This is a genomic window from Ruegeria sp. CDSC051 (assembly GCF_059610665.1).
Window position 1 is genome coordinate 282,902 of sequence record NZ_JBXWOC010000005.1, and the last position, 56,043, is coordinate 338,944.

Consider the following 56,043-nt stretch of genomic DNA (forward strand, 5'->3'; position numbering starts at 1 on the left):
TTGGGCAGCCTTCCCAAGATACCCGGGCAGTGACCATATGGCCTGCTTCAGCTCTGCCTCATCCGCGATTTCCGCCAGCAACCACAGCCCCGCCACCAGAGACGTCACAAAGGTCTTGGTTGCTGCCACACTCAATTCCGGTCCGGCATGAAGATGCAGGACGGCATCCGTGGCATCTGCCAGGTGGGATTCCGTATTGTTCGTAATGGCGACCGTCACGGCACCAGATCGTTTCAGCGCGCGCGTCATGCCAACGATGTCCGGGCTTTGACCAGATTGCGACACCGATATACTCAACGTACCCTGCGCCCGAAGCTCGGCACCATAGATCGAGTTGACCGAGGGCCCGACCGAGGCAACAGGAAGGTTCAGCAACAGTTCGCATGCATATTTCAGATAGGTGCAGGCGTGATCCGAAGATCCCCGCGCCACCGTGACCAGAAAACGCGGGTCTGCGTCGCGCGCCAACTGGGCAGCGTGGCGGATATTGTCAGCCCCATTGCTTAGCAATCGGTCTACGGCATCAGGAATTTCCAGAATTTCCTGACGCATCTTCGAGAGTTCTACGGACATCTAGTTCCGTCCTTTCAGGTTACAACCGCAATTCAGCGACAAAATCATACGCATCGCCGCGATAAAGCGAGCGTGTCAGTTCGGCGACGCGTCCGTTTCTGAGAAAAGAAACACGTTCAATATTCAGCCCAGCGGCTCCCTCGGGAACATCAAGCAGTTCAGCCTCACGCGCGGCCAAATTCAGGGCCGAGATCTTCTGAACCGCCCGAACAGGACGGCGGCCCAGCCGATCCAAGACCTCGTACAGAGAGGTGGTCACTTCGATCGGGTTGGGCAAGATATCCAAAGGCAACGCCGCTTTTTCCAGCGCCAGCGGGCGGCCATCGGCTTCGCGCAATCGGTAGATACGAGAGATTTGCTCACCCTCGGACAAGCTCAAGGCGGCAATCTCTTCTTGGGTCGGCGCAAAGACCCCCCGCTCCAGCCATTTCGAGGCGGTCTTCATTCCGCGGCTGGTCATGTCTTCGGTGAAGGATGTCAGATGCGTCAGCGATTGTTCGACCCGCGCCATACGCTCGCGGATGAACGAGCCCGAGCCCTGACGCTGTTCGATCACGCCCTCTTGGACAAGCTCTTGAATCGCCTTGCGCACAGTGACGCGCGACAGGTCGGTGATCTCGACAAGTTCCCTCTCGGACGGCAGCGACGAATTGGGGGGCAGAACGCCGGTATCAATGCCCTCCTGCAGCCTGCGCCGCAGCTGCACATATCGCGGGCCGTTGTCAGCGGTCAGCCAGGATTCCGAGCGCAGAAAATCAGCGATGCTCATGTTCTACCTCCTTCGCCAGGGCAAGCGCCCCGTCGAGCGGTTCGCCCAATGGTGCGCGCAGGTCGGATTGCATGTTTTCGGGCAGGTAGGCGGCATAATGGCCGCCAATCCCACCGGTCAGGCACAGCGCGGTGCCCGGGCTCCTCCCCAGACGCGCGGCTGTATCAGCCAGGTAAGCAGCACCTGCCTGCATGATGTGTTGCGCGGCCTCGTCTTCATTCTGAGCCGCCAAGGTCACTTTTGGCGCAATCGCACCAAACTGCGCAGGATCAGCAGCGCCTGCAAAGCGGACGATCCCGGCGGTGCCGTCGTGGTCGGACAGCAGAGCCGCCAAAAGGTCCGAACTGGGCTGCGTTCCATCAAAGGCGCGCAATGCCAAAGACAGCGCCATCCTTCCAACCCACTGGGCCGAGGCTTCATCCCCCAAGGCCGAGCCCCAGCCACCGGCAAAGCGCATGTCTCTACCAGTTTGTCTGGCCAGAAATGAGCCTGTACCACAATGGGCGATCAGCCCGTCCTGCGCACCCAGGGCCCCGCGCAAAGCTGCGGGGCGGTCATCTTCAATCCGGGCGCGCGTCAGGCCAAGCGCATCCCTCAGGCGGGTTGCGATTGTCTGATCCGTGATCCCGGCCAAGCCAACAAAAGCAGGGCAGGCCAACAAGGTCTCAACCCCGAGGCCAAGCTTGCCGGACAGCTGATCCAACCCAAGTTTTATCTGTGAAACACCGGCCTCAAAATCAGTCGAGACATTCGCAGCGCCGACCTCAACACCGTGAATAACTCCGGCAACCTCGCAGGCAACGCGACACCGCGTTCCACCGCCATCAATGGCCAGCACAGCATTATTCAGGGACTCAGTCATGACAATACCAATACAATACCTATTTCGATTAGAAAAGCCTCGTTTTATGCTATTTTCGCCAATATCTCGATTTTTCCTTTAAAATCAGCACCCAAATAATACCGAAAAGAAAATGTTGGACAGGTGGTATTAAATAGGTATTGTAATCGGGAAACCTGGGAGGGGATTCTCTTGACGCTGCCGTCAACCGAACAACTGCACCGCGACGCCGCCAGCCTGAGCCGCGAAGACCTGACAGGGTCGGCGCTGTTGCTGGCCGAGGGGCAGATCGCTGCGGCAGCGGCGGTGCGCTCGGCCACACAGGCTATTGCATTGGGCGCCGCTGCGATGGCCAGGACGCTCCGGTCGGGCGGCATGTTGCACTATGTTGCGGCAGGCTCGTCCGGTTTGATGGCGGCGGCTGACGCGCAAGAGCTGGGCGGAACATTCTCGATCACGCCAGACCAGTTGCGAATCCATATGGCTGGTGGTCTTCCGACGGGTGTCGAGATGCCGGGTGATTCCGAAGACGCCGACGGTGACCTGCGTGAAGCGCTGAACAGTTTGTCAGCCCAGGACACGGTGATCGCCGTATCCGCAAGCGGGTCGACCCCCTACACGATGACAGCCGCAGGCATCGCCCGTGCAAAAGGCGCGACCTTGATCGGCATCGCCAATAACGCCAACAGCCCCCTGCTGATACAGGCCAACATCCCGATCCTGCTTGCCACACCGCCCGAATTGATCTCTGGATCAACTCGGATGGGCGCGGGAACGGCACAAAAGATCGCCTTGAATATGCTGTCGTCGCTGATGGCGCTGGACCTTGGCCACGTACATGGCGGCATGATGGTCAACCTGCGCGCCGACAATGACAAACTGCGCGCCCGCGCGGCCGGAATCGTCACCCGCATTGCCGAGGTGGACACAGGCGCTGCAAAGCGCGCACTGGAAGCAACGCGCGGTGATGTGAAGCCCGCCGTGCTTGTCGCCGCAAAAGGTGTTTCGGCATCCGAAGCCACCGAACGCCTACGAACATCAGACGGAATCCTAACGGCCGCACTGGCCATAGAATAATAACCATCAATCGGGAGAATATGGATGACCAAGAATAGCTTGAAACTTGCTCTGCTGGGCACGACGCTGATGGCGTCGGCTGCCTATGCGGAAGATGTGACCCTGACCATCGAAAGCTGGCGAAATGACGACCTGACGCTATGGCAGGACCAGATCATCCCTGCGTTTGAGGCCAAACACCCCGGCATCAAAGTGCAATTCACACCCTCGGCCCCGGCAGAATACAACGCTGTCCTGAACTCGAAACTGGATGCGGGCTCGGCTGGCGATCTGATCACCTGCCGTCCTTTCGATGCATCACTGGCCCTCTATGAGGCCGGCCACCTGAGCGACCTGTCGGGTGTCGAAGCGATGGGCAACTTCTCGGATGTGGCCAAATCGGCCTGGCAGACGGATGACGGCTCGGCCAGCTTCTGCGTTCCCATGGCATCGGTGATCCACGGGTTCATCTATAACAAGGACGCGTTTGCCGAACTGGGTATCGAAGTTCCCACAACCGAGGACGAGTTCTTTGCCGCCCTCGACAAGATCAAGGAAGACGGCACTTATATCCCGATGGCGATGGGCACCAACGACCAGTGGGAAGCCGCCACTATGGGTTATAACAACATCGGCCCGAACTATTGGAAAGGCGAAGAGGGCCGCCAGGCGCTGATCGCGGGCGAGCAAAAGCTGACCGATGAAGCCTGGACCGCCCCCTATGCCACCCTGGCCCGTTGGGGCGCTTATCTGGGTGATGGATATGAGGCGCAGACCTATCCCGACAGCCAGAACATCTTTACCTTGGGCCGCGCAGCCGTCTACCCTGCGGGATCCTGGGAAATTTCGGGCTTCAATGCGCAGGCCGATTTCGAAATGGGCGCCTTTAAGCCCCCAGTCCAGAATGCGGGCGATACGTGCTATATCTCGGACCACACCGACATTGGCATTGGTATGAATGCGGCCACCGCGAATCCCGAAGCTGCCGAGACGTTCCTGGCCTGGGTCGCAAGCCCGGAATTCGCCGAAATCTTCGGCAACGCCCTGCCTGGCTTCTTCCCGCTCTCGAACACTCCGGTCGAGCTGCAGGACCCGCTGGCCAAGGAAATCGTAGGCTGGCGCGAAGAGTGTGAATCGACCATCCGCTCGACCTATCAAATCCTGTCGCGTGGCACACCGAACCTTGAAAACGATACCTGGGGCGCTTCGGTTGCCGCCATCAAAGGCGCAAAATCCCCCGAGGAACTGGGTGCCGAACTGCAGGAAGGCCTGGCCTCCTGGTACGCTCCGCATCAGTAAGCTGATCCATACCCGGGCGGTGCCGACCGCCCGGGTAACTCCGACACCCCTTTGAAAGCAATCCCATGACCCGCCCCCGCATCCGCTGGCATATCGTTGTATTTCTGGCACCTGCCGTACTCGTCTATACCGCTGTGATGATTTTCCCGCTGTTCAACACACTGCGCCTTGCACTGTATACAGAGGTTGATCAGGCTCGCGTGTTTGTCGGATTGCAGAATTTCCGGACCCTGTTTTTCGATCCCAACTGGTCGGATCAGTTCTGGAATGCTCTGGGTAATAATTTTTGGTTCTTCCTGATCCATATGTTGGTTCAGAACCCGATCGGCATCGCGCTGGCCGCCCTTCTCAGCCACCCCCGCCTACGGTTTGCCGCCCTGTATCGCTCGGCGATCTTTATTCCTACGATCCTCAGCTTTGTGATCGTGGGCTTTGCCTGGAAACTGATCCTGTCGCCGATCTGGGGCATCGCACCTTCGATGCTGGATGCGGTTGGGCTGAAGTCCCTCTTTGCGCCGTGGTTGGGCAAAGAGGAATACGCACTGACCACGCTGGCGCTGATCTCGGTCTGGCAGTTCGTAGGCATCCCGATGATGCTGATCTATGCCGCCCTGCTGACCATCCCCGAAGAAATCCTTGAGGCCGGAGAGATCGACGGCATCACCGGGGCCTCGGCCTTCTGGAAGATCAAACTACCGCTGATCCTGCCCTCGATCGGGATCATCTCGATCCTGACCTTTGTGGGAAATTTCAACGCATTCGACCTGATCTATGCCTCACAAGGCGCGCTGGCGGGGCCGGATTTCTCAACCGATATTCTGGGCACCTTCATGTACCGCACCTTCTTTGGCTTCCAGTTGCAGCTGGGCGACCCGCATATGGGGTCCGCCATCGCCGGGGCCATGTTCGCAATCATCCTGGTGGGCGTCTGTATCTATCTGTTCGGCATCCAGACCCGGATGCGCCGGTATCAACTGTGAGGGCCAAGTGATGAACAAAGCACGCCAAAACCCCCTCAACACCGCAGCAATGCATGCCGGGTTGATCCTGTACACGCTGATCGCGCTGTTCCCGGTCTTTGTGATCCTGATCAACAGCTTCAAAACCCGCCGGTCGATCTTTCGCGAACCGCTGGCCCTGCCCAACGCAGACAGTTTTTCGCTGATCGGCTATGAGACGGTGATGAAGCAGGGGGATTTCTTCCTCTACTTTCAGAACTCGATGATCGTCACCGTGGCGTCGTTGTTCTTTATCCTGCTGTTCGGTGCCATGGCGGCCTATGCGCTGTCCGAATACCAGTTCAAAGGCAACCTGCTGATGGGCCTGTATCTGGCACTGGGGATCATGATTCCGATCCGCATCGGCACTGTCGCAATCCTTGAGATGATGGTGGCGACCGGGTTGGTGAACTCACTTTGGGCGCTGATCCTGGTCTATACGGCACAGGGTTTGCCGCTGGCTGTGTTCATCCTGTCCGAATTCATGCGGCAGGTCAGCGACGATCTGAAAAACGCCGGGCGCATCGACGGGCTGTCGGAATATACGATCTTCTTCCGCCTGGTGCTGCCACTGGTGCGGCCCGCCATGGCGACGGTGGCCGTATTCAACATGATCCCGATCTGGAACGACCTTTGGTTCCCGCTGATCCTGGCCCCCGCCGAAGAGACCAAGACCCTGACGCTGGGCAGCCAGGTCTTTATCGGTCAATTTGTCACCGACTGGAACGCCGTCCTTTCAGCCTTGTCGATGGCAATCCTGCCGGTCCTGGTTCTCTATGTCATATTCTCGCGCCAGCTGATCCGCGGCATCACGTCAGGGGCTGTCAAATGACACGTGTTCTGATCGCAGGTCTTGGCAATATGGGGTTCAGCCACGCGCTGGCCCATCACCATCACCCGGACGTGCAAATTGCTGGGCTGGTGAACCGATCCGGGCGCGTGGATGACCCCGATCTGGCGGATTATCCTGCCTATTCGGATTTCGAAACCGCGCTGGCCGAAACAAACTCGGATCTGGTCGTGATCGCCACCTATTCCGACAGCCATGCGGATTATGCCTGTGCGGCGATGGAAGCCGGGGCGCATGTCTTTGTAGAGAAACCGCTGGCCACCAATGTCGCTGATGCGCGGCGCGTGGTCGAAACCGCCATCCGACTGAACCGCAAGCTGGTTGTTGGCTACATCCTGCGCCACCACCCCTCGTGGGTGCGGCTGATTGCCGAGGCCCGCAACCTGGGTGGGCCTTATGTATTCCGCCTGAACCTGAACCAGCAATCCAGCGGCGCGGAATGGGAGACGCATAAAGCGTTGATGCAGACCACCTCGCCCATCGTGGATTGCGGCGTTCACTATGTCGATGTGATGTGTCAGATCACCGACGCGCAACCGGTGCGCGTCCACGGCATGGGTCTGCGCCTGTCCGATGAGATCGCGCCCGAAATGTATAATTATGGCCAGTTCCAGGTGGTCTTCGATGACGGCTCGGTCGGCTGGTACGAGGCCGGCTGGGGCCCGATGATGTCGGAAACCGCGTTCTTCGTGAAAGATATCGTGTCGCCCAACGGCTCGGTCTCGATCACCGACGGGAACAAGGGCGCCTCGGCGGATATCGACGGGCATACCAAAGTCGGCGGTCTGCTGGTGCACACGCCCGACGGCGACCACACAATCGAGATGCCGGATGAACCCGGCCACCAAAACCTCTGCGATGCCGAACAGGCCTATATGCTGCGCGCCATCACTGACGATATCGACCTGACGCGTCATATGAATGACGCCGTCCAATCCCTTGCCATTTGCCTGGCTGCGGATGAAAGCATCCGCACAGGCCAGCCCGTTTCCTTTGAGGAGCAAGCGACATGACCGCCCTGACGCTGAACAAAATCAATAAATCCTTCGGCAATGTGCATGTCCTGAAGGACATCACGCTCGAGGTCGAAGACGGCGAGTTCGTCGTCTTTGTCGGCCCCTCGGGCTGCGGCAAGTCCACCTTATTGCGAGTGATTGCCGGGCTCGAGGATGCGTCCTCAGGCGATATCCATATTGGTGGTCAACAGGTCAATCTGCTGCCGCCCTCCAAGCGCGGTATCGCGATGGTGTTCCAAAGCTATGCGCTTTACCCGCACCTCAATGTCCGGGGAAACATGACGCTGGCGCTGAAACAGGAAAAGCAGCCCAAATCGGTGATCGAAGAGCGCGTCGCCAATGCCAGCCGGATGCTGAACCTCGAGCCTTATCTGGATCGCTTCCCGTCGGAATTGTCAGGCGGTCAGCGTCAGCGGGTTGCCATTGGCCGTGCCATCGTGCGCGAACCCAAACTGTTCCTGTTTGACGAGCCTCTGTCCAATCTGGATGCCGCGCTGCGCATGAATACGCGGATCGAGATCGCCAATCTGCACCGCGCGCTGGACGCCTCGATGATCTATGTCACCCATGACCAGACCGAGGCGATGACGCTGGCAGACAAGATCGTCGTTCTGCGCGACGGAAGGGTGGAACAGATTGGCAGCCCGATGGAGCTGTATAACAACCCTGCCAACCAATTTGTGGCCGGGTTCCTCGGCTCTCCGTCGATGAATTTCCTGCCGCAGGGGCTGCTTAATGAAAGCGGTCAGAACACGATCGGCATCCGGCCCGAGGACCTGTTTGTTTCAGATGACGGACCGCTCACCGCGCGTGTAAGCCATGTCGAAAAGCTGGGCGGAGACACAAATGTCATCGCACAGGTCAACGAACATGCCGTAACCGCCCGCCTGTTTGGCCAGCATGCGATATCCGAAGGGCAGGAATTGCGACTCGCCTATTCTCCGGACAAGGCCTATCGGTTTAACGCCGAAGGTCAGCGCCTTACCTGACCGCTTTTCCCCTGGCGAAACCCCAATAAAACACGCCGTGATCAACCCGTTTTGACGGGCTGGTCCAATCGGCGTATCCTTACGCATCCCGAGTAAATCTGTTTCCTGAGTATCCCGGCGCCATCGTTAATGGTGCTGTTATCACCCTGTCACAAATGCCCCCTAAATGCGTTTCATCGACTTTTCACCGACAGCCAGGAGCAATCCATGAAAGACGTTGACCCTACCACACTTTCCGCCGACGACTGGGACGAGCTGCATTTCCCCCGCCCCGAAGAAAACGACTTTGACCGTGTCGTCGAAAGCGCCATTTCCCGCCGTGGATTTCTGTCCGGCGTTGTGGCTTTCGGCTCTGGCGCGGCTGCGATGGGTACTGGCCTACTTGGTTCGACCTCGGCGCAGGCACAGGCTGCATCCCGCTTTGCCTTCACGCCAATCGCCGCACAGACCGACGGCACCGTCCATGTGCCCGAAGGGTACGATTGGCAGATCCTGATGCGCTGGGGCGACCCGCTGTTTTCGGATGCCGATGGCTATGACCTAGCCGAGGGCGGCCCAGTCGAGAACTCGGACCGCATCTTTGGCGAGAATACCGACGGAATGGAGACCTTTATCTTCCAGGGTCATGAGCTGATTGCGATCAATCACGAATATCCGAACGGTAAGATCAACCTGCCCGCCGCGCAGGAAGGCGTTCCAGCCAGTGCTGACGACGTGCGCAAACTGCAGAACCTGCAGGGTGTGACCGTGATGGAAATCACCGAAGGCCCCGAAGGCTGGTCCGTGGTTAAAGACAGCCCGTTCAACCGGCGCATTCACCACAACACGCTGATGGCTATCGTCGGCCCCGCCGCTGGCCACGATCTGCTGAAGACCGAGGCCGACCCGACCGGCACAACCTCGCTGGGCACCATGAACAACTGCGGTGCAGGCAAGACGCCTTGGGGCACGTATCTGACCTGCGAAGAGAACTTTAACGGCTATTTCGGCTCCAGCGACGAAAACGCCAGCTATGATCAAAAGGTCGCGGACGGTTTCAAACGCTATGGTGTCAAAGCCGAAAGCTGGAACGGCTACGAACTGTTCGATCCGCGGTTCGACACCTCCAAAAACCCCAATGAGCCGCACCGGGTGGGCTGGATCGTCGAAATCGACCCGACCAAACCGGATAGCACCCCGGTCAAACATACCGGTCTGGGCCGTTTCAAGCATGAAAATGCCGAGGTGACTCTGGCCGCTGATGGCCGCGTGGTTGTCTATATGGGTGATGATGAGCGGGGCGAGTATCTGTACAAATTCGTCTCGAACCGAACCTATCAGCCCGGCGGCGAAACCCAGAGCCTGTTGAACGACGGCACGCTTTATGTGGCGAAATTCGATGACGACATGACAGGCACCTGGCTGCCGCTGACGCCGGATGCAACCGGCATGGATGCGGCGGATATTGCGATCTTTACCCGAATGGCGGCATCCAAAGCAGGCGGCACCACAATGGACCGCCCTGAATGGGTGGCGTCCAGCCCAGTAGCGGTCGAAGCCTATTGCTGCCTGACCAACAACAAGAACCGCGGCGTGAAACCAAATGCCGGAGGCGACGATACGTCGACCAATGGACCCAACCCGCGTGAGGCCAATAAATATGGCCAGATCGTTCGCTGGAAACCGGATAATGACGACCACGCAGCCGACGCGTTCGTTTGGGGTCTCTATGTCATGGCCGGCAATCCGACGGTGCATTCTGACGCCCGCGCCGGGTCGGCCAATGTGAACGAGGGCAACCTGTTCAACTCACCCGACGGGATGACCATTGACTCGACCGGTCTGGTCTGGATCCAGACCGACGGCAATGACGACAATGAAGAAGACTTCGCAGGTCACGGCAACAACCAGATGCTGGTCGGCGATCCGGTCACAGGCGAAATCGCCCGTTTCATGACCGGTCCAAACGGGTGTGAGGTCACGGGTCTGGCCTGGTCCAGCGATCTGCGCACCATGTTTGTCGGCATTCAGCATCCCGGCAGCGAATGGCCGGATGGTGGCACACCGCGCTCGTCGGTGATCACGATCAAGCGCACCGATAACGGGCTGGTCGGTTAAGCTGTTCCAGATTGTCCCCGGTCCTATGGGTCGGGGACGTCTATTCCTCAGATATCCTCACCGGGCGGCTCCAACGGTCCGCCTGGAGCCATCAAGTGGCGCTCGGACAGCCAGGGATTAAGCTCCAAAGCATGTGACAGTGCCGCACGGGCTTCATCTATCCGATGCAAGCCAAGCAGCGTCAGGGCGCGCCCGCTGATCGCCGCGACATGGTTCGGAGACAGCTCGATCGCCTTGTCCAGATCCGGCAACGCAGATGCGAAATCCTGGCTAAGATAATATGCAAAGGCGCGCTGATTGTACCCCTCGGCATAGTGCGGGCAGTATTCGATAAGCTTGTCAAACTCCTCGATGGCACCCCGAAGGTCCCAGCCACTGCGGCGGGTCATGCCCCGGTCCAGAACGGCCTGCGCAACAGCGTCGGGCGCATCGGTCCACAACTCCCATAACTGATTGGAAAATGTCTGGGCTTCGGCCTCGTTTCCAACATCCTGAATTTGCGCGATTACGGCCGAGATGCTTTCAGTATGATCCGGCGAGGACGGGCATTCTTCAGACCAGGCGACACCCGGAGGGGCCGCCAACACTAGCAGAGGGAACACAAAACGCTTCATACGCGTATGGTGACGCGCTTGCGCAATTCGTCAACCCACCCTGTCCAAAGCGCCTGAAACAACGGTTTCCTTAACTGCCTCCATCGCCACAAAGGTCGAGGTATTCGCCACATGCGGAAGCGAGGATATCTTCTCAGCCAAAACGGCGCGGTATTCCGACATTGAACCAGTGCGGATTTTCAGCAGATAGTCGAAATTCGACGCGATCATATGAGCTTGCTCGATTTCGGGCACCTTGCGGACTGCGGCGTTAAACTCGGCCAGTGCCTTCTCTCTTGTGTCGGTCAGGCGCACCTCGACAAAAGCCACATGGTCCAACCCCAGTCGGATCGGGTCCAGTAGGGCGCGATACCCGGTGATCACCCCGCTAGCCTCAAGTCGCTTTAGACGCGCCTGGGTTGGGGATTTCGACAGCCCGATCCGCCGCGCTAGGTCGGCAACTGATATGCGCCCATCCTCTGAGAGAATCGCCAAGATCGCTCGATCAAACCGATCCAAATCCGGAAAGTTCATTTGCACGGCATTATCCCCTAAATACAGTCCATCCGACCAGATGAATTAAAAAATACGGCAATCGTCCTGAGAAATCGACATTATATTCAACAAAAGCCTGGAGGATTCATGTCACACAGCCTGAGCACCCATATCGACAGCCAAACCTACGCTGATCAAACCGCCGTTCTCGACAATCTTATCGATCATGCCGCGCTGTCTGAAACTGATCGAGCCCAAATCTGTGCGGCAGCCGCCCAGCTTGTGCGTGATATTCGATCCAGTACATCGCCGGGCATGATGGAGGTGTTTCTGGCCGAATATGGCCTGTCTACCGATGAGGGCGTGGCGCTGATGTGTCTGGCCGAAGCGCTGCTGCGCGTGCCGGATGCCGACACGATCGATGCTCTCATCGAAGACAAGATCGCGCCGTCCGACTGGGGCAAGCATCTTGGGCAATCCTCCTCGCCGCTGGTGAATGCCTCGACTTGGGCGCTGATGCTGACCGGTAAAGTCCTCGACGACGGCAAGCCCTCGCCTGTCAGTGCCCTGCGAGGTGCGATCAAAAGACTGGGTGAACCGGTTATCCGCACGGCCGTCGGGCGCGCAATGAAGGAAATGGGTCGTCAGTTCGTGCTGGGCGAGACCATCCAGTCGGCCATGGAACGTGCCAGCGGGATGGAGGCCAAGGGCTATACCTATTCCTACGATATGCTGGGTGAAGCCGCACGGACCGAGGCCGACGCGGCCCGATATCATTTGTCTTATTCCCGTGCCATCACCGCCATTGCAGAGGCCTGCACCCATGATGACATTCGCGCCAATCCAGGCATCTCGGTAAAGCTGTCAGCACTGCACCCCCGGTATGAGTTGGCCCAGGAACAGCGAGTGATGGCCGAGCTTGTCCCGCGCCTGCGCGCTCTGTGCCTTTTGGCCAAAGCCGCTGGCATGGGCCTGAACATCGACGCCGAAGAGGCCGACCGCCTGTCGCTGTCCCTGCAGGTCATCGAAGCGGTGATGGCCGAGCCTGCACTCGCAGGATGGGACGGGTTCGGAATTGTGGTTCAGGCCTATGGTCCGCGTGCTGGAATCGCTCTGGACGCGCTCTATGGAATGGCCGAGCGCTATGACCGCAAACTGATGGTGCGGCTGGTCAAAGGCGCCTATTGGGATACCGAAATCAAGCGCGCTCAGGTTGAAGGCGTAGAGGGTTTTCCGGTGTTTACCAGCAAGGCCGTGACCGATGTCTCCTATATTGCTAATGCGCGAAAATTGCTGAGCATGACCGACAGGATCTATCCGCAGTTTGCCACCCATAACGCTCATACGGTCAGTGCAATTCTGCAGATGGCAACTGATCAGCTTTTCGAATTCCAGCGGCTGCACGGGATGGGGGAAACCCTGCACCATCTGGTTAAGGACGCAAACAAGACACGCTGCCGCATATATGCGCCTGTCGGGGCCCATCGTGACTTGCTGGCCTATCTGGTGCGGCGACTGCTTGAAAATGGTGCGAACTCTTCATTCGTGAACCAAATCGTGGATGATACTGTTCCCCCGGAGGAGGTTGCGGCCGATCCGTTTCTGACTCTCCTAGAACCGGCGCGCGCCATCCCAACCGGACCCGAACTGTATCAACCCGAGCGGCCCAATTCGCAGGGGTTTGATCTGCGGCACATTCCCACTTTGGACCGGGTCAACGCCGCCCGCGACGCGTTTCGGGCGCATCGCTGGTATGCGCGCCCGTTGTTGTCCGGCGATGCGCGGCCCGATGACGATCAGCCCATCGTCAACCCCGCACAGTCGCGGGATCGCCCCGGTGCCGTTGCTCCGGCCAGCGCACAAGATGTCGAGCTTGCTTTGACTGCAGCCACCCCCTGGCAGGTAGTGGCAGATCAACGCTCGCAGGTTCTGAATGCCGCCGCCGACCTTTACGAGACCCATTTCGGTGAACTTTTCGCCCTGCTGGCCCGTGAGGCTGGTAAGTCCCTGCCCGATGCAGTCGCCGAACTGCGCGAGGCGGTAGATTTCCTGCGCTATTATGCGGCGAATATACCCGACGCAGAACCAGCGGGTGTGTTCACCTGCATCAGCCCGTGGAACTTTCCGCTGGCCATTTTCACCGGTCAAATATCCGCCGCTTTGGCCACTGGGAATGCGGTGTTGGCAAAGCCCGCACCGCAGACACCATTGATCGCGCATCGCGCCGTTGAATTGCTGCACGAGGCCGGAGTGCCACGCAGCGCGCTACAGTTGCTGCCGGGCGGTCCATCGGTGGGCGCAGCCCTGACCTCGGACCCGAGAGTGTCGGGAGTGGCCTTTACCGGCTCGACCGGGACCGCCCTGAAAATCCGTGCGGCCATGGCCGGAAACTTGCGGCCGGGAACGCCTCTGATCGCGGAAACTGGTGGCTTGAATGCGATGATCGTGGACAGCACCGCCCTGCCCGAACAGGCGGTTCAGTCCATCATCGAAAGCGCGTTCCAATCAGCGGGGCAAAGATGTTCAGCCCTGCGCTGTCTCTATGTCCAGGAAGACATTGCCGATGATCTTCTGACCATGCTGACAGGGGCTATGGATGCGCTGCTGGTTGGTGATCCCTGGCCTATCTCAACCGATTGCGGCCCGGTGATTGACGACGATGCTCGTCGCGGCATCGCCGATCACATCGCATTGGCACGGTCCGAAGGGCGTGTCCTGAAAGAGATGTCCGTCCCTGGTGACGGCACGTTCATCGCCCCAACCCTTATCAAAATCCCCGGCATTGCCGAGTTGGAGCGCGAGGTGTTTGGCCCCGTCCTGCATGTAGTGCGGTTCAATTCCTCAGAGTTGGATCAGATCATCGCCGATATCAACGCCACAGGATATGGGCTGACCTTTGGCCTGCACACACGGATCGACGACCGCGTTCAGCACATCACCGAAGCTGTTCATGCCGGAAACATCTACGTCAATCGCAACCAGATCGGCGCCATAGTTGGATCGCAACCCTTTGGCGGCGAGGGTCTGTCGGGGACCGGCCCAAAGGCGGGCGGGCCGAACTACCTGACCCGTTTCTGCGCCCCGGACCGGCAGGTCAGTCCCGAGCAATGGTCCACCGATATGACCGATCTACCATTGCCAGAAGGAAAATCTGCTGAGATCAAGGCGCGGTTGCTGCCCGGTCCGACGGGTGAATCGAACCGCCTGAGTGAATTCTCACGCGCACCGCTATTGTGTATGGGCCCCGGAGTTGAAGCCGCACAAGCGCAGGCCAATGCGGTCAAAGCCCTGGGCGGTCAGGCGATTATCGCTACCGGTGCCTTTGACCTGCACCGGCTTGAAAACCTGACCGGTTTCTCTGGCGTCTTGTGGTGGGGCGACGACGCAACCGGTCAGGAAATCGAGCGTCATCTGTCCCGGCGTGCAGGCCCAATCATCCCTCTGATCCCCGGCCAGCCAGATCGCACCCGCGTTCTGGGAGAACGACATGTCTGTGTCGACACCACTGCTGCGGGTGGGAATGCCGCATTGCTGGGGGGTGCGGCCTAAACAGGCCTTGACGCTGGGCAGCCAACCGCCCAGCGTCGCACCATGTTTCCAATTCGTGACCATAACCCTTCGGGGCGCACCCCATATGTCATCTATCTGTTGATGGCAGCGAATATCCTGATTTTCCTCAGCTATGCGGGAAGCATGGAGAACCAGCGACTGATCACCCAGCTGTATACCGATTATGCGGTGGTGCCCGCCCGGATTACGGACGGTTACACGCTTGAGACCCTCGTGACCTCGATGTTCCTGCATGGCGGCTGGATGCATCTGGCAGGAAACATGCTGTTCCTGTGGATCTTCGGCGACAACCTCGAAGACGAAATGGGCCACCTGCCCTTTCTACTGTTCTATCTTGCCGCGGGTATCGGGGCCGGTCTGATCCACGTCGTCACAGCGCCACAATCTCTGGTTCCTACGATTGGTGCGTCTGGCGCAATAGCTGGCGTCATGGGTGGCTATTTGTTGATGTTCCCCAAAGCGCGCGTGGACATCCTGCTTGTTCTGGTGATCTATTTCCGTGTCTTCTCGATCCCGGCGTTTGTCATGCTAGGCGTGTGGCTGGGTATGCAGTTCATTGGGAGCCTGTCCAGCAACCCCGACGAGGGCGGCGTCGCCTATTGGGCCCATACCGGGGGCTTCCTTGTTGGTTTGCTCTTGTGCATACCCCTTTGGTTGCGGCGCGGCGCGAGTGACTATTGGAACCGCACCCATGGGCATCCGCCCCATCCAGAGCACGAATACAAGCTGTCACATTCCCGCATCCCCCGCATCCCGCGCCGGTAAGCGCCCACCGCTGAGCAAGGTAACCTCTTGCGCGGCGGCTTGTACCAATCGGCCCAATTCCGGCGCGCGTTCAGTGCTGAAACGGGCGGTAGGGCCAGATACGGAAATGCCCGCACAGGGTTCCCCCCGGTCGTTGAAGATGGCAGCACCGATGCATGACATCCCCTCGTATCGTTCCTCCCGATCATGCGACCACCCGCGGGCCCGGGTCTGATCCAGATCGCTTTGCAGTGCATCGCCGGGCACCAGTGTTTGAGGCGTGAAGACCTTTGTGTCCAACGTGCCCAGCGCTTTGATCAATGCTGCCTCGTTCAACGCGGCCAAGATCGCCTTACCGGTGCCCGAGGCATACATCGGTGTCCGCGCGCCCGGTGGAAAAAAGGCCCGGATCGGATTGGCCGTTTCGACCTGCCCCACAAACACCACTTCGGCCCCGTCCGGAACGGCCAGATTCGCCGTTTCGCCGCTATCCTGCATCAGCCGGCGTAAAATGGGCCTTCCGATTTCGATAACACCATTACGGCGTAGAAAGGACGCTCCGGTGCGATAAGTCTCGATCCCGATCATCCATTCTTGACGCTCTTCATCAAAGGCGACGAAACCGTGCTTCTGCAGCGTCACCAGAATTCGGTGTGTTGTGGCCGTGGGCACATCAACTTCGCGCGCCAAATCGCTGAGTGCTGCGCGTTCCAGACTGGCTACTGTGGTCAAAACGCTCAGCGCCCGATCCAGCGATTGCATGGTCCCGGCCGAGCTTTCCTTGAACAGCGATTTTGGTCTGCCGCGTGGCCTTTTCTGCGTTTCCATCCCAGGCATTTCCTTTCAGCTGTCCAGAGTTTCTCGCGTCCGGATTTCTTGCACGTAAAAATGAAAAACGGAAAAGTTTAATATATCAGTAGCTTAATATTTATCTTCAATAAATGAAAATATTTTTCAAGAAAATTGCGTAATGCAGCTTTTTCCCGGACACTTATCTCCAAAGCAGAGGAACAAGCCATGTCGAACCAAAACCCGGTTTTCATTCCCGGCCCGACCAACATACCTGATAGATTACGCCTGGCCATGCAGGTCCAGACGCAGGATCATCGCGCGCCGGACTTTGTCCAGACATTTGCACCCGTACTGGAAGACACCAAGAAGGTCTTTGATACCGTTGCGGCCCAGATCGTTACCTTTCCCGCCAGCGGCACAGGTGGATGGGAGGCTGCAATCACCAACACGCTCAGCCCCGGTGATAAGGTCCTGATTGCGCGCTATGGCGTTTTCAGCCACCGCTGGATTGATCTGTGCACACGTCACGGGCTTGACGTTCAGGTCATCGACTGCCCTTGGGGCAGCGGCGCTCCCGCTGACCAATTTCAGACGGTTCTGACTGGGGACAAAGCGCATGAAATTCGCGCCGTCCTGGTCACTCATAATGAGACGGCGACAGGGGTGCTTTCGGATATCGGGGCTGTAAGGCGGGCGATGGATGCCGCCAATCATCCGGCGCTTTTGATGGTGGACTGCGTCAGCTCTTTGGCCTCTGTACCGTTCGAGTTCGACCGCTGGGGCGTCGACATCGCGGTTTCGGGATCGCAGAAGGGATTCATGCTGGCCACTGGCATGGCCATCCTTTGCGTCAGCCAGAAAGCGCTGGACGCGATGGAAACCGCAGAGCTGCACCGGACCTTTTTCGATTTCCGGGATATGATGGCGGCCAATGCGACCGGAGGGTTTCCCTATACACCACCTCTGCAACTGATCTACGGGCTGCGTGAAAGCCTGAAGATGCTGTTTGAAGAAGGCTTACCGAATGTTTACGCCCGTCATCATCGGCTTGCCGAGGGCGTCCGGCGCGCCGTCGATGCTTGGGGGCTGGAACTGGTTGCTCAATCGCCAGACCTTTACTCGGACACGGTCAGCGCAATCTACGTGCCCGAAGGGTTCGACAGCAACATTCTGACCGACCATGCCTTTAACACCTACGGGATGTCCTTTGGTGTTGGCTTGGGCCAGTTGCACGGCAAGGCGTTCCGTATTGGGCATCTGGGCAGTCTGACAGATGCGATGGTCCTGTCCGGACTCTGTACGATCGAGATGGCAATGGCCGATCTAAGCTATCCGATCACGTTGGGCTCTGGCGTCGCCGCAGCCCAGGAACACTTTCGCGCCACACCCGGCAACCGAACCGAGGCCGCGGCGTAAGGAGAATGACAATGTTGGATCACCCCTCTGCCGCGGATCTGACGATCGAGGACATGCGTGTCGCGCATGATCGGATCAAACCGCATATCCGCCGAACTCCGGTCATGGTTTCGGACCACCTGAATGACCTGACCGGCGCGCAGCTGTTCTTCAAATGCGAAAATTTCCAAGAAGCCGGGGCCTTTAAGGTGCGTGGGGCCTGCAACGCTGTATTCGGCCTTGCAGACCATTTGATGCCCAAGGGTGTCTGCACGCATTCCAGCGGCAACCACGCCTTGTCTTTGTCTTATGCGGCCGGCCGCCGCGGTATTCCGTGCAACGTGGTCATGCCGCGCACAGCCCCGCAGGCCAAGAAGGATGCAGTTCGCCGATATGGCGGTACAATCACCGAATGTGACCCTTCGACAAGCTCGCGCGAAGCAACATTTGCCGAGGTTCAGGCCCGAACCGGTGGCGAATTTGTTCACCCCTATAACGACCCGCGTGTGATTATCGGTCAGGCCACCTGCTCCGCCGAACTGCTGGAACAGACTGGTGGTATGGACGCCGTTATCGCACCCATCGGCGGTGGCGGCATGATTTCAGGCACCTGTCTGACGGTTTCGAACCTTGCGCCCGAGACAGCAATTTATGCAGCGGAACCGGAACAGGCGGATGACGCTTACCGGTCCTTCAAGGCCGGTCATATCATCGCAGACGACGCCCCCAAGACAGTTGCGGATGGGCTGCTGGTGCCCCTGAAAGAAAACACCTGGCATTTCGTATCCAACCACGTGACCGATATTTTTACCGCCTCGGAAGAGGAAATCATCGAAGCGATGAAACTGACCTGGAAGCACCTGCGCGTGGTGATGGAGCCGTCTTCGGCGGTTCCTCTGGCAACCATTTTGAAGAACCCAGAGGTTTTCCGAGGCAAGCGCATTGGCGTCATCGTGACCGGTGGCAATGTAGACTTGGACAAACTGCCCTGGCTGAAAGGGTAAGGAGAAACAACATGAACAAGACCGTAAATTTTGAAGACCTCGAGGTCGGCTTCGACATCCCTGCCGCGATCGGCATGGACGAAAGCGAGATACAGACGCCTTGCCTGATCCTTGATCTGGACGCGCTAGAGAGCAACATCCGAAAGATGGGCGATTTCGCAAAGGCCCATGGGATGCGCCATCGTGTTCATGGCAAGATGCACAAATCGGTCGATGTGGCCAAGCTGCAGGAACGGTTGGGCGGTTCGGTCGGCGTCTGCTGTCAGAAAGTGTCGGAAGCCGAGGTATTTGCCCGTGGCGGCATTACGGACATCCTTGTATCCAACCAGGTGCGCGACCCGGCCAAGATTGACCGACTGGCACGGCTGCCCAATTTCGGCGCGCGTATCATTGTCTGCGTGGACGATATCGACAATATCTCCGACCTGTCGGCTGCCGCTTCGCGTCACGGCACAGAACTGGAAGTGTTCATCGAGATCGACTGCGGCGCAGGGCGCTGTGGTGTAACCACGACACCGGCGGTCATCGAGATTGCCAAAGCTGTGCAAGCAGCGCCAAATCTGAAATTCACCGGCATTCAGGCCTATCAGGGTGCGATGCAACATCTCGACACCTATGAGGCCCGTAAAGAGAAGCTGGATGTTGCCATTGCCATGGTCAAAGACGCTGTCGCCGGGTTGAAAGCAGAAGGGATCGAGTGCGAACTGGTTTCGGGCGGCGGCACCGGTTCCTATTATTTCGAAAGTAACTCGGGCGTTTACAACGAATTGCAATGCGGCTCTTACGCCTTCATGGACGCGGATTATGGGCGGATTCTGGATCAGAACGGCCAGCGGATTGATCAGGGAGAATGGGAAAATGCGCTGTTCATCCTGACCAGCGTCATGAGCCACGCCAAAGCAGACAAGGCCATCTGCGACGCCGGCCTCAAGGCGCAGTCGGTCGATAGCGGCCTGCCATTTGTGTTCGGGCGTGATGATGTCGAATACCTCAAGTGCTCGGACGAGCATGGGGTTATCGGGGATCCAGACGGCGTACTGAGAGTCAATGACAAGCTTCGGTTGGTGCCGGGCCACTGTGACCCCACATGCAATGTCCATGATTGGTATGTGGGCGTACGGGGCGGCAAAGTCGAAGCCCTGTGGCCGGTCTCGGCCCGCGGGAAAGCCTTTTGAGATGAGGGATGTTATGAAAAGCGACGGCCTGCTGATTGTAGGCGAAGATCTGTGCGAGAAACTGGTAGGACGCCAGCAGGCCTTTGACGCTGTACAGGCTGTGTTCGGTGCGATGGCTAAAGGTGGCGCGTGGAACTTTCCCGTTATCCGCGAGGCTTTGGGCCATGCCGACGCTCTCTATGGGTTCAAATCGGGATTTGACCGCGACGGTCAGGTGCTGGGCCTCAAATCCGGTGGATACTGGCCGGGCAATGCGGCGAAGGGCCTGACCAACCACCAATCCACGGTGTTTCTGTTCGACCCCGATACCGGGCGATTGTCCGCGCTTGTCGGGGGCAATTACCTGACAGCGGTGCGCACAGCGGCCTCTTCGGCGGTTTCGATCGCGCATCTGGCGCGGCAAGACGCAAGAGTACTTGGTATGGTCGGGGCCGGACATCAGTCAACTTTCCAGCTGCGGGCGGCGGCGGAACAGCGCGACTTCGAAAAGGTCGTTGCCTGGAACCCGCATCCCGACATGCTGCCCCGCCTTGCAGCTGTGGCCACTGAGGTTGGGTTGGAATTCGAGGCCGTCAGCCAACAGGAGCTGGGCGCACAGGCGGATGTGATCATCACCATCACCTCGGCTTTTGAGCCGCTCTTGATGAAAGACTGGATCAAGCCCGGCACGCATCTAGCTTGCATGGGCACCGACACCAAAGGCAAACAGGAGGTTGACGCGGATCTCGTCGCTGCGGCGACTGTCTTTACCGACGAGGTCGCCCAGTCCGTGACAATCGGCGAGGCCCAACATGCCATCAGCCTTGGCGCCTTGACCGAGGATGCAATCGCGCCCATCGGCGCCGTCATCAATGGCGACCACCCCGGTCGGACAAGCGACGATCAGATCACTCTGTTTGATGGAACCGGGGTCGGGTTGCAGGATCTTGCAGTCGCCTCAGTCGCTGCACGATTGGCTGAAGAGGCCGATCTAGCCCAGCGCGCGACCCTCTGAAACGAAAAAGCGCGCCTCAATCGGGCGCGCTTGCTTGACCTGTCTGTTGCTGGCTCAGCCCCGGATGACCTTGGAAAACTGATCAAAGATGGGCTCGTTGGAACAGATGACCTCGCCGTCCTCCAGCACGTTACCTTCCGGGTTCAAAGCCTGCACAAAGCCACCAGCCTCTTTCACGATGATGATCCCGGCGGCAACATCCCAGGCATTCAGACGGCGTTCCCAAAAGCCTTCATACCGGCCAGCAGCAACATAAGCCATGTCCAGCGCTGCTGCGCCCCACCGACGTACACCGGCGCAGACTGGCATCAGACGTGCCAGATCCTGCAGGGTCGCAGGCAAGTCAGACCGTCCGCCAAAAGGCAGCCCGGTCGAAAAGATCGACTCGATCATGCGGTGACGACCCGAAACGCGGATACGGGTGTCGTTCATCCATGCGCCTTCGCCATTTTCTGCAAAGAACATCTCGTCCTTGGCGGCGTCATAGATCACACCGGCAACAATTTTGCCTTTATGTTCCAACGCGATCGAGATCGCCCAGTGCGGCAGGCCGTGCAGAAAATTCGTGGTGCCATCCAGCGGATCCACAATCCAGCGGCGGGTGGGATCTTCGCCGGCAATCTCGCCGCCCTCTTCGGCCAGCCAGCCATAGGTCGGGCGCGCGCCAAGCAGTTCCTCTTTCAGGATCGCCTCGGCTGCAATGTCTGCCTTGGACACAAAATCCCCGGCGCCTTTCATCGACACCTGAAGGTTCTCGACTTCACGAAAATCCTTGACCAGTGAACGCCCCGCTTTGCGCGCGGCTTTGATCATGATGTTGAGGTTTGCACTGCCAACCATTGTCCAAAGGCTCCTGTCCGGTCAAACCGCGCGTATACTGGGGCAATGCGCCCTTGCCAAGAGGAATGATACGCATAGCAGACCCGCGTTTTGTGCCTATTGCTCCTGCAGCTTACGCGCCTCGGTTTTGGCCAGCTTGATCAGCTCTTGTACAAAGGGTTTCTCAAGGTCCTCGGTGCGCACTGCGGCGTACAGCCTGCGCGTAATTCCGTCTTTGGTCAGCGGGCGGGTGACATAGTCTGAATTATACTTCACCTCACGCACAACCCAGTCCGGCAGCACCGATATCCCCCGGTTCGACGCGACCAGCAACAGGATCACAGCGGTCAGCTCAACCTGCCGGATTGCGGCCGGTTCAACCCGCGCAGGGATCAGCAGCTGGCTGAATACATCCAACCGTGTACGTTCGACCGGATAGGTAATCAGGGTCTGGCCCCGAAAATCTTCGGCCTCAATGAACTCTTTCTGGGCAAGCGGGTGTGTCGAAGCCGCGACAAACACTGCGTCATAGTCAAAGAGTTCGATGAATTCGACACCGGGCAGATCTTCTGGGTCCGAGGAAACGACCAGATCGACCTCTTCTTTTTGCAAAGCCGGCAAGGCATCAAAGGCCAGGCCGGGGCGGATATCGACATCCACATCGCCCCAGGATTTACGAAAGGATTCCAGCACCGGGAACAGCCACTCAAAACAGGCGTGGCATTCAATGGCGATATGCATACGGCCCGTGCGCCCGTCGCGCAAAGAAGAGAACTCCTGCTGTGTCGCCTCGACCTGCGGCAGGATCTGCTCGGCCAGGCGTAACAGCCGCAAACCGGCCGCCGAAAGTTTCATCGGTTTGGACCGGCGCAAGAACAATTCGACCCCGGCCTGATCCTCTAGGCCTTTGATTTGATGGCTCAACGCGGATTGAGTGATGTTCAGTTGATCTGCGGCACGGGCAAGCCCGCCACATTCATGGATCGCCTTGATCGTACGCAGGTGGCGGAATTCGATATGCATTGCGCGGAACTCATGTTGTTCTTGAATAATATGAGTTTGTCTCACAATGCGTAAGCTGGCACAAGGGTCAGAGATTTCACCCGTGAGGCCGAGATGACAAGACCAGAAGTTTCATTTGAATTTTTCCCGCCACAGACACTTGAGGCTTCATTCCGCCTTTGGGATACGGTGCAAACACTGGCACCGCTTGAACCGCGCTTTGTTTCTGTCACCTATGGCGCGGGGGGCACCACGCGCGAGCTGACGCGCGATGCGGTGGCCACATTGCACAAGTCCTCTGGCCTGCCTGTTGCTGCACATCTGACTTGTGTGGATGCGTCACGTCAGGAAACACTGGAAATCGCAGATACCTTTGCTCGGGCGGGCGTGGAGAACATCGTCGCCTTGCGCGGCGATCCGCCCAAGGGTCAGGATCGGTTCGCGCCGCACCCGGAAGGGTTCGCGGACTCGGTCGAATTAATCGAAGCACTGGCAGAAACCGAGATGTTCAGCATCCGTGTTGGCGCCTATCCAGACAAACACCCCGAAGCACGGGATTTTTCCGCCGATATCGACTGGCTAAAGGCCAAGCTGGACGCTGGGGCCGACGAAGCCCTGACACAGTTCTTTTTTGAGGCCGAGACCTTTTTCCGTTTCCGCGATGCCTGTGAAAAGGCAGGGATCGACAAGCCCATCGTTCCGGGCATCCTGCCGATCGAAAACTGGAAAGGGGCGCGCAACTTTGCCCGCAGATGCGGGACACATATTCCGGATTGGATCGAGAATGCCTTTGAGAAGGCCATTCGTGACGACCGCGAAGACCTGCTGGCCACCGCATTGTGCACAGAACTTTGTTCAGACCTGATCGAGGGCGGAGTAGACAAGCTCCACTTTTACACCCTGAACCGGCCGGAACTGACCCGGGATGTGTGCTTTGCCCTTGGGGTCACACCAAAGGCCGAGCTTCAGAACGTCGCTTGATATCCGCTTGTTTCAGACTGTGCACCCGGGCTAAAACCCCGGGTGTTTTTGTGGAACAAGTTGGGATTGCCCTGCCTAACAGGGGCCACTTGAACAATCCAACTGAAGCCTTAATCATTGTCGCGGTAAACCGTTCAATTCTGTTACAAATTTGACTTTAGCAACCGCCCATTCATTGTGGGGTCGTATAGTTTGTTTATGAGTGAATTTAGTATGGAACCTTTTGACAAGGTTAGTGCCCGCGCCAATGCATTCGGCACACTTGGTCTGGCTCAAAGCGCCAGTTCAGATGACATTCGAGAGGCCTGGCGCGACATCGCATTCGAAGCCCACCCCGATAAGAATGGCGGAGACGGTGCGGCCTTGGCCAACGCCAAGGCGGCCTATGATTTGCTGCGCAGCGAGGGGCTGGCTGGGAAAGGTCTGGCGGGCTCGGCGGCGGGGAAACCACGCCGCCCCCGATTGCGCAAACGCGTTATTCAGCTGGAAACCCAAGATATTGATGCCTGTCGTGCAATGCTGAATACGGCGCTGCCCCACTTGCAGGACACCCCGGTGGACAGTCAAGATGCGGATCGCCTGCAAGATGCTGACCACATTCCGGACGCTGTCGGCTTGCATGGCCGCAACCTGACTTATTTCATTTCCGCACCTGTCTGCGAAGGTGCTAACCGCGTCGCATTGCCGACGAGTGTTCTCGCTGGCTCCAAGCGCGTCAAGACAGAGATTCTGAGCTTTCAGTCCAAAGATGCGGGCACTGGCGAAGTTGTCGTACCCGTTGCGCTTGCGACCAAGAAATTTCCGGGCGCCCGCAGCGTGCGGATCAGATTCAACGCCGACCAGCAAACGCAGGATGAGTACTGGTTGGCCGGATGACAAACAAAAGCCCGGCAAATCAATGCCGGGCTTTGCATCCGTTGCAGAACTCTCAGTTTGCGACCGGGCCTTCGGAGGTAAACTTCGGGATCACGCTGCTGGAGGCCCCGTCGGCCTCGATGCCCGGCCAGTTTCCTTCAGCCAGATTGATATTGCCGGGAATATCTTCTTCAAAGAACCCGACAACCACATCGGTAATGTTCAGATACAGCTTGTCATCAACAATCCGCCACAAGTTCGGGTTCGCAGGCACCTTGCCACCGCGTGACACGCCATAGGCGCAGTGACCGTCATATTGCGGCGCATAATAAGCAGGGTTTTCCAGGAACTTGTCCCGGTTCTCTTCGGTCGAGAATGCCCAGGTAACGCCGTTGTATTCGGCCGTAATATCTGACCTTCCGCGAACGGCTTCGGGCTGTGATTGACCGACAGCAACCTGATCCAGACTGCGATAGGCAACCACGTCATATCCCGACACCGCATAGCCGGTGCCGTCCACATACTGATCACCTGCAAGGGCAGGCATGGCAAATGCCAAGGTCGCAGCTAAGGTCCAGGCAAATCGTTTCATAAGGGCGGTCCTTTTTTATTGGATGGGTGATCGGCCCGGAATACGGGGCTGTGCAGAGAATAGGTGATTCCTCGATCGAACGCAGTCCCGCTCGCGTCGCTGTGACATCGAATGAGAAAACGTGAAGTCTTTTGCACTGAATGTTACAAAATCTTCCCAACGGGCAGGGTTGGACTTTGCCCTTTGCAATATTAGCTGTTGAAGCGAACGGATAATTCACCCGAACTTTGCTGAGAAAGGCAAGAAATGAGCGAGCAATCGACCTATACGCCCCCGATGGTCTGGACATGGGACAGCCAAAACGGCGGACAATTCGCTAATATCAACCGCCCGATTGCGGGGGCAACTCATGACAAGGATTTGCCTGCTGGGCGCCATCCTCTGCAGCTCTATTCGCTTGCCACTCCGAACGGGGTAAAAGTAACCGTCATGCTGGAAGAGCTTCTGGCGCTAGGCCATGAAGAGGCCGAGTACAACGCCTGGCTGATCAACATCGGCGAGGGAGATCAGTTTAGTTCGGGCTTTGTCGAGGCCAACCCGAACTCGAAGATCCCTGCCCTTTGGGATCGGTCCGGTGAAAAACCAGTGCGCGTGTTCGAAAGTGCCTCGATTCTGTTTCACCTGGCTGAAAGGTTCAACGCATTTCTACCCGAATCCGGGCCAGAACGGACAGAGGTGATGAACTGGGTTTTCTGGCAAATGGGCAGTGCACCATATCTGGGTGGCGGGTTTGGCCATTTCTACGCCTATGCGCCCGAGAAATGGGAATATCCCATCAACCGCTTTGCCATGGAAACCAAGCGGCAGCTGGATGTTCTGGATCGGGAGTTGTCCGAGAAAACCTATATCGCAGGCGAGGATTACTCTATCGCCGATATCGCGATCTGGCCCTGGTACGGACAACTGGTTCTTGGGCGCCTGTACAGCGCAGCCGAGTTCCTGGACGTCGAATCCTACAAGAACGTCATGCGCTGGGCCAAGGAGATTGACGCCCGTCCCGCCGTGAAACGTGGTCGCATGGTCAATCGTGCCTTTGGCGAAAAGCATACACAGCTTCACGAACGCCACGAGGCCGGCGACTTTGAAACGCGTACACAGGACAAGCTGGAGCCAGCAGCCGAGTAAACAAACCGGGCTTCGCGCATCAATCTGCGAAGCCCCATTCTACCATTACTTGAGCAAAGGCGGTTTGTCCGGATCGCGCCCAGGAGCGATATGCGCATTCACACGCGCCTCAGGCTGCGGCAGATCGTACCGCAAACCCACCCGCGCCAAAGACGCTGCGGCCGTGTCACTTGATTTGAAAAAACCTACGTCCATTGCCCCAGCTTCGACCCCGGAAAAGGTAAGCGCTTCGGATGCGGCCTTGGCCAGAGCTGCCTCTGCCCCTTCGACGGCATCGACAAAACCCAGCAAATGCCCGAACCCACCTTCAGCCGTTTTGGTGCTGACCAGATAGGCGGCTTGCGCCAACCCAATGGCCGTAGCCAGCTTGGCGTCCAAAGCTGTCAGCAGTTCGTCGGGCAACCCCGATGGAGCCAGGAACTCGGACAGGTGCTGTTGCACCTCTTCGGGACCATGCTGCAAAGTTTCCACCAACCAGCCCAATGCCTCGGGCGGGATCAACATCGAGGACGGGGCAACCTCAAGGTTCAACCCCAGCCCGATCCCCTGCCCCGACAACATAGACGATAAAACCCGCCCCGACAGCGCAACATAGGGCACCGGGCGGTCTGCGAAGCGGGCCAGCCGGTCTTCGCGATCGAAAGCCAGCACAAAACGCCCATCTGCCACATCGAACAATTCGGGCGAAATATTCTCGTTCTTTGCCTCTTCCGTCAGCATCAGGAACAGCTCACTGTCAGCCAGCCGTTCAAAGAAACGCAGACGGGCCGCATCATCCTGCGGAGCAGCCTCAGCCGCGGCATGGGCGGCGTCCAGAGCCGAAATCTCAGTCATTCAGAACCTCTTGCACCCGTGCGCGCAAAACCGGCAACAGATCGGCTTCGAACCACGGGTTTTTCTTCATCCATGCCGTATTCCGCCAGGACGGATGAGGCAAGGCAAAGACCCGCGGCGCATAGTCCCGCCAGTTGCGGACGGTTTCGGTGACTGACCCACGTGACTTCAGGTGATATCTATGGGCGTGCCCCCCGACAAGAATGGTCAACGGCACAGGCCCAAGATCCGCCATGACCCGATCGTGCCAAGTCTGACCGCATACTGACGGAGGAGGCAAATCTGCCTTGCGCGCATCATAGCCAGGAAAGCAAAACGCCATTGGAACGATCGAGACACGCGAACGGTCATAAAACAGCTCCTCATCAACACCCAACCACGCCCGAAGCCGATCACCGGAAGGGTCGGTAAAAGGGCGACCCGACGCATGCACTCGTGCCCCCGGAGCCTGACCACAGACCAAAATGGGCGTGTCTTTGCGGAACCAGACAATGGGTCTTGGTTCATGCGCGGTTTCGGTTGCCGCAAATCGGTCGGCACAAATACGGCAGGCCTCTATTTCTTTTTCGAGTGGGTTCATGAGATCGCAATCAGTGCCGCATCAGATGGTTAGTGTTCTGAAAGCAAGATAGGTAACACACATCCAGACGCCAACAGATGCAAAAGTCACATTACCAAAAACGACCCCCGGAACGCATTGATCATTTATTTCATAATTCGACATAATGTGGCCTATATGGCGCCGTAGAGGTACCGTTCTTTCGCCGGTCCGAACGGCGCAACAACAAGATAAACCCGCAGGCTTTGGATGCTTGAGTTTGAAAATGTCAGCAAGTCCTTTTGGACCGGGACGCGCCGAAAGGTGATTCTGGACAGAGTGTCTTTTCGCGTCGAACTTGGCACATCCATCGGTATTCTGGCCCCGAACGGTACCGGAAAAACCACCCTGATCAACATGATGGCCGGACTAGAGAAACCCGACGAAGGGGTCATTCGCAAATCCTGCCGCGTCTCTTTTCCGATGGGATTTACCGGCGGAGTTTCAAACAAGCTGTCGGCTCTGGAGAACTCGCGCTATATCGCCAAAATCTATGGTATGGACCCGGACTATGTCGAGGCATATTGCAGTTGGCTGTGTGGCCTGGGTGAATATTTCAATCAACCGCTGGCGACCTATTCATCCGGTATGCGGTCGCGGTTCACATTTGCGTTGATGCTGGCTCTGGATTTCGACATGTACCTCATCGACGAAGGGATGCCGGCCACAACAGATGTTGAATTCAACAAAAAGGCAGGCGACATTCTGCAGGAACGGCTGCGCACAACAACACTGGTCATCGTCTCTCACAACCCGGCCCTGCTTGAAAAATTCGCGCGTCAGGCGGCGGTATTAGTGGATGGTCAGCTTCACTTGTTCGAAACCTTGGAAGAGGCAAAGCAGTTATATGACTACCAAACCCAGGGCTGATAAATACAACTGGCGTCGCAAACGGCGGTCTGCGGGAAATGCCGAAACGCGCGAAGACGCGATCTCGCGCATTCGCCAGGCCACACAGGCGCCCGGCGCAGCAAATGAACCGCCAGTAGGGACCGAGATCGACGCTATCAAACGCGAAGGACTGACCGGCCGCCAACTGAGGGTGGCACGTCGTCTCGCCCAGAAAAACGGTCTTGCGGCGACTTCGGACTATGATGCAGTTCGGTTGTTGCGCAAAAAGGGAATTGATCCGTTTGAACGCTCCAGTCTGCTGAACCTTGCCTCGGAAAAGAAAACTTCGGACGAGCAGACGAATGATCGCATCACGATCCACCTGCCCCAGACCGTGAAAGATGCACCAGAGAATCTGCCCGGACCCGAGATGAGCCCGGCCGAGCGGCGTGAACGTGAAATCGGACAGATTCAGAGGGACATCGCCCGCCGCCGCCGTCGCAAACTGTTCGCTCTGTTTGCGCGGCTTGCGGCCTTTGTCCTGCTACCTACCTTTGTCGTGGGTCTCTATTTCTATCGGATCGCGACCCCAATGTACGCCAGCAACTCTGCCTTTCTGATCCTTCAGGCGGACGGGGGCGCGGGCTCTATTGGAGGGCTTCTGGCAGGGACCCAATTTGCGACCACGCAGGATTCGGTTGCCACCCAGGAGTTTCTGGAATCGAAAGATGCGCTTGAACTTTTGGACACAGAGGCCGGTTTCGCTGATGTGTTCAAACAGGACTGGATCGACCCCATTCAGCGATTGTCCCCAGACGCCAGTCTCGAAGAGGCTTACAAGCTGTACAAACGCATGATCACGGTCGGATATGACCCGACCGATGGCCTGATCCGGATGGAGGTGGCGACACCTGACCCCCAGACTTCGGCCGCGTTTTCACGAGAACTGATTTCCTATGCCGAGCAACGGGTAAACGCGCTGACCGAAAAGAAACGCGAAGACCAGATGAAAGATGCCCGGGAAGGGTTTGTAAGCGCTCAGGAAGAACGCAAGAAAGCTCAGGAAGACCTGATCGAGCTTCAGCTGCAAGGCGCAATCCTTGACCCTGAAAGCGTCATTGCCGGGTTGCGGGGCCGCATAAACGAAATCGAGACGCTTATTCAGGACAAAGAACTGCAGCTTGCAGCCTTGTTGGACAATCGCCGCCCAAACAAAGCCAAGGTGGATGGCGCACAGGCCGATATCGCACGGCTTACGGTTGTGCTGGAGGAATTGAACGCCGAAATGCTGGATGTCTCTGCCGGCGAGAATTCGCTGGCCAGGCTGAGTGTTCGGATTCAGATGGCACAGGCCGATCTGGCCGCTCGGGATATGATCCTGCAATCAGCTATGCAGCATATGGAGACAACCAGGACCGAAGCCAATCGTCAGGTTCGGTATCTGACGGTTTCCGTCAATCCTGTTCCCAGTCAGGAACCCAGCTATCCGCGCAAGTTCGAAAATACGATTTTGGCTTTCCTGTTGTTTGCTGGTATCTACCTGATGATCTCGCTTACCGCGTCGGTCCTTCGTGAACAGGTATCCTCGTAAGACACATGAAACATGTAAAAATCTCCGATCTCACGGTCGGCAATGATCTTCCGCTGACGATCATCGCCGGTCCCTGCCAACTGGAATCTGCGGATCATGCCCAAATGATCGCAGGAAAAATGAAAGAGGCCTGCGACGCCGCCGGGGCGCAGTACGTCTTTAAAGCCTCGTACGACAAGGCGAACCGAACTTCGCTGTCGGGTGCGCGAGGTATGGGAATAGACACAGGGCTCAAGGTTCTGGATGACATCCGCAAAACCTTGGGCATTCCAGTGCTGACTGACGTACATACCGAAGCCCAGTGCGCGATTGCGGCCGAGGCTGTGGACGTGCTGCAAATCCCTGCCTTTCTATGCCGACAAACAGATATGCTGCTCGCAGCTGGCGAAACCGGCAAGGCGGTTAATGTCAAAAAAGGACAGTTTTTGGCCCCATGGGAGATGGGCAACATCGTGAGCAAGGTAGAAAGCACTGGGAACACAAACATCCTGCTGACAGAACGCGGAACTTCGTTTGGATATAATACGTTGGTCGCTGACATGCGCGGCCTGCCGCAGATGGCCAAAACGGGATACCCGGTCGTAATGGATGCCACACACTCGGTACAGCAGCCTGGCGGCAAAGGTGGTTCTACTGGTGGGCAGCGAGAATTCGCGCCCGTGATGGCCCGCGCTGCGGTTTCGCTTGGCATCGGTGCGGTTTTTATCGAAACCCATCAGGACCCTGATACTGCACCTTCCGACGGTCCTAATATGATCCCATTGGACCAGATGCCGCAGCTCATCGATACATTGATGCGTTTTGATGCGTTGGCCAAGGCCAACCCTATCCAGATCTGAACAAGAGTATTCCCATGACCAAACCCAACCCCGAGGTGACTCCGAACACCTGGAGCTTTCTGCGCGACGCAATGATCAAGCCAACCGGCTTTCGCGAATATGATGCCCGCTGGAAATATCCAGAAGAGATCAACCTGCCGGGCATGACCGCACTGGGGTTGGGTCTGGGCACACAGATGCGCAAGCGTGGGATTGAACCCGTGATTGCTGTAGCCAATGATTATCGTGATTATTCTCTGGCCATTAAAAATGCCCTGATCCTGGGCCTGATGCAGGCGGGAATTCAGGTAAAGGATATCGGCCCGGCGCTTAGCCCGATGGCCTATTTCGCTCAGTTCCATCTGGACGTTCCAGCGGTGGCCATGGTCACGGCCAGCCACAATCCAAATGGCTGGACCGGGGTCAAGATGGGGTTTGAACGTCCCCTGACCCATGGCCCGGACGAGATGTCGGAACTGCGAGACATTGTTCTGAATGGCGAAGGGCAGACCCACCCTGGCGGGTCCTACGAATTCGTTGATGGCGTGAAAGAGGCCTATATCGACGATCTGGTCGGCGATTTCAGAATATCCCGACCTCTCAAAGTGGTCTGTGCCACAGGGAACGGCACCGCATCCGCCTTTGCCCCGGAAATCTTTGAACGCATGGGGGTCGAAGTCGTGCCCAGCCATAACCAGCTGGACTATACCTTCCCGCATTACAACCCGAACCCAGAAGCGATGGAAATGCTGCACGACATGTCCGATACCGTGAAAGCCAGCGGTGCCGACATGGCGCTGGGGTTCGATGGTGACGGTGACCGCTGTGGCGTTGTGGATGACGAGGGGGAGGAGATTTTTGCTGATAAGGTCGGCGTGATCATGGCCCGCGGTCTGGCCAAGATTTACCCCAATGCCACCTTTGTCGCCGACGTGAAATCAACCGGCCTTTTTGCCAGCGACCCCGAGTTGAAGGCCCGCGGGGTCAAGGCAGATTATTGGAAAACCGGCCACAGCCACATGAAGCGGCGAGTCAAAGAGATCAACGCGCTGGCTGGGTTCGAAAAGTCGGGGCATTACTTTTTGGCCGAACCGATTGGCCGTGGCTATGATTGCGGCATGCGCGTCGCGGTTGAGATCTGTAAACTGATGGACCGCAACCCGGACCAAAGCATGTCCGACCTGCGAAAGGCACTACCGAAAACATGGTCGACACCGACCATGTCCCCCTATGCAGCGGATACCGAGAAATACGACATACTCGACCGTTTGGTCGCAAAGCTGGTCGCCAAATCCGAAGCCGGAGAGACGCTTGCAGGTCGCCCGATCAAGGAAGTGGTCACTGTCAACGGTGCCCGAGTCATTCTGGACAATGGCAGCTGGGGGTTGGTGCGCGCCTCGTCGAATACGCCCAATCTGGTGGTCGTCTGCGAAAGCAGCGAAAGCGAAGAAGAGATGCGGGCCATTTTTGCGGATATCGACGCGGTCATCCGAACCGAACCGGGTGTCGGGGATTACGACCAGACCATCTGAGCGTTGGTGTCGGGGCTCTGGCCCCGACACTTCAATTTCCGCCAAACAGCTTAAGCAGCCCTTTCTTGGCCTCGTCCTCAAGCTTGTTCTTCAGCGCGTCCTCGACGCTGTCACCGTCAGTCCCGGCCGTACCGGTATCGCCGCCTATCTTGTCGATGACTTTCTTTTTGACATCATCCTCAAGCTCTTTGACTTTTCCTCCGGCGGCCGCTTCGATCACCTTGGTCAGGTCCGGCTTGATCGACGGATTGCTCCATGGTCCAACTATACGCACCGGAACCGACAGGCCTTCTCCCGAATTCGCACGCAGAGCGACTGGCGTGAACAGATAGTCGATATTGCGCGCTCCGATCCCGACTTTTCCTTTGCCATCCGCGCGGAAATTGTCCAGCGACATCAACAGATCGTTGTTCTGCAAAACGCCCTTATCAATGGTGAAGCTAGCCGTCAGGCTGTTGAACACGGTGGTGCCACCCGAACCTTTGCCTCGTCCCATCAGACGATCAAGGTCAAAACCCGATATCAGCCCCTTTCCTACATCCAAGCGGCCCTTACCGCTGAGAGAACGCATGATCTGATTCTCGTTCTGGCCGACGCCCAGAAACTCGAATGATCCCGACCCGGTCCCGGACAGCCGCTCGACCCCGACCAAGGCTGTCAGAGCTTGTTTGAGGTCAATGCCCTTGGCCTTTATCTTGCCGCCAACGGACAACCCATTCCGATTATTGGCCACCACCTGCCCGTTCAGCGTTCCGGAAAACAAGGTTGCCGGGTTCATCTCCAATGCAGCCCGAGACCGGTCCAGCCGCATTGTCAGGTCGCTGGGGCCAAGCGTCAGCTCGGGCAACGCGATAGATTTGGCTGTCAGTCGAATTTCACCATTGGCCAAAGCCAGCGCGGAGGCGTCGATCGGTTCCCTTGACCACCCCTCCGAGGCAGCACCCGAGCCGGAACCGCCGGAACTGGACGAGTCCGTCTGACCACTTTGATTATAGCGAGAAAGATCAAGATCACTGGCATCCAGCCGAGCGGTGATCTGTGGCGGGTTGGAAATTACAATATCAACTTCGCCTGTAAAACGGTTACTGTCGAGTGAAGCCACCAGATCGCGCACAGATATGCGGCCATCTCTGGTATAAGTCATCTGCCCCGACACATTCGCAGCGCGGCCCAACCCGTGCGGCACTCCAACGCCCTCCTGACCAAACGCAGCCAGCATTTTTTCCGTGTCTTTGGTTTCCAACTGCAGCTTGCCGTCCATCTCTCCGGCAAGGTTGACGCGCCCGTCAAACCCGATGTCACCACCGGGGGCGGCAAGCGCCAGCTCAATCTCGGATGCCGCGCCCGAGGCATAGGCCGGCAGGTCGGGTATCTTGATATCCACGCGGGCCTCACCGCCCGGAACCGGCATTTGTGCATCCAGAACCATGGGGGCCGAGACTGCTGGCCAACTAGCAGACAAATCCACATCTGCGACATCAAATCGGGCCGATCCATTTTCAACAAAGATCAGACGCGCCTGAGTCAGTTTCAGATGCTCCAGTGTCACCGCACGCGATGCATCGGCCGGTTTTGATCCACCCGAGCCGCTGGCTGTCGGGGCGACGGCCGTGTCAAACTCCCAGTTTCCGCGCCCGTCTGACAGTTCAAGTCTGAGGGTCGGATTCTCGGCAATAATCCGTTTGATCAGCACATCGCCGGACAAAATGGCCAAGGTATCGACCCCAACCGCCAGGCTTTCGGCGCTCAGCATCGGCTCAGACCCCGCCCACGAGGCATTTCCGAAGGAAACCGCCCCGGTTTCCATGCCCAGCACAGGCCAGAAGGACAGCTTAACGCCCCCCGACAGTTTCAGATCACGCCCGGTTTGTGCCTTGACCTGCTCGGCCAGAATGGTCGCCAACTTGTCGCCCGGCATCAGCAGCAACGCGCCGATGACAAGACCGACCACAGCCACCAAAAGGAACAGGATGCGCATTAGCCATTTCATTTTCTGCTCTCCGACTTATTTGGCACGCTATAAAAAGATCATTCAAAGACGGCAGCGCATTTGCAAGGGGAAGCTTTCCCCACTATATGCCGCGCCATGACCACAAACCCGCCAAACCTCCGCCCCGACCTGGCACCTGCTGCCCGGATCACTGATACACTACGTCCGAACCAGCCGACCATCGGCATGGTATCGCTGGGTTGCCCCAAGGCTTTGGTCGACAGCGAGCGGATTCTGACGCGCCTGAGGGCCGAAGGATACGGCATCTCGCCGGACTATTCAGGCGCGGATGCCGTGATTGTGAATACCTGCGGATTTCTGGACAGCGCCAAGGCGGAGTCTCTGGATGCCATCGGCGAGGCTTTGGTAGAAAACGGCAAGGTTATCGTAACCGGATGCCTGGGGGCCGAACCCGATTACATCCGCGAGCATCACCCGCGTATCATGGCCGTCACCGGACCACATCAATACGAACAGGTGCTGGACGCGGTACACAAGGCCGTGCCGCCTGATCCCGACCCCTTCGTGGATCTGCTGCCTGCGGCCAACGTTCAACTGACGCCGCGCCACTACAGCTATCTCAAGATATCCGAGGGCTGTAACCACAAATGCAAGTTTTGCATCATCCCGGACATGCGCGGCAAACTGGCCAGCCGTCCGGCGCATGCTGTTCTGCGCGAGGCGGAAAAGCTGGTCGATAACGGTGTGCGCGAATTGCTCGTGATCTCTCAGGACACGTCGGCCTATGGGTTGGACCGGAAATATGACGTGAATCCCTGGAAAGACCGTGAGGTCCGCAGCCATATCACCGATCTGGCGCGTGAATTGGGTCAGTTGGATGCCTGGATTCGTCTGCACTATGTCTATCCCTACCCGCATGTACGTGAACTGATCCCGCTGATGGCGGATGCTGGCAGCAACGTGCTGCCTTATCTGGATATCCCTTTTCAACACGCACATCCGGATGTTTTGAAACGAATGGCCCGCCCAGCTGCAGCTGCCAGAACATTGGACGAGATCGCCGCCTGGCGCGCGACCTGTCCTGACATCACTCTGCGATCCACCTTTATCGTGGGCTATCCCGGCGAGACCGAGGCTGAGTTCCAGACCCTGCTGGACTGGATGGATGAGGCGCAGTTGGATCGCGTCGGTTGTTTTCAGTACGAAAACGTCGACGGAGCCCGCTCTAACGATCTTCCTGACCATGTGCCCGCCGAGGTCAAACAGGACCGCTGGGAGAGGTTCATGGAAAAGGCTCAGGCGATTTCCGAGGCCAAACTGGCCGCAAAGGTCGACCAGACCCTGCAGGTCATCGTGGATGAGATCGATGATGAGGCCGCGACCTGCCGCACCACCGCAGATGCGCCCGAGATCGACGGCAACCTGTTCATCGACGAAGGGTATGAGGCCCTGAAACCGGGCGACATCGTCTCGGTCGAGGTAGACGAGGCCGGGGAATACGATCTATGGGGCAAGCTTCGCTAGCCTCACCAGACTGAATTGACCGACCAAAAGGCAGTCAAAAAAGGCTCAACAGCCCGATAACCCAGGCCAATCCGCCAGCCAAAGCAGTCAGTGCCACCGCAGCGCTGGCGGCGTCTTTGGCTTGCCCGGCCAATAAATTGTGTTCGGTCGAAGTATGATCCACCGCCCGTTCGATCGCCGTGTTGAACAGTTCGGCCACCAGAACCAACAGACCGATCACCAGTATCAGAGCCCGAACGCCATCGCTCAGGGGCAGCCACAGGGCCAGACCCGCAGAAACAAGATTGGTGCAGACCCAAGCGCGGAACGAGTATTCACTGTGCCAAGTGGCAGCCAATCCCTGCCAGCTCCAGCGGATGCGGTCCTTTAGATGGGTGACAAGTTTTCTCATGCGACCTCGGTAATTCAATAGGTCAAACAGAAACCCTAACACCGTATGACAGGCAATAAAAAAGCCACCCATAGGGCGGCTTTTTTGTTCGATTGTGCGGGCGGCTATGTCGGAATCCGCCCGCGAAAATCTTATTGAGCAGTCGGATTACATACGGTCTGACCTGCTTCGGTCGTCGCCAGATCTGTCCCTGCCGGGCAGCTCGGCGTGCCGTATTTGTCATAATCTGGGGTAATGTATACCGGTGTCGGCTCTTCCTGTTGTGAGCAAGCAGCCAGAACCAGGGCAAACGCACTAACGGCAGCAAATTTGAGTTTCATGTCCGTCATTCCTCTAATTAATTTCTGTTATTGCCCTGAACATGGGGCCGACTTCACAATACGGTGTGGTTGGTAATTTTGCAATAAAATCAACAGCGCGTTTGCGAAAGCAGGCAAAACCATGCCGGGGGGATTGCCCATGGAATGGGTGCCGCGTGGCAGCTACTGCTTTCGGCACATCTGTTCAGGCGATAGACTGGGGACAGTCAGCGAACGGAGAAATCAGATGCCAGAAGGTCCAGTCATTGCGCAAAAAGCGCCCTATCCAATCGAAGTAACCGAAGGAAAAAGCTATTTCTGGTGCTCGTGCGGCCGGTCCAATCGGCAGCCATTTTGTGATGGATCTCACAAAGGAACCAGCTTTGAACCGGTCAAGTTCACCGCTGATACCAGCAAGAAACTGTTCTTCTGCGGCTGTAAAAACTGCGCTAACCCACCGTTTTGCGACGGGACACATTCCAAGATCTGATCACTTCAGCCGGTTGAAAACATGGCTATTTACGCAGAACCCGGGCGCTGAACGGGGATCAGATTGCTGTACGGCCAGCCATATCGTGCATTTCTCGTGACAGTCCGAGGCCCGGCAACGCGTTACCATCTCGGCGTATTCATCCGGACTCAACCGCCCGTCGGACATGGCTTCGGTCAACGAGATCTTAAGGCATCGGGCAACAGATCGAGTCAGCCAAAAGTGCTTTTCCACGTCGCCCAGTACAGCGTGTTTCATCCCAATTCCTGCATTTGTATTACTTTCAACGCGGCGAATTGATGTTTGTTCGGGCAGGTTTGTGGTGCTCCTGCAACATCTGGATGTCTTTCCATCCAATCCGGACAGGCAGCCGCCCAGCCACATCCCTGACACAGGCGGATCATTTCAGCCCAGTCTTCCTGACTTAGCCGACCTTTATTGTGGGCCCGCACAATATCCGTACCCGTAGTTTGCCCCATCCTCAACACAAGGCGCAAATGAGTCGTGAGGTGTCCAAGGCGCGGCATTGCGGCCCCCCTAAGGGATCAACTTGCTTAACAAATCCTGGTTCCGGCAATATTCGGGTGTCTGCGTTGCCAGAACCGGTTGATTCAAAAAAGATTGGCAATGGCCCGGGTTCGGGCAATCGGTGCATCGCAGAACCGCATCGGTAATCTGATCCACCGATATATGTCCAGCGATTGCAGATTCCTGCAGATCCACCCCCAGCTTGCCAGCCATACGGTCAACAAGACCAGCATGATGCCTAAGCGTTTCGCGATCGGGCATTGGCATTCCTTTCCGTTTCGCTTTGTCCGATCAGACTAGCAATACGAAACAGCCCAAGCCTTGACGCAGGTCAAAGTCCCAATTCCAGTTCGTCCAGATAAGCCCGTGTTGCATCCTGCACCCGTCGGAATCGATCACCGCCCAGCTTTTTTCCGCCATACCATCGAGTGACAATGACGATATGACCGCTCAGTTCGGCCCTTTCCAGCATGCGCAGAATCACCATTCCGGCACCGCTTTCCCCGTCATCCGCCTTGAGCGCACCAGTGGGCAGGATTGCGGCCCAGGTATTGTGCGTGGCCTTGGCATAGCTTTTGTCAGATTTCAGATCCTGCAGGACAGCAGCCACCTCGTCACGGGAACTGACCAAAGCGCCGGACACGGCATATTTCGATCCGCGGTCCGTCAAGACAACCCCCAACCGTTTCAGTCCCGTCATTGTGTCAGCCCAAGCTGCCGCGAGGTTTCCAAAACAATTTCGACGCGCTGAGCATTCGGTGGATGGGTGCCTAGAAAACGATCGCCCGGGTCAGGAATTCGGGCAAAATAGCGGGCTCCTAACAAGGGATTATAACCTGCCCGGTGCGTGATGATCGTTCCCAACCGGTCCGCTTCCAGTTCAAAGTCCTTGACATATATCTGGGCACCCACCTGCGCGCCCAGCTTCTGCGCCTGTTCAAGATCTGCGTCATTTGCCCCCGCTATGCGTGCAAGCTCGCCAAAAATCGCGGCACTTTCTCGTGAGTTTTCGGACTGGCGGGGAATATGGCGCAGGATGTGATGAGCAGATTCATGCCCCATCACAAAGGCCAGTTCATCGGCGTTTTCCACCGATTGAATCATCGCGCGGGTGAAGATTATGACTGGTTGATTGTCGTCATCCAAGGTTTGAAAAGCATTTGCTGGTGCGCGAGGGTTCAGATCAACCACGATCGAAAAATCGCAGTTGCTGACATTACTGCGCCGCTTGCACTCTGCGCGCGCCACATCCCCGACCCTTTGACTGATTTCGCGAAAGGTCAGCACATCGACCTGAAAATCAGTTGAAGGTTGTTGCCATTCCTCTACCGGCTGAACGCGTAACGAACCAGTGTCACAGGCCGAAAGAACCAGACCAAATATCAACAAGATCAGGCGACGCATACTATTTCCTTTGGTCCGGTCATGCCTTTTCGTCGAACATAGCCCGACACAAGGCGGTTCGCCACCGGACGATTTCCCACGAACGGGTTGCATTGCAATGTTCCGCCCGGCAAGCTGGAAACATGTTTTCGATTGAGCATGAATTCGACTCGACGGTCATAACCCTGGTGGACGAAGGCGAAAAGCCTTTGAACGAGGATGTGGTCATTAACAATTTTGCAGAATGCGTAACGCTGGAACAACTGGATCCGCGCACTGACCAGGTTCAGAAGATTACGCTTTCGCCCGAACAGGTTCGTGATCTGGCTGCGGCACTGGATCTGCCCGAAGGTGTTTACCAAATTCGCGAAACTCCCGATCAGGCCTGACACACAAAGACTTTCTCGCGCGATGTCTGGCCGCGCTTCAGGATCAGTGCGGACGGAGCAACCCCCAGCGCCACCGCCAGAATCTCCCGCGTGGCTTCATTTGCCCTGCCGTTTTCGGGCGGTGCAGTGATATATATTCTGATCGTTCCGTCCTGAACCAAAATCCTGTCTGCTGCGGCTTTCGGGGTAACCCTGACCGCAATCTCAGCATTCGGTGCTACACGGTCGCTCAGGTCTGGAAGATTTCTTAGTTTCGGTTTTCCCATTGGCACCTTCTGTTAACAAAGACCCTTGCACGGTTGGGCGGGGAATGAAATTGATCCAACTGGTCCAGCCGATTGCACTTGAAACTCGCCAGACGTTCAACCAGATACAGACAGCCTATGTAAAGGAAGTTAACATATGTCCTTGAAGAATCCGGCCGCTTTTGAGTTTCTGCAGACCCGTCGGTCGCGCCCAGCCAAAACGTTGATTGAACCGGCCCCCGACCGTGAGCAGCTGATGCCCCTGCTGACCGCAGCAGCCCGCAGCCCGGATCACGGAAAACTGGAACCTTGGCGGTTCATCGTGCTTGAAAAAGGCGCAATGGGGCGCCTGTCGGGGTTGACGCAGGAATGCGGTGAGGCGCTTGGCAAATCCCCTCAAGACATTGAAAAAGCGCGCGGACAGTTTGATTTAGGCCATCTCGCCGTCGCTGTGATCGAGGTTCAGAAGCCTTCGGAAAAGATTCCAGCCATCGAGCAGACCTATTCAGCTGGGGCTGTTTGCCTTGCTTTGCTGAACGCTGCTTTGACCGCAGGATGGGGCGCGAATTGGTTGTCTGGCTGGCAAACCCACGATCCAGAATTCTGTCGCAAGGCGTTTGGATTGCGGGATAACGAGAGTGTTGCCGGTTTGATCCATATCGCGACCGAGGGCTCGACCCCGCCCGACCGCCCTCGCCCGGATGTTGATGCCCTGACCGAATGGGTCACAGAATGATCATCCTCAACGCCTTTTTTTCAGCGCTTGGTCAGATCGGAGACCCGAAATTCCGCGGGGTCCTGCTTCGGGGCATTGGTCTGACCATTCTTATGCTGATCGCAGCCTGCGCCGGTGCAATTTGGCTGATCAACCGGCTGTCAGGGGACGAGATATCGCTGCCATTCATTGGTGCAGTTCCCTGGCTGAATGACGTCCTCAGCTATTCCGGCATTTTCCTGGTGCTGATCCTGCCAGTGTTTCTGATGATTCCCGTCGCCTCAGCCATCACGTCTGTTTTTCTGGACGATGTCGCGCAAGCTGTAGAGGACAGGCATTATCCGAGCCTGCCCGCGGTTCCACGCATCCCGATAGGCGATGCGATCACTGACGCGCTTGGCTTTATGGGCGTGTTGATCCTGGCCAACCTTCTGGCGCTGATCCTTTATGCGATCTTCACGCCACTGGCCCCGTTTATCTTTTGGGCGATGAACGGATTTCTGCTGGGGCGTGAGTATTTTACGCTGGCAGCCATGCGCCGTATCGGGCGTGAGGGCGCGCGAAAACTGCGGGCACAACATTCGTCAACAATTTGGCTTGCGGGCACGTTGATGGCCATCCCACTGTCTATTCCGCTGGTGAACCTTGTGATCCCGATTATCGGAGCTGCTACATTCACGCATATCTTTCATAAGCTGTCAGGGCCAACGCCCTGAAGCTTAGTTTCGCGGTTCCATTTGATTTAGCCAGTCGAAATCCCGTACCGAAATCACGCCCGAAATAATGATCCCTGCAATGATAGCCCAGAGCACAACCGACACCCCGGTGGTGATCCATAACTTTTTCTTCATGTGATGCACTTCCGGGGCCCCTGAATGGGTGCCGGGAACGACCTCGCCCAAATCACCCTGGGTCTTGATGCGGATCGGCAGAATCACCAAAAGCGTCATGAACCAGATGACGGCAAACAGAACCAGTCCTGCAGTGATCGTCATGTGTACACCTCCGGTGTTTATACCTGTTCCAACTCGACCAGACAGCCGTTGAAATCTTTGGGATGCAGGAAAAGAACCGGTTTCCCGTGCGCCCCGATCTTGGGTTCACCGCTACCCAGCACCCGGGCGCCGGTTTCTTTCAGATGATCCCGCGCGGCAATGATGTCCTCGACCTCATAGCAAACGTGATGGATTCCACCGGCGGGGTTCTTCTCTAGAAAACCGTTGATTGGGCTGTCATCGCCCATCGGATACAGTAATTCGATCTTGGTGTTGGGCAATTCGATGAACACAACGGTCACGCCATGATCGGGCTCATCCTGCGGCGCGCCAACCTTGGCACCTAAAGCGCTGCGGTACTGTTCAGACGCCGCCACAAGATCAGGGACGGCAATGGCAACGTGGTTTAAGCGGCCAATCATGGAACTCTCCTACCTTCTGCGTTGCAGCGGTTATGGGGACAGATCAGGCAAAGGACAAGTGCGCCAAATTGCCGTTAACCCCGTGTTAGCCAGAAGTTCCTAGCGTGAAGCATCTGCTGAATAGGAGTTCTGCCATGGACGATTCGAGCCCCTTCACCGCACCCGCACAGCCAACGGCCACGCGGCCGCTGCTGGGACAAACCATTTTGGTTGTTGAGGACAGCCGCTATGCCTGCGACGCTATCCGGTTAATGTGTTTGCATTCGGGTGCGCGGATCAGGCGGGCCGATTGCCTGAAGTCCGCCCGGCGCCATCTTCAGATCTATCGACCTTCGGTGATCTTGGTGGATATGGGGCTGCCAGATGGCTCTGGCGCTGATCTGATTGCCGAACTGGCCATGACTACGCCCCGGATCGGAGCGATTCTGGGCATGTCAGGCGACGACAATTCAAAAACCCTTGCGACAGAGGTTGGTGCGGACGGGTTTCTTGCCAAACCGCTTAACTCACTGTCCTATTTCCAGTCGTCTATTCTGAATTGCCTACCTGAAGACCGCCGCCCCTGCACGCTCCACGCCGTTCGGGATGAGGTGATATGCCCCGATCCTATGGCCTATCAGGACGACATGGCACATATTGCCGATGTTCTGGCCGGACCGAATGACCATCGGTCACTGGACTATGCGGCCCAATTCCTGCGCGGAGTTGCCCGTGATGCGGAAGATACGGTTCTGGCCGAAGCCGCCCAGCAGTTGGCAGCCTCACGCGCCGCTGGTATGCCCATCACCGCTCTGACAGCCCAAGTTGCGGGAATAGTGCAGGCCCGTCTGGAACAGCGCGAGGCTATCTGAAGTGACAACCGCATATCTAATTACCGCATCGCTCCTTTGTCTGTGGGCATACAGACAGACACGCGTCAGCGCGCGTGACATTCGGAACAGCCGCGAGAGGAAAAAGGACCATTTCCTGTAAACCCGCTAACAGCGAATTGGGAATGGGTTGAAAACAGAAAAACCCGCCACAGGCGACTGTGGCGGGTTTTCTATCAGTCCTGAGGGATAATCCGCAGGCCCAACTCCATCAGCTGGTCCGAGGCCGGGTCGGACGGTGCCTGCATCATCAGATCCTCGGCACGCTGGTTCATCGGGAACATCATGACTTCGCGGATATTGGCTTCATCGGCCAAAAGCATCACGATCCGGTCGATACCAGCTGCACAGCCACCGTGCGGCGGGGCACCATAGTGGAAGGCGTTGAACAGCGCGCCAAAGCGGGATTTCACCTCATCCGCGCCATAGCCAGCCAGCTCAAAGGCCTTCAGCATGATCTCGGGCTTGTGGTTCCGGATCGCGCCCGAGACCAGCTCGTATCCGTTGCAGGCGAGGTCATATTGATAGCCGCGCACATCCAGAGGATTGCCGTTCAGCGCCTCCATCCCGCCCTGCGGCATCGAGAAGGGGTTGTGTTCAAAGTCGATCGCACCGGTTTCTTCGTCTTGCTCATAGATCGGGAAATCGACGATCCAGGCAAAGGCAAAGCGGTCTTTCTCAGTCAGGTTCAGTTCATCACCGATCACATCGCGCGCCCTGCCGGCCACCTTTTCAAAGGCTTTCGGTTTGCCGCCCAGGAAGAACGCCGCGTCTCCGACGCCCAGACCCAGTTGCTGGCGGATCGCCTCGGTCCGTTCAGGGCCAATGTTTTTGGCCAGTGGACCGGCGGCCTCCATCCCTTCGCCCTGATCGCGCCAGAAGATATAGCCCATACCGGGCAGACCCTCTTTCTGGGCAAAGGCGTTCATGCGGTCGCAGAACTTGCGGCTGCCACCCGTCGGCGCAGGGATAGCGCGGATTTCGGTGCCATCCTGCTCCAACAGCTTCGCGAAAATCGCGAACCCAGACCCGCGGAAGTGGTCGGAGACCACTTGCATTTTAATAGGATTCCGCAGGTCGGGCTTGTCGCTGCCATACCACAGGGCCGCGTCCTTGTAGGAAATCTGCGGCCAGTCCTGATCGACTTTACGGCCGCCGCCGAACTCTTCGAACACGCCGGTCAGAACGGGCTGAATCGTGTCGAATACGTCCTGCTGCTCGACAAACGACATCTCAAGGTCAAGCTGGTAGAAATCGGTGGGTGAGCGGTCGGCACGCGGATCTTCGTCGCGGAAACAGGGCGCAATCTGGAAATACTTGTCAAAGCCCGACACCATGATCAGCTGTTTGAACTGTTGAGGAGCCTGCGGTAAGGCATAAAACTTACCCGGGTGAAGACGTGACGGAACGAGGAAATCGCGCGCGCCTTCAGGCGAGGACGCCGTGATGATTGGCGTCTGATACTCGCGGAAGCCCTGATCCCACATCCGGCGGCGCATCGAGGCAACAACGTCCGAGCGCAAGGTCATATTCTGCTGCATCACTTCGCGGCGCAGGTCTAGATAGCGATAGCGCAGGCGCGTTTCCTCAGGGTATTCCTGATCGCCGAACACCATCAGCGGCAGCTCGTCAGCGGCGCCCAGTACTTCCAACTCGCGCACGTAAACTTCGATCTCGCCCGTGGGCAATTTCGCGTTCACCAGATCAGCGGCGCGCGCTTTGACTGTGCCATCGATACGGATACACCATTCCGAGCGGACTTTTTCCAGTTCGGCGAATGCCGCGCTGTCGCCGTCGCACAAAACCTGTGTGACGCCGAAATGATCGCGAAGGTCGATGAATAGAACGCCGCCGTGATCTCGGACCCGATGCACCCAGCCAGACAGGCGAACGGTTTCACCGACATTGGCGGCGGTCAGAGCGGCGCAGGTGTGGCTGCGATAGGCGTGCATGGATCATATCCCTTCGGGCGCAGAATTGGTCGGGCCGATACACCGCGTCAGACTGGGAAAGTCAAGGCAAGTCGCACCGTCAAAACGGCCTTTGCACGTTGCCTGAGTAGAAATAGATGCCCAGACCCACCGCAAAGATGATGTTCCCCGCGATGGCATGCAGCAGAACCGCATAGAAAAACGATCCGCGTTTGCGATAGGCCCAGGTAAACAGCAACCCTCCGGCAAATGTCATCAGAGCTACGATCCAGCTCCAATACATCAAATGCGCAAGCGAGAAGAGCGATGCATTCAGCAGATAAGCTGTGCGTCCATTGGGCAGGATTGCGTGGTAGCGACGAAAGAACAGCGACCGGAACAGCAGCTCTTGCGGCAGGGCGGAAACGAATGGGTAAAACACCCAAATCATCGCCAGCAGCTCGGGTTGGTTGTGCAACAGGAAAAAGGCAGCTTCGGGACGGGTCAGTCGTACTAGCGCAACACAAAACAGGGTCATTCCCACAGCAAAGCCGGCGACTTCCGGCCAGGACCAGTTGCGCCAGTTATATCTCAATTCCGCCCAGGCAAATCCGTGCGTGAAATGCAACAACACGATCCCGATGGCCGTAAAAGTAAACAGCGATGGAAACATCCAGTTTGGCGGGAAAAGTACGGCGATCAGCACAGGTATGGCGACGAAGAACAAACCGAATTCCAGTCGCAACCAACGGGAAGGTGCTGCGGCTTCAGCCCAATCGGTTTGCCTGTTCACAGTACCGCCAATTCTGCCCAGATCAGGCCTCGCAAGGAATTGCCCATCCAGAACCTTTCCGCGCTTTGCAGGTCGGTCATGGTCAGCACCGCCTCGCTGACTTTATTATTTTCCAGCAAGTCTTCGCGCAAGATCCCGGGAAGCAAGCCGGAGGACAAGGGCGGCGTCAGGCAACGACCATCGGGCATGTCCAGAAAGATGTTAGTGATGGTGCCCTCGCACACTTCGTCACGCTCATTCAGAAACAGCCACTCATCTACGCCCTCTGGCAGTGCCACCCGGGCCCGGTCATAAACATCGCGCTGCGTCGTCTTGTGCTGCAACCAGATATCAGAGGCAGCAAGCCTCGTATTGGAAACTGCGACCCGCCAGACGAACGGGTTATCCGCCAGTGCACCGGTTGTCACGCCAAACCCGCCACTGATGTCCATCGTCAATCGACAGCGCAATGAGGTTGAACCCGCAACTTGGTCGAGCGTTGCAATCGCGCGCCCTGCATCGAAAGGAAGCCCCAATGCCCGTGCCGAACGCTCCATCCGGGCTAGGTGTTTTCCAACACGCACAAACCCGCTCTCTGGCCGGAATGCCAGCGTTTCGATCAGACGGAAGTCAGGGTCAGCTGGTGGGCGAAACGTGCCTTCCATAGCGCTTCCTCATATTCGGATGGGGCTGTGCTGTCCCAGACAACGCCCCCACCCACATTCAGCGTGGCCTTGTTGCCCTCGACCAGCAGCGTGCGAATAGCCACGTTGAACTCGGATCGCCCGTCTGGCGCGGCCCAACCGATAGCACCACAATAGATATCGCGTGGCCAGGGTTCGAGATCGGTCAAAATCTCCATCGCGCGAATTTTGGGCGCGCCTGTGATCGAGCCGCAGGGAAACAACGCGTTTAGGATATCGGAAAGTTCTGCCCCAAGATGCAGCTGTGCCTGCACCAGCGAGATCATCTGATGCACGGTTGCATATGTTTCGACCTTGAATAGCTCGGGTACCTTTACGGACCCCGGCAGCGCAACCCGGCTGATGTCATTGCGCAGAAGGTCAACGATCATGAGGTTTTCAGCGCGGTTCTTCTCGTCTCTCGACAAGAAATCGCGGCGGCGCGCGTCCTCGGCCATGTCTTCGCTGCGGGGTTGTGTGCCCTTCATCGGGCGGGTTTCGATCGTCCGATCTGCACCGGTGCGAAAGAACAACTCTGGCGAGCGGCTGAGCAAATCGGGCAAATCATCCTGCTGAACCAGCGCTCCGTGACCGACCGGCTGGCCCACAGCCAACGCCGCATAAAGCGCGGCGCTATCCCCTTGCAATGTCAGGTCAATGGGGAACGTCAGGTTGGCCTGATAGATATCCCCTGCCCCGATCGCATCGTGGACCAGCTGAAAGGCGCTTGCATATCTTGCCTCGTCCCAGCGCGGTGTGAATTCGGCAACACCGCCTAGGGGTGCGGGCAGATCGCACTGGCCTGGCGCATCATAGGCACCGAAACACAGCAGTGGCAGGCGGCGGTCAGTAGGCATCCGGTCCAACAGGCGGGGTTCCAACGCATATCCAAGCTCATAGCTTGCATAACCGGCCAGCCAGGCCCCATCCGCGCGTGCCTCATCCAGCGCCGCCAAAGCCTGTGGCACGTCTTCCGCTTTGTCTGCGCGGATCACCCGGTCTGGCCGTTCGAAATAAGTTCCCGATCCGGCCGGCCCCTGATCAAAACGAATACGCACGTGCATCCTCATTTGTCGTGCTGCGCGGTATAGACAATACGGCGGTAAGGGAAAGAGGGGAAAGCGGCAATTTCGCCCCTGTTTCCGATACCTCTTGAACCTTTTGGCGCGGTCCCTATAACGCAGAACAATTTGGGCACGCGGGCGGTGCCCTGACTCGCAGTTAACCGAAGGAAACAGGCTATGCCGAGAAGAACCGACATCCAGTCGATCATGATCATCGGGGCGGGCCCCATTGTCATCGGTCAGGCCTGCGAATTCGACTATTCAGGCGCACAGGCCTGTAAAGCCCTGCGCGAAGAAGGATACCGGGTCATTCTGGTAAACTCAAACCCGGCTACAATCATGACCGATCCCGGTCTGGCCGATGCCACTTATATCGAGCCGATCACGCCCGAAGTTGTCGCCAAGATCATCGAGAAAGAACGCCCCGACGCCTTGTTGCCCACAATGGGTGGGCAGACCGGACTGAACACCTCACTTGCACTGGAAGAGATGGGCGTACTGGACGAGTTCGGTGTCGAGATGATCGGTGCGACCCGCGACGCCATCGAAATGGCCGAAGACCGCAAACTATTCCGCGAAGCGATGGATCGGCTGGGCATCGAAAACCCCAAGGCCACCATCGTTACCGCCCCCAAGCGCGACGACGGCTCCACCGATCTTGATGCTGGCGTCCAGATTGCCTTGGGCGATCTGGAAGACATCGGCCTGCCTGCCATCATTCGCCCCGCCTTTACCATGGGCGGCACCGGCGGCGGTGTGGCTTATAACCGCGAGGATTATATTCACTTCTGCCGCTCTGGCATGGATGCCTCGCCGGTAAACCAAATCCTCGTCGATGAGAGCCTGCTGGGTTGGAAAGAGTATGAGATGGAGGTGGTACGCGACACGGCCGACAACGCCATCATCGTCTGTTCCATTGAGAATATCGATCCGATGGGTGTGCATACCGGCGACTCTATCACCGTGGCCCCTGCCCTGACACTGACCGACAAAGAATACCAGATCATGCGCAACGGCTCCATCGCCGTTCTGCGCGAGATTGGGGTCGAGACTGGCGGTTCGAACGTACAATGGGCGATCAACCCCGAAGACGGCCGAATGGTCGTGATCGAGATGAACCCCCGCGTGTCGCGTTCGTCCGCGCTGGCGTCCAAGGCGACCGGGTTCCCGATTGCGAAGATCGCGGCCAAACTGGCTGTTGGCTATACGCTGGACGAGCTGGACAATGACATCACCAAGGTCACGCCCGCCTCCTTCGAGCCGACCATCGACTATGTCGTGACAAAAATTCCGAAATTTGCGTTCGAAAAGTTCCCCGGCTCTGAACCTTACCTGACAACGGCGATGAAATCGGTGGGTGAGGCCATGTCCATTGGCCGCACGATCCACGAATCGATGCAAAAGGCGCTGGCCTCGATGGAATCCGGCCTGACTGGCTTTGATGAAGTAGAAATCCCCGGCCTGAACGTTGGTGTCTGGGACGAGGTCAGTGACAAAGTCGCGGTGATCAAAGCGATCAGCAAGCAAACCCCCGACCGTCTGCGCACCATCGCGCAGGCCATGCGTCACGGTTTGACCGACGATGAGATTTTTGGGGTCACCAAATTTGACCCTTGGTTCCTGGCCCGAATACGCGAGATCATCGAGGCCGAGCGTCAGTTGCGCAAAGACGGCCTGCCGGTGACCGAAGAAGGTATCCGCAGGCTGAAAATGCTTGGTTTTACCGATGCGCGCTTGGGCAACCTGACAGGCCGTGACGAAGGCAATGTACGCCGCGCCCGCCGCAATCTGGGTGTTAACGCAGTGTTCAAACGCATCGACACTTGCGCTGCCGAGTTTGAGGCGCAGACGCCCTATATGTACTCGACCTACGAAGCCCCTATGATGGGTGATGTTGAGTGCGAGGCGCGCCCGAGTGACCGCAAGAAGGTTGTTATCCTGGGCGGCGGACCCAACCGGATCGGTCAGGGGATCGAATTCGACTATTGCTGTTGTCACGCCTGCTTCGCACTGACCGATGCGGGCTATGAGACCATCATGATCAACTGTAACCCCGAAACGGTTTCGACCGACTATGACACTTCAGACCGGTTGTATTTCGAACCGCTAACTTTTGAACACGTGATGGAAATCCTGACGAAAGAACAGGAAAACGGCACGCTGCACGGTGTTATCGTTCAGTTCGGTGGTCAGACCCCGCTGAAACTGGCCAACGCGCTGGAAGAAGAAGGCATTCCGATCCTCGGCACCACGCCCGACGCCATCGACCTGGCCGAAGACCGCGAGCGGTTCCAGGCGCTTGTCAATGATCTGGGCCTGAAACAGCCCAATAACGGCATCGCATCGACCGACGAGCAAGCGCTGAAAATCGCCGAGGATATCGGCTTTCCGCTGGTGATCCGTCCCTCCTATGTTCTGGGTGGCCGCGCGATGGAAATCGTGCGCGATATGGACCAGCTGCGGCGCTATATCAACGAGGCCGTGGTGGTCTCGGGCGACAGCCCTGTGCTGCTAGACAGCTATCTGGCGGGCGCGGTTGAACTGGATGTCGACGCGCTGTGCGACGGCACGGATGTTCATGTCGCAGGCATCATGCAGCATATCGAAGAGGCCGGCGTGCACTCGGGCGATAGCGCCTGTTCGCTGCCACCTTACTCGCTGTCGAAAGAAGTGATTGGCCGGGTCAAAGAGCAGACCTTCAAGCTGGCCAAGGCGCTGAACGTTGTCGGCTTGATGAACATTCAATTCGCGATCAAGGATGATGATATCTACCTGATCGAGGTCAACCCGCGCGCCTCGCGTACCGTGCCCTTCGTGGCCAAAGCGACGGACAGCGCCATCGCCTCAATCGCCGCGCGTGTGATGGCCGGCGAGAAGCTGGCGGATTTCCCGTTGCGCCCGGCTTATAAGACCGTGGACGACACCAAGATCGCCGACCAGATGACACTGGCAGACCCGGATATGCCGTGGTTCTCGGTGAAAGAGGCGGTGCTGCCCTTCGCCCGGTTCCCCGGCGTCGACACTATTCTGGGGCCTGAGATGCGCTCGACCGGAGAAGTCATGGGCTGGGACCGCGACTTTCCCCGCGCCTTCCTCAAAGCACAGATGGGTGCGGGAATGGTGCTGCCATCCTCGGGACGTGCGTTTATTTCGATCAAGGATGCCGACAAGACGCCTGCCATGCTTGAGGCCGCACAGGTTCTGGCCGCGCAGGGCTTTGCCCTTGTCGCCACCCGCGGAACGCAAAGCTGGCTGGCCGAGCACGGTATTGCCTGTGATCTGGTCAACAAGGTCTATGAGGGCCGTCCTGACGTGGCTGACATGCTTAAAGATGGTCAGGTACAGTTGGTGATGAATACCACCGAAGGTGCACAGGCGGTCGAGGACAGCAAGGCCATCCGGTCCATCGCGCTTTATGACAAGATCCCATATTTCACCACCGCCGCCGCCAGCCACGCTGCCGCGTTGGCGATAAAGGCGCAGGCCGAAGGTGATGTCGAGGTGAGGTCCCTGCAAGGCTGACCTTCTCCCACTACACCAGAATAAAGCAAAACCCCCGGTCCATGACCGGGGGTTTTTCATTTAGACAACCGGCTGCGGTGGTTTCTTGCGCCGTTCCTCCGGCAGGAAGAACACCATGTAGAACACGGGGGCCGCCACCATGGTAAGGACCGTGGCAAAGGCCAGACCTCCCATGATGGTCACCGCCATCGACCTGAAGAACGCATCCGTCAACAACGGAGCCATACCCAAAATCGTCGTGATTGCGGCCAGCATCACGGGGCGCAAACGCGAGACCGAAGCCTCTATGATCGATTCACGCAACCCCTGCCCGGTTGCACGTACCAAGTCGATCTCTTCGACCAAAACGATACCGTTCTTGATCAGCATCCCCGATAGGCTAAGCAGTCCCAGTAGCGCCGTAAATGTGAACGGCAGACCCGTTCCCAGCAGACCGATCACCACTCCGTTTACCGACATCGGTACCAACAGCCAGATAATGATCGGCTGACGAATGGCGTTGAATATCAGCACCGAAATCAGAACCATGATCAACAGGCTCAACGGCAACTGACGACCCAGGCTTTTATTTGCATCGCCAGCATTCTCGAACTCTCCACCCCATTCCAGTCGATAGCCCGCTGGCAGCTCCATGCTTTCGATGGCTGTGCGGACTTCGGAATGAACCTGCGCAGCTGTCAAATCCGGCGGGATGTCGGCCCCTACCGTAATGGTCAGCACACGATCCCGGCGGTGAACCAGCGTATTGAGTGCCTTATATTCGAACCTGTCGACCATCTGCTCGATCGGCACGAATTTCTGCGACTGGTCCGAGAATACAACCTGATCCACGATCGAATAATCCCCGTCCACCGGGCGGCGCAAGATGATCGGAATCAGACGGTCGCGCTCGCGGAACACACCACCGGTGATCCCATCGGTCGAGAATTGCAGAGTCGCCGCGATATCTTCGCGCGACACCCCTGCGGTCTGCGCCCGTTCGGTCGCATAAATTGGCTGGACAGCCAGCCCTTGTTCGCGCCAGTCGTGATAGACGTTCAGCGCATTGGGCGAGGCCGCGCGCATCGTCTGCACAGCCTCATTCGCAAGTTGCCGAAGCACCGCCGGATCGCTTCCCGAGAAACGGGCCTGAATTGGATCACCGCCGCCAGGACCAAAGACCAGCCGCTTGGTGCGGAACTTGCCTTCGGGGAACTGCGCCGAGCCAAACGCCTCGAGATCCGCCCGCAAAGCCGGAATGTCATCCAATGTTTCCGTCCGGATGATCATGTGACCGTAGCTGGGGTTCGGTTTTTCCGAAGAGTAGGTCAACAAAAAACGAGTTGCTCCTTGCCCAACAAATGTCGTGACAGATACCACATCGTCCCGATCCGCCAGCCAGTTTTCGAAAACAGCCATATCCTCGGCGGTGCGCGCAATGGGTGTGCCCTGCGGCAGGTTGTAATGCACGAAAAACAGCGGTGTATTCGAGTCTGGAAAGAACTGTTGTTTGACCAAACCAAATCCTGCGAAACAGACCACGGTAATGCCCACCAGCATTGCAATCACCATCCAACGGAACCGCAGCGCCCAGTTTAGGATCGCGCCATAAACACGGAACATGATCCCGCCATAGGCATCAATTTCACCTTCTTTGCCCTGCTTGAAGAAATAGTGCCCAAGCATCGGAGTCACCGTCAGCGCCAGGGTCCAGCTCAGCAGCAGCGATATCCCGATAACAGCAAATAGCGAAAACAAGAACTCGCCCGTCGCATCAGGGCTAAGACCAATCCCGGCAAAAGCCATGATGCCAATCACCGTTGCTCCCAACAGCGGGATTTGCGTTTTGGCCGCAGCCTCATCCGCCGCATCACGCGAATTCTTGCCGCGCAGCATTGCAATCTGCATTCCTTCGGCCACCACAATGGCGTTGTCCACCAACATACCCATCGCGATGATCAAAGCGCCCAACGAAATTCGTTCCATCTCGATCGAGAACAATGCCATGAACAACAACGTGCCAACCACGGTCAGCAACAGAGTTGTTCCCACAACCACAGCCGCGCGCCAACCCATGAACAGGGCCAAAACCGCAACAACAATAGAGACCGACAGCGCGAGGTTCACCAGAAAATCGTTCGATGCCTGCTCAACAACGACGTGCTGCTGGTAAATCGGCAGGATTTCGACACCATAGGGGATCTGAGGATCCAACTCGGCAAATTTCGCGTCAGCACGCTTGCCGACCTCAACGATATTATCAGTCGAAAGCCCAGCGATACCCAGAGTGAAAGCTTCGGTCCCGTTGAACCGGATGATGACATTAGGATCGGTTAGGCGACCACGATGTACATTCGACATATCGAACAGGTTGATAACCTGGCCCTGCGATCCAACAGAAAGGCCAGCAATGGCGGAAACCGTATCGGACCCTTCGGCGGTTAATATCGCGGTCCGGCCATCTTCTGATCGCAATGACCCCGACGAGTTTACCGAGTCCGCATTTGTAATCGCGTCGGTAAGTGCCTGCAGAGGCACGTTCTGGTTCACCGAAATAGACAGGTCGGGTTCGATAAAGATCGCCTCTTGCGGCAGGCCCATCACCTCGACATCCGCGACACCGTCAACCGTCAGTAGTTCGCGCCGAAGAAATGTGGAAAGCTCATGTTTTTCAGCGTCCGAGAAGCCCTCGGCCGTGACCGCATAAAACAAGCCAAACACATCGCCAAACCCGTCATTGACCAGCGGATCACCCACCCCGGATGGCAGTTCCCGTGAGGCGTCACGGACCTTGGCGCGCAATTTGGTCCAGATCTCCGGCAGCTCGGTCCCATCATAGGCTGAGTTAATCTCGACCTCGATCAGCGAAAAACCGGGCTGGTTCACTGATGTGATTGTCTTGACCTCGCCCATCTGCTGGATAGCGGATTCCAGTGGCTCTGAAACCTCCAGCGCCACTTGTTCAGCCGTTGCCCCCGGATACTGGGTTGCGATGACGGCGTTTTTGATTGTGAAGGCTGGATCTTCCAGACGGCCAAGCGACAGAAATCCCCAGATACCGCCGAACAAGGCGATCAGGATGACCAGCCATGTATAGATAGGGCGATCAATGGATGCGCGTGCGATGTTCATCAATCCGCCCCTTAGTTGGCAAGACCGGTAAAGCGGCGCACCACCTGACCGTCAATCAAAACGTCGCCGCCGGCGACAACGATTTCTTCCCCGTCACTTAGGCCGTCCAGTACGTTGACATCACCGGTTTCCGTGGGCTCGATGGTAACAGGGACGCGGCGCAGTGTCCCTTGGTCAGCCCCAGTCGGAGAAAACACCATTACGCCCAGCGCCCCTTCGACATCGGCCACAATGGCTGTAGGCGGAACAAAGATTCCCCGTTTCTGGTCCTTGACCCGAACGGTCACAGTAGCCGACGAACCAGGCAGAATTTGCAGCCCTTCAGGCGGTGTCAGGCCAAATTGGATGCGGAAGGTTTGACCGACGCTTGAAGATTCAGCATCGAATTCGCGGATCTGAAGCGGGAAGACTTCGTCGCTCACCGGAAATTTCGCGGTGATGGTGATGTCATCCTGCTGGCCCGACCGTTGAAACAAAATTTCGGGTACGTCGACCTCAATCCGAAGTTCGGACATATCATGGATACGCACGATCGGGGTACCTGCGGAAACAGTGGTAAAGGCCTCGACCGCCCGGCTGGACACCAGCGCGTTAAATGGTGCCGTCAATGTCGCCTGTTCCAGGTCGTAAAGCGCGTCACGCACAGCGATATCAGCCAGTTGCGCCGCAGTCTCAGAGTCGTCCACAGCCACTTGGCTGGCCGCAGTTCCCCGCAGCCGAGACAGGCGGGCCAGGGTCCGATCCGCCTGATCTTTCTGCAGAACGGCACGATCATAGCGGCGCTGGAACGGCTCACGATCCAGCTCGGCGATCAGCTCACCCTTGGGGATGACAAATCCTTCAGCCACTGGCATTTCAACAATCTGTCCAGCCACCTGAAAGGCCAGATCAACCGTTTGCCGCGCAGCGACGCGACCAAAGAACTGACGTGTGAACCCAGGCGTGGTTTCCTTTACCACCATCAGCTTTACCGGCTTGGCAGCTTCTTCAGCCATGATTGAGCTGGAGAGAAAGATCAGGGCCACGCCCAAAGCAGAGATCAGTTTCATTTCTTCAGTCCCTCGGGAATTCCAGTTTTCAGTATGTTTTCCCGGATCTTCCGGGCCAGTCTTGCGAATTCTGCGGTTTCATCTTTGTTCAGTCCGGACGCGCGCTGAAACAGGGCGCCCGCTTGGGCTACAAGCATCTGGCGTGTTTCTGTGCCTTTTTCGGTCAAAACCAAAAGCCATGCACGGCGATCCTCTGGATCGCGTTCGCGTCTCAGATAGCCCGCTTTTTCCAAGGCATCGGCGGTCGACGTGATTGTCGAAGGAACTGACAGCATGTCAGCCGCCAAAACGCCCATGCGCCTGGGCTGATCCAATTTGATCACCATATGGCATTCCTGATGGCTCAGCTCTATTTCGATGGCATCGAAGCTCTCCTCGAGCTTCCAATAGAGCGCATACACACCCATCATCGCCTGCATCTCGGGGCTTAAGCGATGCAACAGAGTGTTATGATCATGGGCCATGGGATGATTCCTTGCAGAATTTGACGCGTATATACTTCGAAAAACGAACTATTCAAGAACTGAAGCTCAATTTCCAACCAAGCTTAACATTCCCTCGGGTCAATCTCTCTTGAACAATACCAATCATAACGGCATTTTAGGTGAATCCAGAAATCCAGGACCCAACATGTATACGCCAGCAATCACCGGCTCGGGTGTTTTCACGCCAGATAATGTCATTACGAATGCCGAGCTCGTTTCGGCCTTCAATGCACATGCCGACAGGATGAACACCCAGAACGCAGAGGCGATTGCCGCTGGTGACGTTGAGCCGATGCAGCATTCGTCTGAAGAGTTCATTCTGAAGGCCTCCGGAATCGAGAACCGCTATGTGATGGACAAAGCGGGCGTTCTGGATCCCGACGTGATGCACCCGCTGTTTCGTCAGCGCTCTGACGAT

57 protein-coding genes (2 of these 57 only partly in view) are annotated in these 56,043 nt (G+C 57.4%); 28 read left to right on the forward strand and 29 right to left on the reverse strand.

The window, feature by feature from the left end; all coding sequences use genetic code 11:
- The 3 genes in view from AC2FH0_RS14070 to AC2FH0_RS14080 are tightly spaced (at most 19 nt apart) and all read right to left on the reverse strand, a layout consistent with a single transcriptional unit that may run on beyond the window.
- Window positions 1-573, reverse strand: partial view of an SIS domain-containing protein gene (locus tag AC2FH0_RS14070; protein ID WP_496690973.1) — the 5' portion only. It extends 456 nt beyond the left edge of the window; the window shows 573 of its 1,029 coding nt (coding positions 1-573); it begins with the start codon at window positions 571-573; its stop codon lies off the left edge, out of view.
- A 19-nt stretch (window positions 574-592) separates the two neighbouring features.
- Window positions 593-1,342, reverse strand: coding sequence for a GntR family transcriptional regulator (locus tag AC2FH0_RS14075; RefSeq protein WP_496690974.1), 750 nt, complete (start codon window positions 1,340-1,342; stop codon window positions 593-595).
- Complete coding sequence (locus AC2FH0_RS14080) at window positions 1,329-2,204, reverse strand: glucosamine kinase nucleotide-binding domain-containing protein (protein ID WP_496690975.1); 876 nt, start codon at window positions 2,202-2,204, stop codon at window positions 1,329-1,331. Before AC2FH0_RS14080 ends, AC2FH0_RS14075 begins: the two co-directional genes overlap by 14 nt.
- A gap of 171 nt (window positions 2,205-2,375) precedes the next feature.
- Here AC2FH0_RS14080 and AC2FH0_RS14085 point away from each other — a divergent pair, with 171 nt between their 5' ends.
- The 7 genes from AC2FH0_RS14085 (at window position 2,376) to AC2FH0_RS14115 (ending at window position 10,488) form a co-directional block, all read left to right on the forward strand.
- The gene (locus AC2FH0_RS14085; RefSeq protein ID WP_142636678.1) at window positions 2,376-3,260 is read left to right on the forward strand and encodes an N-acetylmuramic acid 6-phosphate etherase; all 885 of its coding nucleotides are present in this window, start codon (window positions 2,376-2,378) and stop codon (window positions 3,258-3,260) included.
- Between the two features lie 24 nt (window positions 3,261-3,284).
- Window positions 3,285-4,538 (forward strand): ABC transporter substrate-binding protein, encoded by a 1,254-nt coding sequence (locus AC2FH0_RS14090; protein ID WP_142636676.1) that lies wholly within the window; start codon window positions 3,285-3,287, stop codon window positions 4,536-4,538.
- A gap of 65 nt (window positions 4,539-4,603) precedes the next feature.
- On the forward strand, window positions 4,604-5,518 hold the full coding sequence (locus AC2FH0_RS14095) for a carbohydrate ABC transporter permease (RefSeq protein ID WP_142636674.1): 915 nt from the start codon (window positions 4,604-4,606) through the stop codon (window positions 5,516-5,518).
- 10 nt (window positions 5,519-5,528) lie between these two features.
- The gene (locus AC2FH0_RS14100) at window positions 5,529-6,368 is read left to right on the forward strand and encodes a carbohydrate ABC transporter permease (protein WP_142636672.1); all 840 of its coding nucleotides are present in this window, start codon (window positions 5,529-5,531) and stop codon (window positions 6,366-6,368) included.
- Complete coding sequence (locus tag AC2FH0_RS14105) at window positions 6,365-7,399, forward strand: Gfo/Idh/MocA family protein (RefSeq protein ID WP_496708724.1); 1,035 nt, start codon at window positions 6,365-6,367, stop codon at window positions 7,397-7,399. The genes AC2FH0_RS14100 and AC2FH0_RS14105 overlap by 4 nt, the downstream gene beginning before the upstream one ends.
- A complete protein-coding gene (locus AC2FH0_RS14110; protein ID WP_496708723.1) occupies window positions 7,396-8,391 on the forward strand; it encodes an ABC transporter ATP-binding protein in 996 nt (331 codons plus the stop codon). The genes AC2FH0_RS14105 and AC2FH0_RS14110 overlap by 4 nt, the downstream gene beginning before the upstream one ends.
- A gap of 207 nt (window positions 8,392-8,598) precedes the next feature.
- Window positions 8,599-10,488, forward strand: coding sequence for a PhoX family protein (locus AC2FH0_RS14115; protein WP_496708722.1), 1,890 nt, complete (start codon window positions 8,599-8,601; stop codon window positions 10,486-10,488).
- A gap of 47 nt (window positions 10,489-10,535) precedes the next feature.
- Here the strand turns inward: AC2FH0_RS14115 and AC2FH0_RS14120 are convergent, their stop codons facing one another.
- Window positions 10,536-11,102, reverse strand: a complete 567-nt coding sequence (locus AC2FH0_RS14120) for a tetratricopeptide repeat protein (protein WP_496701545.1) — start codon at window positions 11,100-11,102, stop codon at window positions 10,536-10,538.
- Window positions 11,103-11,132: 30 nt separating this feature from the next.
- Window positions 11,133-11,615, reverse strand: a complete 483-nt coding sequence (locus AC2FH0_RS14125) for an Lrp/AsnC family transcriptional regulator (protein ID WP_425595921.1) — start codon at window positions 11,613-11,615, stop codon at window positions 11,133-11,135.
- A 108-nt stretch (window positions 11,616-11,723) separates the two neighbouring features.
- Here AC2FH0_RS14125 and putA point away from each other — a divergent pair, with 108 nt between their 5' ends.
- A complete protein-coding gene (putA, locus tag AC2FH0_RS14130) occupies window positions 11,724-15,125 on the forward strand; it encodes a bifunctional proline dehydrogenase/L-glutamate gamma-semialdehyde dehydrogenase PutA (RefSeq protein ID WP_496789629.1) in 3,402 nt (1,133 codons plus the stop codon).
- 42 nt (window positions 15,126-15,167) lie between these two features.
- Window positions 15,168-15,911, forward strand: coding sequence for a rhomboid family intramembrane serine protease (locus AC2FH0_RS14135; protein ID WP_496708719.1), 744 nt, complete (start codon window positions 15,168-15,170; stop codon window positions 15,909-15,911).
- Here AC2FH0_RS14135 and AC2FH0_RS14140 read toward each other — a convergent pair.
- Window positions 15,876-16,718: an IclR family transcriptional regulator gene (locus AC2FH0_RS14140; protein ID WP_496789630.1), complete on the reverse strand. Its 843-nt coding sequence runs from the start codon at window positions 16,716-16,718 to the stop codon at window positions 15,876-15,878. The two genes, AC2FH0_RS14135 and AC2FH0_RS14140, sit on opposite strands and share 36 nt — an antisense overlap.
- A gap of 189 nt (window positions 16,719-16,907) precedes the next feature.
- On the opposite strand from AC2FH0_RS14140, the gene bhcA reads away from it, so the two are divergent.
- From bhcA to bhcD, 4 genes are read left to right on the forward strand one after another with little or no spacing between them, the layout of a single operon-like run.
- Window positions 16,908-18,098, forward strand: a complete 1,191-nt coding sequence (gene bhcA / locus AC2FH0_RS14145) for an L-aspartate--glyoxylate aminotransferase BhcA (protein WP_496694738.1) — start codon at window positions 16,908-16,910, stop codon at window positions 18,096-18,098.
- 11 nt (window positions 18,099-18,109) lie between these two features.
- Window positions 18,110-19,081, forward strand: coding sequence for a beta-hydroxyaspartate dehydratase BhcB (bhcB, locus tag AC2FH0_RS14150; RefSeq protein ID WP_496789632.1), 972 nt, complete (start codon window positions 18,110-18,112; stop codon window positions 19,079-19,081).
- An 11-nt stretch (window positions 19,082-19,092) separates the two neighbouring features.
- Complete coding sequence (bhcC, locus tag AC2FH0_RS14155; RefSeq protein ID WP_496789633.1) at window positions 19,093-20,256, forward strand: 3-hydroxy-D-aspartate aldolase BhcC; 1,164 nt, start codon at window positions 19,093-19,095, stop codon at window positions 20,254-20,256.
- A 13-nt stretch (window positions 20,257-20,269) separates the two neighbouring features.
- Window positions 20,270-21,250: an iminosuccinate reductase BhcD gene (gene bhcD, locus AC2FH0_RS14160; RefSeq protein ID WP_271949311.1), complete on the forward strand. Its 981-nt coding sequence runs from the start codon at window positions 20,270-20,272 to the stop codon at window positions 21,248-21,250.
- Window positions 21,251-21,304: 54 nt separating this feature from the next.
- On the opposite strand, the gene AC2FH0_RS14165 is transcribed toward bhcD, so the two are convergent.
- Both AC2FH0_RS14165 and AC2FH0_RS14170 read right to left on the reverse strand, forming a co-directional pair.
- On the reverse strand, window positions 21,305-22,090 hold the full coding sequence (locus AC2FH0_RS14165) for an inositol monophosphatase family protein (protein WP_142636646.1): 786 nt from the start codon (window positions 22,088-22,090) through the stop codon (window positions 21,305-21,307).
- A gap of 96 nt (window positions 22,091-22,186) precedes the next feature.
- Window positions 22,187-23,092 (reverse strand): LysR family transcriptional regulator, encoded by a 906-nt coding sequence (locus AC2FH0_RS14170; protein ID WP_271949308.1) that lies wholly within the window; start codon window positions 23,090-23,092, stop codon window positions 22,187-22,189.
- 93 nt (window positions 23,093-23,185) lie between these two features.
- On the opposite strand from AC2FH0_RS14170, the gene metF reads away from it, so the two are divergent.
- On the forward strand, window positions 23,186-24,052 hold the full coding sequence (gene metF, locus AC2FH0_RS14175) for a methylenetetrahydrofolate reductase [NAD(P)H] (RefSeq protein ID WP_496789634.1): 867 nt from the start codon (window positions 23,186-23,188) through the stop codon (window positions 24,050-24,052).
- 213 nt (window positions 24,053-24,265) lie between these two features.
- Window positions 24,266-24,928, forward strand: coding sequence for a J domain-containing protein (locus AC2FH0_RS14180; protein WP_496789635.1), 663 nt, complete (start codon window positions 24,266-24,268; stop codon window positions 24,926-24,928).
- A 52-nt stretch (window positions 24,929-24,980) separates the two neighbouring features.
- Here AC2FH0_RS14180 and AC2FH0_RS14185 read toward each other — a convergent pair whose 3' ends face one another.
- Window positions 24,981-25,499 carry a YHS domain-containing (seleno)protein gene (locus AC2FH0_RS14185; protein WP_142636638.1) on the reverse strand — a complete coding sequence of 173 codons (519 nt, stop codon included), beginning with the start codon at window positions 25,497-25,499 and terminating at the stop codon, window positions 24,981-24,983.
- Between the two features lie 246 nt (window positions 25,500-25,745).
- Between AC2FH0_RS14185 and yghU the strand changes: the two genes are divergently transcribed.
- A complete protein-coding gene (yghU, locus tag AC2FH0_RS14190) occupies window positions 25,746-26,624 on the forward strand; it encodes a glutathione-dependent disulfide-bond oxidoreductase (protein ID WP_271949300.1) in 879 nt (292 codons plus the stop codon).
- A gap of 45 nt (window positions 26,625-26,669) precedes the next feature.
- Here yghU and AC2FH0_RS14195 read toward each other — a convergent pair whose 3' ends face one another.
- Together AC2FH0_RS14195 and AC2FH0_RS14200 are read right to left on the reverse strand one after the other, a co-directional pair.
- The gene (locus AC2FH0_RS14195) at window positions 26,670-27,458 is read right to left on the reverse strand and encodes an SseB family protein (protein WP_281972684.1); all 789 of its coding nucleotides are present in this window, start codon (window positions 27,456-27,458) and stop codon (window positions 26,670-26,672) included.
- The gene (locus AC2FH0_RS14200) at window positions 27,451-28,038 is read right to left on the reverse strand and encodes a uracil-DNA glycosylase family protein (protein ID WP_496690991.1); all 588 of its coding nucleotides are present in this window, start codon (window positions 28,036-28,038) and stop codon (window positions 27,451-27,453) included. The genes AC2FH0_RS14195 and AC2FH0_RS14200 overlap by 8 nt, the downstream gene beginning before the upstream one ends.
- Before the next feature lie 228 nt (window positions 28,039-28,266).
- On the opposite strand from AC2FH0_RS14200, the gene AC2FH0_RS14205 reads away from it, so the two are divergent.
- From AC2FH0_RS14205 to AC2FH0_RS14220, 4 genes are read left to right on the forward strand one after another with little or no spacing between them, the layout of a single operon-like run.
- Entirely contained in the window at window positions 28,267-28,926 is a 660-nt protein-coding gene (locus tag AC2FH0_RS14205) for an ABC transporter ATP-binding protein (protein ID WP_142636630.1), read from the forward strand.
- The gene (locus tag AC2FH0_RS14210; protein WP_496690992.1) at window positions 28,904-30,478 is read left to right on the forward strand and encodes a KpsE/RkpR family capsule polysaccharide export protein; all 1,575 of its coding nucleotides are present in this window, start codon (window positions 28,904-28,906) and stop codon (window positions 30,476-30,478) included. Before AC2FH0_RS14205 ends, AC2FH0_RS14210 begins: the two co-directional genes overlap by 23 nt.
- Before the next feature lie 5 nt (window positions 30,479-30,483).
- Window positions 30,484-31,317, forward strand: a complete 834-nt coding sequence (gene kdsA / locus AC2FH0_RS14215) for a 3-deoxy-8-phosphooctulonate synthase (RefSeq protein WP_496708714.1) — start codon at window positions 30,484-30,486, stop codon at window positions 31,315-31,317.
- A 14-nt stretch (window positions 31,318-31,331) separates the two neighbouring features.
- Window positions 31,332-32,828: a phosphomannomutase/phosphoglucomutase gene (locus tag AC2FH0_RS14220; RefSeq protein WP_496708713.1), complete on the forward strand. Its 1,497-nt coding sequence runs from the start codon at window positions 31,332-31,334 to the stop codon at window positions 32,826-32,828.
- Between the two features lie 31 nt (window positions 32,829-32,859).
- Here AC2FH0_RS14220 and AC2FH0_RS14225 read toward each other — a convergent pair whose 3' ends face one another.
- Window positions 32,860-34,818: an AsmA family protein gene (locus AC2FH0_RS14225; RefSeq protein WP_496708712.1), complete on the reverse strand. Its 1,959-nt coding sequence runs from the start codon at window positions 34,816-34,818 to the stop codon at window positions 32,860-32,862.
- A 96-nt stretch (window positions 34,819-34,914) separates the two neighbouring features.
- On the opposite strand from AC2FH0_RS14225, the gene rimO reads away from it, so the two are divergent.
- Window positions 34,915-36,303, forward strand: coding sequence for a 30S ribosomal protein S12 methylthiotransferase RimO (rimO, locus tag AC2FH0_RS14230; RefSeq protein ID WP_496789637.1), 1,389 nt, complete (start codon window positions 34,915-34,917; stop codon window positions 36,301-36,303).
- A gap of 34 nt (window positions 36,304-36,337) precedes the next feature.
- Here rimO and AC2FH0_RS14235 read toward each other — a convergent pair whose 3' ends face one another.
- Both AC2FH0_RS14235 and AC2FH0_RS14240 read right to left on the reverse strand, forming a co-directional pair.
- A complete protein-coding gene (locus tag AC2FH0_RS14235; protein ID WP_496690995.1) occupies window positions 36,338-36,694 on the reverse strand; it encodes a diacylglycerol kinase in 357 nt (118 codons plus the stop codon).
- Between the two features lie 131 nt (window positions 36,695-36,825).
- Window positions 36,826-37,014 (reverse strand): hypothetical protein, encoded by a 189-nt coding sequence (locus tag AC2FH0_RS14240; protein WP_142636616.1) that lies wholly within the window; start codon window positions 37,012-37,014, stop codon window positions 36,826-36,828.
- Between the two features lie 226 nt (window positions 37,015-37,240).
- Here AC2FH0_RS14240 and AC2FH0_RS14245 point away from each other — a divergent pair, with 226 nt between their 5' ends.
- Window positions 37,241-37,483, forward strand: coding sequence for a CDGSH iron-sulfur domain-containing protein (locus AC2FH0_RS14245; protein WP_496701530.1), 243 nt, complete (start codon window positions 37,241-37,243; stop codon window positions 37,481-37,483).
- Here the strand turns inward: AC2FH0_RS14245 and AC2FH0_RS14250 are convergent, their stop codons facing one another.
- From AC2FH0_RS14250 to AC2FH0_RS14270, 5 genes are all read right to left on the reverse strand, one after another.
- A complete protein-coding gene (locus tag AC2FH0_RS14250; RefSeq protein ID WP_496689582.1) occupies window positions 37,484-37,741 on the reverse strand; it encodes a DUF6455 family protein in 258 nt (85 codons plus the stop codon). It lies immediately after the preceding gene.
- Window positions 37,738-38,010: a DUF6455 family protein gene (locus tag AC2FH0_RS14255; RefSeq protein ID WP_496789638.1), complete on the reverse strand. Its 273-nt coding sequence runs from the start codon at window positions 38,008-38,010 to the stop codon at window positions 37,738-37,740. The genes AC2FH0_RS14250 and AC2FH0_RS14255 overlap by 4 nt, the downstream gene beginning before the upstream one ends.
- Before the next feature lie 10 nt (window positions 38,011-38,020).
- Window positions 38,021-38,278: a DUF6455 family protein gene (locus AC2FH0_RS14260; RefSeq protein ID WP_496693872.1), complete on the reverse strand. Its 258-nt coding sequence runs from the start codon at window positions 38,276-38,278 to the stop codon at window positions 38,021-38,023.
- 64 nt (window positions 38,279-38,342) lie between these two features.
- Window positions 38,343-38,711, reverse strand: coding sequence for a YigZ family protein (locus tag AC2FH0_RS14265; RefSeq protein WP_142636608.1), 369 nt, complete (start codon window positions 38,709-38,711; stop codon window positions 38,343-38,345).
- On the reverse strand, window positions 38,708-39,415 hold the full coding sequence (locus AC2FH0_RS14270) for a M48 family metallopeptidase (protein ID WP_142636606.1): 708 nt from the start codon (window positions 39,413-39,415) through the stop codon (window positions 38,708-38,710). Before AC2FH0_RS14270 ends, AC2FH0_RS14265 begins: the two co-directional genes overlap by 4 nt.
- 122 nt (window positions 39,416-39,537) lie before the next feature.
- Between AC2FH0_RS14270 and AC2FH0_RS14275 the strand changes: the two genes are divergently transcribed.
- A complete protein-coding gene (locus AC2FH0_RS14275; RefSeq protein ID WP_271949269.1) occupies window positions 39,538-39,783 on the forward strand; it encodes a DUF8831 family protein in 246 nt (81 codons plus the stop codon).
- On the opposite strand, the gene AC2FH0_RS14280 is transcribed toward AC2FH0_RS14275, so the two are convergent.
- Window positions 39,774-40,049, reverse strand: coding sequence for a DUF167 domain-containing protein (locus AC2FH0_RS14280; RefSeq protein ID WP_496706668.1), 276 nt, complete (start codon window positions 40,047-40,049; stop codon window positions 39,774-39,776). The genes AC2FH0_RS14275 and AC2FH0_RS14280 overlap by 10 nt on opposite strands.
- A gap of 136 nt (window positions 40,050-40,185) precedes the next feature.
- Here AC2FH0_RS14280 and AC2FH0_RS14285 point away from each other — a divergent pair, with 136 nt between their 5' ends.
- The gene (locus AC2FH0_RS14285; RefSeq protein ID WP_142636600.1) at window positions 40,186-40,764 is read left to right on the forward strand and encodes a nitroreductase family protein; all 579 of its coding nucleotides are present in this window, start codon (window positions 40,186-40,188) and stop codon (window positions 40,762-40,764) included.
- Entirely contained in the window at window positions 40,761-41,459 is a 699-nt protein-coding gene (locus AC2FH0_RS14290; protein ID WP_282021506.1) for an EI24 domain-containing protein, read from the forward strand. Before AC2FH0_RS14285 ends, AC2FH0_RS14290 begins: the two co-directional genes overlap by 4 nt.
- 3 nt (window positions 41,460-41,462) lie before the next feature.
- Here AC2FH0_RS14290 and AC2FH0_RS14295 read toward each other — a convergent pair whose 3' ends face one another.
- On the reverse strand, window positions 41,463-41,738 hold the full coding sequence (locus tag AC2FH0_RS14295; protein WP_142636598.1) for a DUF1467 family protein: 276 nt from the start codon (window positions 41,736-41,738) through the stop codon (window positions 41,463-41,465).
- Between the two features lie 17 nt (window positions 41,739-41,755).
- Entirely contained in the window at window positions 41,756-42,160 is a 405-nt protein-coding gene (gene mce / locus AC2FH0_RS14300) for a methylmalonyl-CoA epimerase (protein ID WP_496708710.1), read from the reverse strand.
- 134 nt (window positions 42,161-42,294) lie between these two features.
- Here mce and AC2FH0_RS14305 point away from each other — a divergent pair, with 134 nt between their 5' ends.
- Window positions 42,295-43,011 (forward strand): response regulator, encoded by a 717-nt coding sequence (locus AC2FH0_RS14305; protein WP_496708709.1) that lies wholly within the window; start codon window positions 42,295-42,297, stop codon window positions 43,009-43,011.
- A gap of 194 nt (window positions 43,012-43,205) precedes the next feature.
- On the opposite strand, the gene aspS is transcribed toward AC2FH0_RS14305, so the two are convergent.
- The 4 genes from aspS to AC2FH0_RS14325 form a co-directional block, all read right to left on the reverse strand.
- Window positions 43,206-44,981 (reverse strand): aspartate--tRNA ligase, encoded by a 1,776-nt coding sequence (gene aspS / locus AC2FH0_RS14310; RefSeq protein ID WP_142636592.1) that lies wholly within the window; start codon window positions 44,979-44,981, stop codon window positions 43,206-43,208.
- A 79-nt stretch (window positions 44,982-45,060) separates the two neighbouring features.
- Window positions 45,061-45,732 carry a CPBP family intramembrane glutamic endopeptidase gene (locus AC2FH0_RS14315; protein WP_496706671.1) on the reverse strand — a complete coding sequence of 224 codons (672 nt, stop codon included), beginning with the start codon at window positions 45,730-45,732 and terminating at the stop codon, window positions 45,061-45,063.
- Entirely contained in the window at window positions 45,729-46,376 is a 648-nt protein-coding gene (locus AC2FH0_RS14320; RefSeq protein ID WP_496789640.1) for an aminotransferase class IV family protein, read from the reverse strand. The genes AC2FH0_RS14315 and AC2FH0_RS14320 overlap by 4 nt, the downstream gene beginning before the upstream one ends.
- Complete coding sequence (locus AC2FH0_RS14325; protein ID WP_496789641.1) at window positions 46,331-47,458, reverse strand: aminodeoxychorismate synthase component I; 1,128 nt, start codon at window positions 47,456-47,458, stop codon at window positions 46,331-46,333. Before AC2FH0_RS14325 ends, AC2FH0_RS14320 begins: the two co-directional genes overlap by 46 nt.
- A 177-nt stretch (window positions 47,459-47,635) precedes the next feature.
- Here AC2FH0_RS14325 and carB point away from each other — a divergent pair, with 177 nt between their 5' ends.
- A complete protein-coding gene (gene carB / locus AC2FH0_RS14330) occupies window positions 47,636-50,980 on the forward strand; it encodes a carbamoyl-phosphate synthase large subunit (protein WP_496701517.1) in 3,345 nt (1,114 codons plus the stop codon).
- A gap of 60 nt (window positions 50,981-51,040) precedes the next feature.
- Here carB and AC2FH0_RS14335 read toward each other — a convergent pair whose 3' ends face one another.
- Genes AC2FH0_RS14335 through AC2FH0_RS14345 form a run of 3 tightly spaced genes read right to left on the reverse strand, consistent with a single transcriptional unit; the run spans window position 51,041 to window position 55,604 of the window.
- Window positions 51,041-54,091 (reverse strand): efflux RND transporter permease subunit, encoded by a 3,051-nt coding sequence (locus tag AC2FH0_RS14335; protein ID WP_496691003.1) that lies wholly within the window; start codon window positions 54,089-54,091, stop codon window positions 51,041-51,043.
- A gap of 11 nt (window positions 54,092-54,102) precedes the next feature.
- Window positions 54,103-55,140 (reverse strand): efflux RND transporter periplasmic adaptor subunit, encoded by a 1,038-nt coding sequence (locus AC2FH0_RS14340; RefSeq protein WP_271949243.1) that lies wholly within the window; start codon window positions 55,138-55,140, stop codon window positions 54,103-54,105.
- Window positions 55,137-55,604 (reverse strand): MarR family winged helix-turn-helix transcriptional regulator, encoded by a 468-nt coding sequence (locus tag AC2FH0_RS14345; RefSeq protein WP_185956678.1) that lies wholly within the window; start codon window positions 55,602-55,604, stop codon window positions 55,137-55,139. The genes AC2FH0_RS14340 and AC2FH0_RS14345 overlap by 4 nt, the downstream gene beginning before the upstream one ends.
- A gap of 166 nt (window positions 55,605-55,770) precedes the next feature.
- Here AC2FH0_RS14345 and AC2FH0_RS14350 point away from each other — a divergent pair, with 166 nt between their 5' ends.
- Window positions 55,771-56,043, forward strand: partial view of a beta-ketoacyl-ACP synthase III gene (locus AC2FH0_RS14350; protein WP_496789642.1) — the beginning only. It continues 852 nt past the right edge of the window; 273 of the gene's 1,125 nt are visible here — the first part of the coding sequence; the start codon lies at window positions 55,771-55,773; its stop codon lies off the right edge, out of view.

Coding starts and splice junctions, on each gene's coding strand:
- AC2FH0_RS14075 (WP_496690974.1), bottom strand. CDS start 1,342: ATGAGCATCGCTGATTTTCTGCGCTCGGAATCCTGGCTGACCGCTGAC.
- bhcC (WP_496789633.1), top strand. CDS start 19,093: ATGAACAAGACCGTAAATTTTGAAGACCTCGAGGTCGGCTTCGACATC.
- AC2FH0_RS14090 (WP_142636676.1), top strand. CDS start 3,285: ATGACCAAGAATAGCTTGAAACTTGCTCTGCTGGGCACGACGCTGATG.
- AC2FH0_RS14270 (WP_142636606.1), bottom strand. CDS start 39,415: ATGCGTCGCCTGATCTTGTTGATATTTGGTCTGGTTCTTTCGGCCTGT.
- AC2FH0_RS14115 (WP_496708722.1), top strand. CDS start 8,599: ATGAAAGACGTTGACCCTACCACACTTTCCGCCGACGACTGGGACGAG.
- AC2FH0_RS14120 (WP_496701545.1), bottom strand. CDS start 11,102: ATGAAGCGTTTTGTGTTCCCTCTGCTAGTGTTGGCGGCCCCTCCGGGT.
- carB (WP_496701517.1), top strand. CDS start 47,636: ATGCCGAGAAGAACCGACATCCAGTCGATCATGATCATCGGGGCGGGC.
- AC2FH0_RS14220 (WP_496708713.1), top strand. CDS start 31,332: ATGACCAAACCCAACCCCGAGGTGACTCCGAACACCTGGAGCTTTCTG.
- AC2FH0_RS14335 (WP_496691003.1), bottom strand. CDS start 54,091: ATGAACATCGCACGCGCATCCATTGATCGCCCTATCTATACATGGCTG.
- AC2FH0_RS14105 (WP_496708724.1), top strand. CDS start 6,365: ATGACACGTGTTCTGATCGCAGGTCTTGGCAATATGGGGTTCAGCCAC.
- AC2FH0_RS14140 (WP_496789630.1), bottom strand. CDS start 16,718: ATGGAAACGCAGAAAAGGCCACGCGGCAGACCAAAATCGCTGTTCAAG.
- aspS (WP_142636592.1), bottom strand. CDS start 44,981: ATGCACGCCTATCGCAGCCACACCTGCGCCGCTCTGACCGCCGCCAAT.
- bhcA (WP_496694738.1), top strand. CDS start 16,908: ATGTCGAACCAAAACCCGGTTTTCATTCCCGGCCCGACCAACATACCT.
- AC2FH0_RS14185 (WP_142636638.1), bottom strand. CDS start 25,499: ATGAAACGATTTGCCTGGACCTTAGCTGCGACCTTGGCATTTGCCATG.
- bhcB (WP_496789632.1), top strand. CDS start 18,110: ATGTTGGATCACCCCTCTGCCGCGGATCTGACGATCGAGGACATGCGT.
- AC2FH0_RS14125 (WP_425595921.1), bottom strand. CDS start 11,615: ATGAACTTTCCGGATTTGGATCGGTTTGATCGAGCGATCTTGGCGATT.
- putA (WP_496789629.1), top strand. CDS start 11,724: ATGTCACACAGCCTGAGCACCCATATCGACAGCCAAACCTACGCTGAT.
- AC2FH0_RS14195 (WP_281972684.1), bottom strand. CDS start 27,458: ATGACTGAGATTTCGGCTCTGGACGCCGCCCATGCCGCGGCTGAGGCT.
- AC2FH0_RS14205 (WP_142636630.1), top strand. CDS start 28,267: ATGCTTGAGTTTGAAAATGTCAGCAAGTCCTTTTGGACCGGGACGCGC.
- AC2FH0_RS14265 (WP_142636608.1), bottom strand. CDS start 38,711: ATGACGGGACTGAAACGGTTGGGGGTTGTCTTGACGGACCGCGGATCG.
- bhcD (WP_271949311.1), top strand. CDS start 20,270: ATGAAAAGCGACGGCCTGCTGATTGTAGGCGAAGATCTGTGCGAGAAA.
- AC2FH0_RS14225 (WP_496708712.1), bottom strand. CDS start 34,818: ATGAAATGGCTAATGCGCATCCTGTTCCTTTTGGTGGCTGTGGTCGGT.
- AC2FH0_RS14180 (WP_496789635.1), top strand. CDS start 24,266: ATGGAACCTTTTGACAAGGTTAGTGCCCGCGCCAATGCATTCGGCACA.
- AC2FH0_RS14250 (WP_496689582.1), bottom strand. CDS start 37,741: ATGAAACACGCTGTACTGGGCGACGTGGAAAAGCACTTTTGGCTGACT.
- kdsA (WP_496708714.1), top strand. CDS start 30,484: ATGAAACATGTAAAAATCTCCGATCTCACGGTCGGCAATGATCTTCCG.
- AC2FH0_RS14110 (WP_496708723.1), top strand. CDS start 7,396: ATGACCGCCCTGACGCTGAACAAAATCAATAAATCCTTCGGCAATGTG.
- AC2FH0_RS14295 (WP_142636598.1), bottom strand. CDS start 41,738: ATGACGATCACTGCAGGACTGGTTCTGTTTGCCGTCATCTGGTTCATG.
- AC2FH0_RS14200 (WP_496690991.1), bottom strand. CDS start 28,038: ATGAACCCACTCGAAAAAGAAATAGAGGCCTGCCGTATTTGTGCCGAC.
- AC2FH0_RS14095 (WP_142636674.1), top strand. CDS start 4,604: ATGACCCGCCCCCGCATCCGCTGGCATATCGTTGTATTTCTGGCACCT.
- AC2FH0_RS14290 (WP_282021506.1), top strand. CDS start 40,761: ATGATCATCCTCAACGCCTTTTTTTCAGCGCTTGGTCAGATCGGAGAC.
- AC2FH0_RS14100 (WP_142636672.1), top strand. CDS start 5,529: ATGAACAAAGCACGCCAAAACCCCCTCAACACCGCAGCAATGCATGCC.
- AC2FH0_RS14285 (WP_142636600.1), top strand. CDS start 40,186: ATGTCCTTGAAGAATCCGGCCGCTTTTGAGTTTCTGCAGACCCGTCGG.
- AC2FH0_RS14325 (WP_496789641.1), bottom strand. CDS start 47,458: ATGCACGTGCGTATTCGTTTTGATCAGGGGCCGGCCGGATCGGGAACT.
- mce (WP_496708710.1), bottom strand. CDS start 42,160: ATGATTGGCCGCTTAAACCACGTTGCCATTGCCGTCCCTGATCTTGTG.
- AC2FH0_RS14340 (WP_271949243.1), bottom strand. CDS start 55,140: ATGAAACTGATCTCTGCTTTGGGCGTGGCCCTGATCTTTCTCTCCAGC.
- AC2FH0_RS14255 (WP_496789638.1), bottom strand. CDS start 38,010: ATGCCGCGCCTTGGACACCTCACGACTCATTTGCGCCTTGTGTTGAGG.
- AC2FH0_RS14135 (WP_496708719.1), top strand. CDS start 15,168: ATGTTTCCAATTCGTGACCATAACCCTTCGGGGCGCACCCCATATGTC.
- yghU (WP_271949300.1), top strand. CDS start 25,746: ATGAGCGAGCAATCGACCTATACGCCCCCGATGGTCTGGACATGGGAC.
- AC2FH0_RS14345 (WP_185956678.1), bottom strand. CDS start 55,604: ATGGCCCATGATCATAACACTCTGTTGCATCGCTTAAGCCCCGAGATG.
- AC2FH0_RS14260 (WP_496693872.1), bottom strand. CDS start 38,278: ATGCCAATGCCCGATCGCGAAACGCTTAGGCATCATGCTGGTCTTGTT.
- AC2FH0_RS14210 (WP_496690992.1), top strand. CDS start 28,904: ATGACTACCAAACCCAGGGCTGATAAATACAACTGGCGTCGCAAACGG.
- AC2FH0_RS14080 (WP_496690975.1), bottom strand. CDS start 2,204: ATGACTGAGTCCCTGAATAATGCTGTGCTGGCCATTGATGGCGGTGGA.
- AC2FH0_RS14320 (WP_496789640.1), bottom strand. CDS start 46,376: ATGGAAGGCACGTTTCGCCCACCAGCTGACCCTGACTTCCGTCTGATC.
- rimO (WP_496789637.1), top strand. CDS start 34,915: ATGACCACAAACCCGCCAAACCTCCGCCCCGACCTGGCACCTGCTGCC.
- AC2FH0_RS14170 (WP_271949308.1), bottom strand. CDS start 23,092: ATGCATATCGAATTCCGCCACCTGCGTACGATCAAGGCGATCCATGAA.
- AC2FH0_RS14235 (WP_496690995.1), bottom strand. CDS start 36,694: ATGAGAAAACTTGTCACCCATCTAAAGGACCGCATCCGCTGGAGCTGG.
- AC2FH0_RS14305 (WP_496708709.1), top strand. CDS start 42,295: ATGGACGATTCGAGCCCCTTCACCGCACCCGCACAGCCAACGGCCACG.
- AC2FH0_RS14165 (WP_142636646.1), bottom strand. CDS start 22,090: ATGGTTGGCAGTGCAAACCTCAACATCATGATCAAAGCCGCGCGCAAA.
- AC2FH0_RS14275 (WP_271949269.1), top strand. CDS start 39,538: ATGTTTTCGATTGAGCATGAATTCGACTCGACGGTCATAACCCTGGTG.
- AC2FH0_RS14240 (WP_142636616.1), bottom strand. CDS start 37,014: ATGAAACTCAAATTTGCTGCCGTTAGTGCGTTTGCCCTGGTTCTGGCT.
- AC2FH0_RS14280 (WP_496706668.1), bottom strand. CDS start 40,049: ATGGGAAAACCGAAACTAAGAAATCTTCCAGACCTGAGCGACCGTGTA.
- metF (WP_496789634.1), top strand. CDS start 23,186: ATGACAAGACCAGAAGTTTCATTTGAATTTTTCCCGCCACAGACACTT.
- AC2FH0_RS14245 (WP_496701530.1), top strand. CDS start 37,241: ATGCCAGAAGGTCCAGTCATTGCGCAAAAAGCGCCCTATCCAATCGAA.